Genomic DNA, 57,671 nt, shown 5'->3' on the forward strand with positions numbered 1-57,671 from the left:
ATGTCCGACGTACGCGTCGTCGTCATCGACTGCACCGACACCGGGGCGTCTCCGCCCACCGCCACTGAGCCGACCTGGATCTGCCGGCTCCTGCGGCGCTCGGCGATCTTGGTCGGGACGGACGGCATGCCGAGAGAAATCGCAGTCATCTGCTGTGCAACCCCAAGTCGTGGATCAAGGTCCGGTCCCGTCAGCAGCGGGCTCCGATCCTCGAGATTACGGCACGAGCGTGAACGAAAGCGCACGGCGTCCCGTCGGTTCGCCCGATGGCGTCCTGTAGCGACGGCCCGGGCATGGCGCCCGGCCGAGAGGACATACTCTCTGGCCGGTCACCCTGCCCGGGCCTCCCCGCTCTGGACGATCAGCGCAGAGCTTTGGCGTCGGCCTGCCGGCCCCTTCGGGACCGGCCGGGCCCCGGGGTGCCGGAGCAGCGCCGGGGTCGCCCGTGAACAGCAGAAACGCACGAGATTCGCAGAGATGACGTACGCACGGACCCCACCCTCCGCTCTCGCGAGCGACGCGAAGGAAGGGTGGGGCCGAAGCGTCTTTCCGCTAAGATCCGCTCAGCTGATTTTGACCGGGTTCACCACATCCGCGATCAAGACCAAGATCGTGAAGCAGATGAAGACGCCCGCCACCACGTAGGCCACCGGCATCAGCTTCGCCACGTCGAACGGGCCCGGGTCCGGCCTGCGCAGCAGCTTCGCCAGGTTGCGGCGCAGCGACTCCCACAGGGCGCCCGCGATGTGCCCGCCGTCCAGGGGCAGCAGCGGAAGCATGTTGAACAGGAACAGGGAGAGGTTGAAGCCTGCGACCAGCATCACGGCCATCGCGAGCTGCTGCGAGGCCGGGATGTCGAGGGTGAAGATCTCACCGCCGACGCGGGCTGCGCCGACCACGCCCATGGGCGAGTCGGGCTCGCGGGGCGCACCGTCGAAGGCCGCGTTCCACAGGGCCGGGATCTTGCCGGGGAGGGCGGCGATGGAGTCGACGGCCTCGCCCACGCGGTCGGTCATCCAGGACACCGAGTCGCCGAAGTCCTGCTGGACGACGCCGGTGGCCGCGCTGAAGCCGAGGAATCCGGCCTTGACGTACTCGCCCTGGACGTAGGCCCCGCTGGAGTCCTTCTTGGCGACCTGGTTGGTGGCGATGGTCGTGCGCAGGGTCAGCTCCTGGCCCTTGCGGTCGACGACGATGGCCACTTCCTTGCCGGCGCTGACCCGGATGAGGTCGGACAGCGTGTTCCAGTCGTCCGTCTTCTGCCCGGCGAAGGAGACGATCTTGTCGCCCGGCTTCATGCCGGCGGCCGCGGCCGGGGAGGCCGGGTCGGTCGGCCTGCACGCGTCGCGGTTCTGGTTCTGCGAGATGACGCAGGGGGAGACCGAGCTGACGGTGGTGGTCTGCTGCTGGATGCCGAAGCCCATCAGGACGGTGAGGAAGAGGCCCACCGCGAGCACCAGGTTCATGAAGGGGCCCGCGAACATCACGATGACGCGCTTCCAGGGCTTGCGCGTGTAGAACATGCGCGTCTCGTCGCCGGGCTGCAGCTCCTCGTACGCGGCCGAGCGGGCGTCCTCGATCATGCCGCGCCAGGGGGAGGTGGAGCGTGCCGTCACTCGGCCGTCCTCGCCGGGCGGGAACATGCCGATCATGCGGATGTAGCCGCCGAACGGGATGGCCTTGAAGCCGTACTCGGTCTCGCCCTTCCTGCGGGAGAACAGGGTCGGGCCGAAGCCGACCATGTACTGCGGCACTCTGATGCCGAAGAGTTTGGCCGTGGACAGGTGGCCCAGCTCGTGCCAGGCGATCGAGAACAGCAGGCCGACCGCGAAGACGACTATGCCGAGGATCATCATCAAGGCTGTCATGCACGCGCCTCCGCGGTAGCCGTCAGTTCTTGTGTCCGGGCCCGGGCCCAGGTCTCCGCCTCGAGGACGTCCGACACGGTGAGCGAAGTTCCCGTCGCGGGCGTGCCGTGCTCCTCCACGACCCGGGTGACGGTCTCCATGATCCCGTTGAACGGGAGCGCGCCCTTGCGGAACGCCTCCACGCACTCCTCGTTTGCGGCATTGAACACCGCCGGAGCCGTGCCCGCGAGCTCGCCCACGTGCCGGGCGAGGTTCACCGAGGGGAACGCCTCCTCGTCGAGCGGGAAGAACTCCCAGGTCGACGCGGTGCTCCAGTCGAAGGCGGGCGCCGCGTCCGGGACGCGCTGCGGCCAGCCGAGGCCGATGGCGATGGGGCCGCGCATGTCGGGGGGCGTCGCCTGCGCCAGTGTCGATCCGTCCGTGAACTCAACCATCGAGTGGACATACGACTGCGGGTGCACGACCACCTCAATCCGGGAGAAGGGAATGTCGTAGAGGAGGTGCGCCTCGATGACTTCCAGGCCCTTGTTGACGAGGGTCGCGGAGTTGATCGTGATCACCGGGCCCATGGACCAGGTGGGGTGGGCGAGGGCGTCCTCGACCGTGACGTTCGCCAGCTGTGCCTTGGTGCGGCCGCGGAAGGGGCCGCCCGAGGCGGTGACGACCAGCTTGCGGACGTCGGCCCGGGCGCCGCCGGCCAGGGCCTGGAAGAGGGCCGCGTGCTCGGAGTCCACGGGGATGATCTGGCCGGGCTTCGCGAGCGCCTTCACCAGCGGGCCGCCGACGATGAGCGACTCCTTGTTGGCGAGCGCGAGGGTGCGGCCCGCCTCCAGGGCGGCGAGGGTGGGCGCGAGACCGATGGAGCCCGTGATGCCGTTGAGGACGGTGTGGCAGTCGGAGGCGGCGAGCCGGGTGGCCGCGTCCGGTCCGGCCAGGATCTCGGGCAGCGGCTCCCCCGCGCCGTACTCGGCGGCGAGCGCCTCGCGCAGGGCCGGCACGACGTCCTCGCGGGCCACCGCGACGGTCCGCACCCGCAGCAGCCGGGCCTGTTCGGCGAGGAGGGCGACCCGGCCGCCGTTGGCGGCCAGGCCCGTCACCCGGAACCGGTCCGGGTTGCGCAGCACGAGGTCGATGGCCTGGGTGCCGATCGAGCCGGTGGAACCGAGGACCACCACGTCCTTGGGACCGTCGCCCACGACGGGGTCGTAGACGAGGTGCGGGTCGGCGAGAGGGCTTGGACTGTCGCTCATCCCCCCATTGTCGCCGCACCGCGTGCGCGCCAGGACAGGGTGTCCCCCCAAGGAGGACACCCTGCGCACCGGTGTGCGACGGCTCACCCGATCGAGCGGTGGACGTTCTCCCGCTCGCTGGGTCCCGGGGCCGCCTCGGCGATCCACGGGCCGTCCCCGGACGGGTCGACGATGCCCTCCTCCAGCCATTCGTAGGCGCCCGCCATGACGCCCTTGACGACCTTGCGGTCCAGGTCGTCGGTGTTGCTCCACAGGCGGCCGAAGAGTTCGTCGACGCGCAGCCGGGACTGGCGGCAGAAGGCGTCGGCGAGCTGGTAGGCCTCGCGGCCGTGCTCACCGCGCGAGCGCAGCAGTTCGGCGCGCACGCAGGCCGCGCTCATCGCGAAGAGCTCCGCGCCGATGTCCACGATCCGGCCGAGGAAGCCCTGCTTGGTCTCCATCCGGCCCTGCCAGCGGGACATGGCGTAGAAGGTGGAGCGGGCGAGCTTGCGGGCGTGCCGCTCCACATGGCGCAGATGCGGGGCGAGGTCGACGCCCGCGTGCTTGAACTCGCTGTACGAGGACGGCAGCTGCCCCGGTCCCGCGACCAGCTTCGGCAGCCACTTGGCGTAGAAGACACCGGCGTTGGCGCCCGCCTTCGCCTTGTCCTGGAGGGACTTGTCGGGGTCGATGAGGTCGCCGGCGACCGTGAGGTGGGCGTCCACGGCCTCGCGGGCGATGAGGAGGTGCATGATCTCCGTCGAGCCCTCGAAGATGCGGTTGATCCGCAGGTCGCGCAGGACCTGTTCGGCGGGGACCGCCCGCTCGCCGCGGGCGGCGAGGGACGCGGCCGTCTCGAAACCGCGGCCGCCGCGGATCTGGACCAGTTCGTCGGCCATCCGCCAGCCCATCTCGGAGGCGATGAGCTTGGCCAGCGCGCCCTCGATGCGGATGTCGTTGCGGTCCTCGTCGGCCATCTGCGAGGACAGGTCGAGGACGGCCTCGAGGGCGAAGGTCGTCGCCGCGATGAAGCTGATCTTCGCTCCGACCGCCTCGTGGTGGGCGATCGGCTTGCCCCACTGCTCGCGCGCGGCCGACCACTCACGGGCGATCTTCAGGCTCCACTTGCCGGCGGCCACACAGGACGCGGGCAGCGAGAGGCGGCCGGTGTTGAGGGTGGTCAGGGCGATCTTGAGGCCCGCGCCCTCGGGGCCGATGCGGTGCGCGGCCGGGACGCGGACCTGGTGGAAGCGGGTGACGCCGTTCTCGATGCCGCGCAGGCCCATGAAGGCGTTGCGGTTCTCGACGGTGATGCCGGGCGAGTCGCTCTCCACGACGAAGGCGGTGATGCCGCCCTTGTGGCCCTCGCTCTTCGGCACCCGGGCCATCACCACCAGCAGGTCGGCGACGACGCCGTTGGTCGTCCAAAGCTTCACGCCGTCGAGGACGTAGTCGTCGCCGTCGGGCACCGCGCTCGTCGCCAGACGGGCCGGGTCGGAACCGACGTCCGGCTCGGTGAGCAGGAAGGCGCTGATGTCGGTGGTCGCGCAGCGGGGCAGGAACTTCTGCTTCTGCTCGGGGGTGCCGAACATCTTCAGCGGCTGCGGCACGCCGATCGACTGGTGCGCCGAGAGCAGCACGCCGATGGCCGGGCTGGCGGAACCCACCAGGGCCAGGGCCTTGTTGTAGTACACCTGGGTGAGGCCCAGGCCGCCGTACTTGGGGTCGATCTTCATGCCGAGTGCGCCGAGCTCCTTGAGCCCGGCGATCACCTCGTCGGGAATCCGGGCCTCGCGCTCGATGCGGGCCGCGTCCACCTGCGTGTCGCAGAAGGCGCGGAGCTTGGCCAGGAACGCCTCGCCGCGCCGGACGGCCTCGGCGGAGGGGACCGGGTGAGGGTGGATGAGGTCGAGCCGGAAGCGGCCCAGGAACAGTTCCTTGGCGAAGCTGGGCTTGCGCCAGTCCTGTTCCCGGGCGGCCTCGGCGACCTGGCGGGCCTCACGTTCGGTGACGGTGGGTTTCTTGAGGGGTGGTGCGGACATGAGGCTCACCTCGCCGCGAATCGGGATCTCGGACCACATTGGTTACCGATCGGTGCTACCCGATCGTTGGTACCCGATCCGGGCCGCGGTGGCCACCCCGCGTGCGCGGCGTTTCGCCGCCCGGGCCCCCGGCGGGCGCCGGCCGCGAACAGCCCGCGCCCCGGCCGTTCCCTGCGGATCACGGCCCGCGGGTGCGCGCCGGACTGCCCGGAAGCACCGCTTCCGCCGGTCGGGCGGCCTGCGCCGAACGGGTGCGCGCGAGGTGTGCGCGACTCCCGCGAGGGGTTCCCGTACCCTTCTCCACCATTCCCCCATAACTGCGTGTCGAAGCGCTTCGACAACCTATGGACACCCACCCCCTCTGGGGCTACTGTCGAACCACCCTCACCCGCCCTTGTTCGTCACGCGCACTGTCGAAGCGCTTCACAAAGCTTGGAGAGCTGGATGGTCACCCTCGCCGAGGTCGCCCAGCACGCCGGAGTCTCGGCGAGCACGGTGAGCTATGTCCTCAGTGGCAAGCGGTCCATCTCGACGACGACCCGGCAGCGCGTCGAACAGAGCATCCGGGAACTCGGCTACCACCCGAACGCGGGCGCCCGCGCACTGGCCAGCAGCCGGTCCAACATCATCGCGCTGATGATTCCGCTGCGCACCGACATCTACGTGCCGGTGATGATGGAGATCGCCATCGCGGTGGCCACCACGGCGCGCACGCACGGGTACGACGTCCTGCTGCTGACCGGCGAGGAGGGACCCGACGCCGTCCGCCGCGTCACCGGCAGCGGGCTCGCCGACGCGATGATCCTGATGGACGTGGAGCTGGACGACGAGCGGCTGCCGCTGCTGCGCTCCACCGACCAGCCCTCGGTATTGATCGGGCTGCCCGCCGACACCTCCGGCCTGACCTGCGTCGACCTGGACTTCGCGGCGACCGGCGCGCTGTGCGTGGAGCACCTGGCGACGCTGGGGCACCGCGACATCGCCGTCATCGGGGAGGCGCCCGCGGTCTACGAACGGCACACCGGCTTCGCCGAACGCACCCTCGACGGTCTCCGGCGCCGGGCCGGGGAACTGGGCCTGCGGCTGCTGCACCGCCCGTGCGAGGGCGGATACGACGCGATGGCCGTGACGCTGGCCCGGGTCCTCGACGAGCGGCCGGGCACCACCGGGTTCGTCGTGCAGAACGAGTCGGCGGTCGAGCCGCTGCTCGCGCTGCTGCGACAGCAGGGCCGGGCCGTCCCGGAGGACGTGTCGGTGGTGGCGATCTGCCCCGATCAGGTCGCCGTGCAGGCGTCCGTGCGGCTGACCTCGGTCGCCATCCCCGCGCAGGAGATGGGCCGGCACGCCGTGGAACGCCTCGTCGCCAAGCTGGAGGGGCGCGGCGGCGACGAAGTCGTGCTCATCGCGCCCGAGCTGACGGTCCGGGCGAGCACGGGACCGGCGCCCTCCAGGGCCTGACCCGCACCCTCCGGGGCCTGACCCGCACCCTTCCGCCCCCGCCCCTCGCTCCGCGCCCCTCACCCCTCGCGCCCTGCCGGGGCGCCCCCGCGCCCGCATCCCCTGTTTCACTCCTGTCTGCACTCCTTCAAGGAGCACCCCACGTGAACCAGTCTGCCGAAAACCAGCCTCAGGTCAGCCTCGCGCAGTCCTCGCCCACGGTCGGCACCTTCCGGGAGCGCGACGGCGCGCTGGAGTGGAGAGGCCGTCAGGAGACCCTGCGCGTCGAGCCGTGGGGCCCGGACGCCGTCCGGGTGCGCGCCCGGCTCGGCGGACCGATCCTCGAGGGACTGCCGGGCGCCCTGCTCGACGAGCCGCCCGCCACCGAGAGCAGCGTCAAGACCGGTGACGCGGAGGGGCTGCTGACGGTCGGCGCGCTCACCGTCGAGGTGAGCGCCGAGGGCCTGGTCCGCTTCCTGCGCACCGACGACCGCACCGAGATCCTGGCCGAGGACCGCGCCCACTTCTGGTGGCCGGGCTCGCGCCTCTACACCGCCGTCGGCAACGGCCACCACCGCCTGGAGCAGCGGTTCGCCGCCTACGACGACGAGCGTCTGTACGGCCTCGGCCAGCACCAGCACGGCCGCCTCGACCAGAAGGGCCTGGTCCTGGACCTGGTCCAGCGCAACGCCGAGGTCGGCATCCCGGTGCTCAGTTCGAACCGCGGCTACACGCTGCTGTGGAACAACCCGGCGATCGGCCGCGTCGAACTGGCCGGCAACGGCACCCGCTGGGTCGCGGACTCGGCCCGGCAGATCGACTACTGGATCACGGCCGGCGCCCCGGCCGACGGTCAGCGCCGCTACAGCGCGGTCACCGGCCGCACCCCGATGCTGCCGGAGTGGGCGGCGGGCTTCTGGCAGTGCAAGCTGCGCTATCGCACGCAGGACGAACTCCTCGAGGTGGCAAGGGAGTACAAGCGCCGGGGGCTGCCGCTCGACGCGATCGTCTGCGACTTCTTCCACTGGACGCACCTGGGCGACTGGAAGTTCGACCCGGCCGAGTGGCCCGACCCGGCGGCGATGGTCCGCGAGCTCGAGGAGCTGGGCGTCAAGCTGGTGGTGAGCGTATGGCCGTCGGTGTCGCCGCTGAGCGAGAACCATCAGGTGCTGGAGCAGCGCGGCTACTTCATCGGCACCCAGTACGGTCCGATGGCGCACGCCGACTGGCCCGACAAGGGGGTCGCGTCGACCGTCCAGGTGGCGTTCTACGACGCGACCAACCCCGAGGCCCGGGACTTCCTGTGGTCGAAGATCCGCGACAACTACCTCGCCCCGTACGGCATCACGGCCTTCTGGCTGGACGCCTGCGAGCCGGAGCTCAAGCCCGGCTTCCCGGAGAACCTGCGCTACTGGGCGGGTCCGGGTCTGGAGGTCGGCAACATGTACCCGGCCGAGAACTCCCGCACGTTCTACGAGGGGCTGCGCGCGGCCGGCGAGGAGGAGATCGTCAGCCTCAACCGCTCGGCGTGGGCGGGCAGTCAGCGCTACGGCGCCGCCCTGTGGTCCGGTGACATCGGGACCGACTTCCCGACGCTGCGCCGTCAGATCGCAGCGGGTCTGAACACCGCGCTGTCGGGCATCCCGTGGTGGAACACCGACATCGGCGGCTTCCACGGCGGCGACCCGGACGACCCGGCGTACCGGGAGGTGATGGTCCGCTGGTTCCAGTTCGGCGCGGTGTCCCCGCTGATGCGTCTGCACGGCTTCCGCGACCCGGGCATGCCGCTCGGCCCCGACATGACCGGCGGCCCGAACGAGGTGTGGTCGTACGGCGAGGAGGCGGGCGCGATCCTGGAGGCCTACCTGCGGCTGCGCGAGCGGCTCAAGCCGTACGTCCTGGAGGTCATGCGGGAGGCGCACGAGGAGGGCCTGCCGCCCATGCGGCCGCTGTTCCTGGAGTTCCCGGACGACCCGGCGGCCTGGTCGGTGGACGACTCCTACCTCTTCGGCCGGGACCTGCTCGTCGCACCGGTGCTCACGGCGGGCGCGACGACCCGTACGGCCCACCTCCCGGCGGGCGCGGTCTGGACGGACGCGTGGACGGGCGAGACCTACGAGGGCGGGGCGACCGTGACGGTCGACGCCCCGCTGGACCGACTCCCCCTGTTCCTTCGGGACGGGGCCCGGCTGCCGGTGGCCGAGTAACACCGGTACAGCCGAACTCCCTTGTGGCAAAAGGTGATTGGTGGGGTAGGGGGCTGGCGTCCCGCTGCCCCCTCCGTCCCCCGCTGCCCCGCGAAAGGGTGTTCTCCCGTGTCCTCATCCCCGCTCGCCCTCACTGTGGCCGACCTGTTGCTGCGGCCCGGCTTCGCCTCCCGTCGCACGCCCGACCGCGTCTTCGACCGGCTCTCGGCCACGGCCCGCCCGGCGGACGGGGACGAGGAGTTCACCGAGGAGTTCCGGCGTCTGCTGCGCGACTGGGCCCGGGACGAGAACCTCACGCCGGTCGGCTGGTGGTCGGCGCAGGGGCACGTCCGGCGGCATCTGGCCAACCGTGCCCGGGTCCGGCGGCTGATCGCCGAGCGGCCCGCGATCGCGCGGGAGCCGATCGAGCGGCCGGTGTTCGTGGTGGGCCTGCCGCGCACCGCGACGACGCTCACCCACGGTGTGCTCTCACTGTCCGAGCAGCACCGATGTCCCCTGTTGTGGGAGCTGCTGGCACCGGGCCTGGAGTACTCCCCCGGGCAGCGCCGCAGGGCGGTCACCGCGGCGCGCCTCATGGTCGGCGCCATCGATCTGTTCTCTCCGCGCTACCGCGACATCCATCCCCTGGTCGCCGAGGGGCCCGAGGAGTGCACCTTCGCCCTCCCGCACACCGTCATGCCGCTGTCCCAGGCCCGCATCCCCGGCTACCGGGCGGCGCTGGAGGAGCGGGACTTCGTCCCCGACTACGCCTACCTCAAGCAGGTCTACCAGGTGCTCCAGCACGGCCGCCCGCGCCGCCGCTGGGTTCTGAAGTCGCCGCTGCACACCGGCAACCTCGACGCGCTGCTCGCCGTCTTCCCCGACGCCACGCTGGTGTGGACGCACCGGGATCCGGCCGCCGTCGTGGCCTCGTTCTGCAGCCTGATCGAGCACGGCATGGCGATCACCCTGCGCCCGCTCGACCTGCACGAGCTGGGCGCCACCTGGCTCGCCCTGCTGAGCCGTTCCGTGCAGCGCGGCCTCGCGGCCCGCGCCGCCGTCCCGCGCGAGGCGCTGGTGGACGTCCCCTACTCCTGGCTGGGATCGGACCCGGCCACCGGAGCCCCGAAGCTCTACGACGCCGTGGGCGCCCACTGGACCGACGCCGACGCGGCACGGCTCCCCCGGATCGCCGCCCGTCCCAAGGGCAGCCGGCCGCACAGCTACGACCTGGCCCGCTACGGGCTGACCCGGGCCGACGTCGACGCCGCGTTCGCCGACTACGACGTCCTGCGCGCCGAGGTGGACCGAGCCTGACGCACGGCGGGGGGCCGGCCCCGCGGAAGTGCGCGGAGCCGGCCCTGGAAGCCGGTCAGCTGCTGCTGACCGTCGCGCTGTTGGCCCTGAAGTCGAGTCCGCCGGACGACGAGGTGATCTCGAAGCCGAACTGCACGTCCCCGATGGTCTCGTTGCCGAACCAGCCCTTGGTGTCCTTGATCCACTTCAGGATCGGCAGGATGTTGACGGTGCCGGACGTCGAGTTCGAGGTGCGCACGAAGGAGAACACGTCGTTGGCGGTGTTGTTGCCCTTGTAGACGGCCCAGGTGTGGCCGCCGAGGGTGACGGTGCCCTGCGAGGCGCCGAGGGGGCCGACGGCGCCGGTCTTGTTGACCCAGAGCATGACCTCGTAGTCGTGGTCGGTGTCCCAGATGTCGTACGAGGTGTTGTACGAGCCGGCGGACGGGACGGTGACGTTGTAGCTGCCGGTGAGCGAGCCCAGCGAGCTGATCGACTTGTTGATCACCTTCTTGGAGTCGGGGTAGGACTTGATGCCGCCCGTGTTGGGGTGGTTGGCCCAGACGCCCCAGTTGGTGCCGGAGTTGGCCCAGAAGCACTGGCTGCCGGCGCCGGAGCCCCAGATGTTGTTGTAGAGCGTGTAGCCGTTCAGGCCGGTGTTGCCGTACTGCTCGCAGCTGTTCCAGACGGCGGCCGAGGCGGGGGCGGCGGCGAGGCCCACGGTGGCGCCGAGCGCGAGGGCGGGGGCGAGGAGGGCCTGGACGATCCTGCGGGGGGTTGGGGTCCGTGTTGCCATGGTGTCCCTTCCATGGGTGGGGGGAACTGCGATTTCTCGGGGGGATTCACCACGTCCTCAGGGTGAGGACGTGGTCCTCTCCGGCGACCAGGTCGAGCAGTCGGGGGTCGCCGGAGGGAGTCCGGACTTCGACGCGGTGCGTGCGGTGCGGTGTGACGACCGCCCGGGCGCCCTCGGGGCCCCAGGTCAGGTCGATCTCGGCGCCGAACCGGGTGCGCACTCCGCGCAGTTCGCCCGCGGGGAGCTCCGGGGGCGCCGCGGGCAGCAGCACCAGCCGGTCGGGGGTGGACTGGACGAGCGCCTCGATCAGCACGGCCGGCAGGGTGTGCGCGGCGTCGGCGTTGTAGACGTCGCGCCGGGGATAGTGCGCGCTCATCAGGGAGTCGTGGAAGAAGTCGCCGTCGAGGACCGCTCCCAGGGCGTTCGCGACCCGCCGGCCGTCCCGCAGGCGGGCGGCGATCAGCGCGTGGTGCAGATGACCGTGAGCGGAGTCGTTCTCGGCGCCGCGCAGCTCCAGGGCGCGGTGGGCGGCGGCGGCCGGTCCCGGGGTGTCGTAGGGGTTGATCTCGTCGAGGGGCCAGACGCCGTACAGATGGCTGAGGTGGCGGTGGTCGTAGGAGTCGTCGAGGCCGGGCCAGGCCCATTCGGCGAGTGCGCCGTCGGCGTTGGTGCGGTGGGGCGGGAGGCGGTCGGCGAGGGCCCGCCAGCGGTCGGCCTCCTCGGGGGCCTCCGGGTGGTAGTCGGCGGCGGTGAGCAGTGCGTGCCGGGCGGCGGAGAGGTCCATGGCCGCGTTCAGCGCGCCCCAGCTGCCGCCTGCGGGCCTGTTCTCCGGCGAGTACGAGGGGACGACGACGGGCCGGCCGTCCGGGTCGGTGCGGGTGAGGAAGTCCTCGTAGAACCGGGCGACCTCGGCGAGGGCGGCGGCGGTGCGCGGGTCTCGTGCGCCGCGGGTCTCGTCGTGGTCGACGAGGGGCTTGAGCAGCCAGTCGGCGCCGGCGGTCCACAGGTGGAGCGGGTACTCGCGGCTGAAGTGGTACGACAGCCCGGACTCGCCGTCGGTGTGCGCGGGTGCGACCGCGCCCCGCGCGCCGAACACCGCGCGGGCGTTCGCCCGCCAGTCGTCGAGCTGACGGTAGATCAGCGATGCCAGCGCCTCGGTGACTTCGGGCAGGGCGGCGGCCGCGGCCGAGGCGGTCTGGAGGTTGACGTTGGCGTCGTTGGTGAACGCCCCGGACCAGGCGGTGTCCCAGTCCCCGGTCCACAGGCCCGGGAGGCGGGGCGGGTTCTGACCGGAGGAGGACAGCAGGTGGTAGCGGCCCGCGGCGAAGAGACGTTCGAGGAGGGCTGCGCTGCGCGGCCGCCGGAGCAGGTCGGAGCCGGTCAGCGCGCGCTCGGCGGGGTCGGCGTGCAGGTCGAGGGTGACGCGGCGGTAGGCGGTGCGGTGCAGGGCGAGGTGGCGCTCGAGCAGGTCGTCGTAGGAGTGCGGCAGCCGGCTCAGGGCGCGCTGCTCCGCCGGCACGTCCAGTTCGCCGGTGTGCCGGCGCACCCGGGTCAGCAGCAGCACCGACGCGGCTCCGGTGACCCGCACCCCGGGAAGGGTGAGCTCGGTGCGGCCGCCGGCGGCCACGACGAGGGTCACACCGGTGTACGCGCGGTCGCTGTCCGGGTAGCGGGCGCGCAGCGAGAGCAGGGCGCCGGTCGGCGTGCGGACGGCGCCGTGCCCGACGGCGAGGCGGGCGGGGACGCCGGGGAGCCGGTGGTCCAGCGCTATGTCGAGGTCGAGGCCGGTGACCTGCTGGACGATCACGTCGTCGGCGCGGGAGACGAACACCCGGCCGACGGCGCCCGCACGGGTCGCGACGGTCTCGCCGGTGGTGAAGTCGACGGACCGCACAAGTCCGCGGTCGCGGCGCGGCTCGTCCGCGGGCGTGCGGCGCACACGCATCCGGAAGGCCGGGTGGAAGGGCTGGACCCACTGCAGCGGGCGGTGGTCGGTGAAGCCCTCGGCGGCCGTCGTCTCACCGGCGAGCAACCTGTCCTGCAACGCGGCGAGTTCGTCGGCCAGCTCGGGCGGCCCCGCGTGTTCGGAGCCGTTGGGGCGGACCAGGCTGTGATGGGTGACGACGACACGCTCGTCACAGGGGTCGCCGAACACGAGGGCGCCGTGCCGGCCGTTCCCGCTGAGGAAGGCGTCCTCCCAGCGGGCCGCGGGCCGGCGCTCCCACGTTCCGTGCGCCGGGCCGTCGGCGCCGCCGCCGACGGCGGGCGGGGCGGTCATGGGCGCAGCACCGCCACGCCGTAGCGGCCCAGTCGGACCTCGTCCGTGACGGTCGTGCCGGTCAGCAGGTCGTGGTGGGTGCCCGCGAGGGCGACGGTCACGGGTTCGCGACCGTGGTGGAGCAGGAAGAGCAGGTCGCCGCGGCGCACGGCCTCGACGCCGGACGGGAGGCCTTCGAGGACGGGCCGGACGCCCGCCTCGGCGGCGATCCGGGCGAGCAGCGCGCGGAAGGCTTCAGGCTCGGGGAGGGTGGACAGGTACCAGGCGCGGTCCCGGCGCAGGACGGCGGGCATCCCGTCGAGCTCGCCCTGCCGGTAGACGGTCTCGACACGGGCGTCCGCGGCCGGTTCCAGCTCCTCGGACCACAGGGTGCCGCGGAAGCCTTCGGCGGCCACGGTCTCCCCCGGGTCGAGCGGCCACCACTCGTGCAGGACGCGGATGCCGAACAGCTCGCGCAGCCGGGCGTCCATGCCGCCGTCCCGTACCCGGTCGTCCTCGTCGGCGACGCCGGTCAGGAATCCGCAGACGAGGACTCCCCCGCCGCGGACGTATCCGAGGAGGTTGTCGATCGCCGCGTCCGTGAGGGCGTACAGCTGCGGGACGAGGATCATCCGGTAGCCGGACAGGTCGTGCTCGGGGTGGGCGAAGTCGGTGGTGAGGTTGTTCTCCCACAGGGCCCGGTGCCAGGCGGTGAGGACGGCCGGCAGGTCGACCTCGGTCGACGGACGGGCGTCCTGGGCGCCGGCCCACCAGGCGTGCCAGTCGTGCAGGACGGCGACGTCGGCGGTGATGCGCCGGTCCGCCGTGTGCGGGCCGAGTGTCGCGAGGTCGGCGCCGAGCTGCTTGACCTCCTGGAAGGTGCGGCCTTCCTCGCCCGCGTGGCTGACCATGCCGGAGTGGAACTTCTCCGCGCCCTGGCGGGACTGCCGCCACTGGAAGTAGCAGACGGCGTCCGCGCCGCGGGCGACCGCCTGCAGGGACCACAGGCGGTTCATGCCGCGCGGCTTGGGGTGGTTGACGCCACGCCAGTTGACCGGTCCGGCCGCCTGCTCCATCAGCATCCAGGGTCCGCGCGCCTGGGAACGGGTCAGGTCCTGGACCATGGCGGCGTACTGGGCGCCGAGGGGGTCGCGGGGGTCGGGGTAGAGGTCGACGGAGACGACGTCCTCCTCCTCGGCCCAGCGCCAGGCGTCCTGGCCGATCCACAGCGGCATGAAGTTGGTGGTGACCGGCAGGTGCGGGGTGTGCCGGGCGACGATGTCGCGTTCGGCGCGGTAGCACTCCAGGAGCATGTCTGAGGTGAAGCGCCGGAAGTCCAGCACCTGGGCCGGGTTCTTCAGGTAGTGCGGGGTGCGCGGGGGCAGGATGCCGTCCCAGGTGTCGTAGCCCTGGGACCAGAACGCCGTGCCCCAGGCGGTGTTGAGGGCGTCGAGGGTGCGGTACTTCTCGCGCAGCCAGCGCCGGAAGGCGGCGGCGGCCTCGTCGCCGTGGTCGAAGGTGCAGTACTCGTTGTTGATGTGCCACATGGTGAGGGCGGGGTGGCCGCCGTAGCGGGCCGCCAGGTCCTCGGTGATGGCGGCGGCGTAGCGGCGGTAGGCGGCGCTGGAGTGCGCGAAGTGCTGACGGCCGCCCCACCACTCGATGCGGCCGTCCTCGGTGCGGGGCAGGGTCTCCGGGTGCAGCCGGCCCAGCCAGGGCGGGGGCGAGGAGGTGGGGGTCGCCAGGACGACGCCGACGCCGCTCGCGTGCAGCAGGTCCATCAGGGTGTCCAGCCAGCCGAACTCCCGCGCCCCCGGCTCGGGTTCGAGTCGCGACCAGGAGAAGACGCCGAGCGTGACGGAGTTGACGCCGGCGTCCCGCATGAGCCGGACGTCCTCGTGCCAGGTCTCCTCGGGCCACTGTTCGGGGTTGTAGTCGCCGCCGAAGAGGATCCGGCCGCGGGTGGCGTCGCCCAGGTGCGGCATCAGACGGGCTCCCCGTACTGGATGCCGCGGCCGTTGGTGGCGATGTAGACGCGGCCGTACAGGCGCGGGTCGGCAGCGATGGTCGCGCCGGTCCAGCCCCACTGGTGCCGGTCGTCGTTGATCCTCACCCAGGTCCGCGCGCCGTCGTCGGAGCGGTACACGGCGGTGATCGTATCCGTGGAGCCGACCTGGTAGACCGCCGGGTAGTCGGCGCCGGCGGCGGCCTTGCCGAAGGCGAGGGTGTAGGAGGCCCAGCAGCCGGTCAGCTTGGTGAAGGCCGCCCCGCCGTCGGTGGACCGGTAGAGCCCGTTCCACTTGGTGCTCAGCCACAGGTCGCCGGACCGGCCCGGGGCCGCCGTCAGCTGGAACTGGCTGTCTCCGGACGGCAGTCCGCTCGCGCGCCCGGTGAAGGTGAGGCCACTGTCCGTGCTGGCGAACAGGGTGCCGGTGTCGGTGTCGTACGCGTAGAAGCGCGTCGGGTCGGCCGGGTCGGCGAGCGGGGTGGCGCCCTTGGGGAACGAGGCGACCTCGGACCAGGTCGCACCGTTGTCGGTGGAGCGCTGTGCGGGGTACTTGGTGCCGTCCCAGTGCACGAAGGACCACAGCAGCACGCTGCCGTCGCTGTTGGTGGTGATCGGCCCCGGGGCGCCCTTGGCGATCGCGGGCTGGGCGGCGAAGGGCGCCCAGGTCCTTCCGCCGTCGTTCGAGTACGCGCCGTTGCCGTGGTCGCCGAAGCCGGTGCGCACGACGTACGAGGGCCGGGCGGCGGCCTGGGCGAGCCCGGTCGCCGTCCCGAACACCGGGTTGTCCGCCATGCCCCGGGACGGCGAGGCCGTGAGGCGCTCGTGGTACATCACCCCGACGTCCCCGAGGCCGCTGATCAGGTGCGCCTCGCCGGTCGGGGGCGAGATCAGCAGGCGCACGGACGTCTCCTCCAGGCCCCGGATCTGCGGGGCCCAGTGCTTCAGGTCCCGGGTGCCGTAGAGGGTGGCGCCGGTTCCGTACACGACGTGCTTCGAGTCGTACGGGTCGACGGCGACGGCCTGGATCCACCAGCCGAACTTGGGCTCGTCGGCGCCGAAGGTGAGGAACGGCGTCTCGGACACGTCCAGGACCGCGGAGTCCTTGAGGGACGTCCAGGTACGGCCGCCGTTCGTGGTCCGGTACAGGGTGTCGACGGCCGACCAGCGGTTGTTCGTGGAGACGACGACGGTGCCGGGCCGCCGTGCGTCGACGGCGGCCCCTCCGTAGGCGAACGAGTCCCGTCCTCCGTCGCTCGTCGTGCCGCCCGGCGCGACGGGGGTGACGTCGGTCCATCTGCCGGTGGCCGTGGCCAGCTTGTGCACGCTGCCGTCGGACTGCCCGTTGGGCCCGGGCGCGTCGGCGTACGTCACGTACAGCTCGCGGGTGTGGCAGTCGTACGCGGCCCGTACCGGGACCTTGGCGGCGGCGCCGGAGGGCTGACCGGGGACGGCCTGCCAGGTGCTGCCGTCGGTGGTGCGGTACAGGTTGGCGGCCGTGCCGTCGGAGTCGCCCCAGCCGGCGTAGACGGCGCGCCCTGCGGCGACGAGGAGCGTGACGCCCTGCCCGGCGGCGGACGGCGTCGCGGGGAATCCGGCCGCGGCCGACCAGGTGGCGCCCCGGTCGGCCGACTTCAGCAGGCCGTCGTGGCGGGTGCCCAGCCACAGGGTGTCGCTGTCGCGCGGATCGACCAGCAGCCGCTCGCCCGTGCCCCGGCCGTCCTCGTTGCCGCCGAGCTTCACGGTCAGGTCGGTGCGGGCCCAGGTCGCGCCGCGGTCCTCGGAGCGCAGGATCGCGCCGTTGCCGGCCCAGGACTGGGCGTAGGTGCCGAGGGCGAGGTAGACGCGGCCGGGATGCGCGGGGTCGACGGCCATCGCCTCCACGCCGAGCAGGTTCCAGTCGTCCCAGCCGAGGTGGTCGGTGAGGGGCGTCCAGCGGCCGGTCCGGTCGTCCCAGCGGTAGGCGCCGCCGATGTCCGTGCGGGCGTAGGCGAGACCGCGCACGGCGGGGTGGAAGAGGACGCCGGTGACGAATCCGGTGCCGCCGATGACGGCGTTGCGCCAGCGGTAGGCGGGGGCGGCGGCGTCGGCCGCTTCGGCGCGCCCCTGCACCGACGGGAGTGCGGTGAGCGCGGCGGCGGCAGCGGTGCCCGCGAGGACGGTGCGCCGGCTGAGCGGGGTGGCGTGCATGGGGTACCTCGCAGGGTGGGTTTCTGGTTCGGGGGGTGCCGCCGGGGGCGCCGCGCGGGGGATGTGCGGGGTGTCCCGGGTGCGGGGCTGCGGCGGTGTGCGCGGGTGGGGGTGTCCCGGGTGCGGGCTGCGGCGGGGTGTGTTGGGGGGCCGTCGCGTCGGCGCGGCCGGCGGCGGACCGGCACCGTGCACACGACCCGACGGCGTGCCTCGGCCGGAGCCGCCGCGCCGTGGACGGAGAGGTTCACCGGCGCGCGACGCCCGGCACGGCGCTAGCCCTTCACCGCGCCGGTGAGCATGCCCTTCTTGAAGTGCTTCTGGACGAACGGGGAGAGCACGGCCACCGGCAGCAGCGCCATCACCATGACCGCCATCTGCACGGCGAGGGCCGACAGTTGACCCGTCTTGATGGCCTGTCCCATCCCGACCGGCGCCTCCTGCTTCTGCACCAGCTGGATCATGACGTTCTGCAGCGGCATCATGTCCTGGTCGTTGAGGTACAGCGACGCGTTGAACCAGGCGCTCCAGTAGCCGACGGCGTAGAAGAGCGTGATGACGGCCAGCACCGCCCGCGAGAGCGGCATGACGATCTGCCACAGGATGCGGAACTCGCCGGCTCCGTCGATGCGGGCGCTGTCGATGAGCTCCTGCGAGATGCCCGTGAAGAACCCGCGCAGGACCAGGATGTTGAACACGCTGATCGCGCTCGGCAGGATCAGCGCGAGGTAGGTGTCCGTCAGACCCAGGGACTGCACCAGCAGATAGGTCGGGATCAGGCCGGCGCTGAAGAACATCGTCGCCAGCAGGATCATCAGGATCCAGCGGTGTCCGAGCGAGCCCGAGCGGGAGAGCCCGTAGGCGCACAGCACGGACACGCTCATCGAGAAGACCGTGCCGACGAGGGTGATCAGGACGCTGATGACCGCGGCGCGGGTGACCTGGCCTCCGCTGAGCAGCTCCCGGTAGGCGACGAGGGTGATGCCCTTGGGCACCATCACCAGACCGCCCGCCTCGTCGATGGTCTTGCGTGAGGAGAGGCTGGTGACGAGGACGATCCACAGCGGGAAGAGGATGGCCAGGCAGGCGAAGGACAGGGCGATGCCCTTGCCCGCGAGGCCTGCCCTGCTGGGCTGCTCCTCCCAGACGGGCCGCGGCGGCGCGGCCCACCGGCCGGGCGTGCGCGCCGGCTTGTCGATGACGGCGGTCATTTCTTGTACACCCCCTGCTCGCCCATCAGGTGGGCCACCTTGTTCGCGACGAGCACCAGGCCGAGGCTGATGACGCCCTTGATCAGACCGGCGGCGGCCGCATACCCGAAGTCCTGGTTGCGGACGCCGTTCCACCAGACGAAGGTGTCGAGCACTTCCGACGCCCCTGGCCCCACCGCGTCGCGCTGCAGCAGGATCTGCTCGAAGCCGACCGTCAGGGCGTCGCCCACCCGCAGCACCAGGAGCAGCGCGATCACCGGCCGCAGGGCGGGCAGCGTCACGTGCCACATGCGGCGCCAGCGGTTGGCACCGTCCATCGCGGCGGCCTCGTAGAGGTCCGGGTTGACCGAGGCCAGCGCGGCGAGGAAGACGATGATGCCCCAGCCGGCGTCCTTCCAGACGCTCTGAGCCGTGATCAGGAACTTGAAGGTGTCCGGGTCGGTCATGATGTCGATGCCGTCGTACCCGTGCTGCCGCAGCAGCTGCGAGAGGATTCCCGCGCCGCCGAACAGCTGTTGGAAGACGGCGATGACCAGCACCCATGAGAAGAAGTGCGGCAGGTAGAGAATCGCCTGCGACACCGCCCGCACCCGGGGCCGGACCACGCTGTTGATGAGCAGCGCGAGCAGGATCGGGATCGGGAAGTACAGGACGAGCTGGAGGAAGAACAGCACCAGCGTGTTCTGGACGGCGCTCCAGAAGGCGGAGTCCTCGAAGAGGCGCTGGAAGTTCTCCAGGCCCACCCAGGGACTGTGGAGGATGGAGACGACGCCGTTGTCGCTGACGTAGGGGTCGTAGTCCTGGAAGGCGACCACGTTGCCGAGGATCGGCACGTAGTTGAAGAGCAGGACCAGCAGCACCGCGGGCAGGGTCATCAGAAGCAGGACGCGGTCGCGCCTGAATCTGATCCGCAGACTCAGCTTGCCGGAGGTCCGCGCGGTCCCCGGCCCGGCGGCGTCGCCGGACGCCGCCGGAATCTTCTGCGCCTCGTCGGCCTCGGCCCTGCTCCGAGGCACCGTGCTGTTCGACACGGCCGCTCTCCTTGCCCCGGTCCTGGTCAGCTCGCCGCCGAGCCGTTGTCGTCGAGCAGCTTCCGGTACCAGTCGCGCAGCTGGTCGCCGCCCTTCTTCTTCCAGTCCGCGACCGCCTGCTGCATGTCGCTGATCTTCTTGCGGCCGCGGACGATGTCGTCCTCCAACTGCTCGAAGTCGTTGGAGAGGTTGGTCCAGCGGGTGGGCTCGGTGATCTGCATGCCGTAGAAGGCCGACTTCTTGGTGAAGGCGCCCATCCGCTGCTGCCACTCGACCTGGCCCTTGGCGATGTCGGGGAAGTCGGGGTGCGCGATGGTCGCGGCCGGGCTCGCGACCATCACGAAGGCGTTGGCGACCTCCTGGTTGCCCTTGTCGTTCTTGACGGGCACCCCGTCCTTGACGGTGTAGTGCGTGCCCTCCACCCCGTAGTTGGTGAGCATGTACTCCTTGGTGCCGTACGGGGCGGCGGTCACGTTGGCGACCGCCAGCACGTCACGGATCACCGACTCGGAGGCCTTCTTGTTGACGAAGGCGAAGATGTTGGCCGGCTGGGTGGCGTAGATGACCGGGTCGGCGCCGCCGTGGCCGAAGATGTCCATGCCCCAGATCCGGAAGTCGGGGTTCTGCGTGGCCTGCGAGGCCTGCTGCCCGTACCAGCTGGAGATGTCGTTGTTGTAGATCAGGAACTCGCCGGCCGCGAACTTGGTGCTCGGGTCGACGGCCTGGCTCTTGCCCAGCTTGAAGTCGGGGTGCACGTAACCGGCGGCGAACAGCTTGCGGGACCACTCCAGCGCTTCGAGGTAGACGTCCATCTCGATGCGGTTGACGAGCTTGCCGTCGACGAGGATCCAGCCGAGCGGCTTCTCCGCGCCGGAGGGCACCCCGAAGCTGTTGAACGCGGTCCACTTCATGTCGCCGCAGGCCCACACCTTGGCCTTGGCGTCGGTGATCTCCTTGGCCAGTGCCATGAACTCGTCCGTCGTCTTCGGGACCTCGTAGCCGTGCTTGTCGAAGAGGTCCTTGCGGTAGAGGGGGACGATGTTCGGCACGTACGAGGACGGCATCGGCAGAGCGCGCAGCTTGCCGCCGAAGATCGCGCGCTGCCAGGCGTCCGTCGGGATCGCCGCGAGGTTGGGGTACTCCTTGACCTTGTCGCCGGACAGGTAGGGGCCGAGGTCGGCGAACTTGCTGAGAATGGCGCTGGGTATCTTGCCGCCCATGTTCCAGCCGGGGACGACCACCACGTCCGGCACGTCGCTGGACGCGAGGACCGCGCCCAGCTTCTGGTCATAGGTGTTGCCGTCCTGGTTCTGCCAGACGACGTCGACGCCGATGAGGCTGTTCATCCCCGTGTAGTAGGGGTTGCCGGCCTTGGGCGGCGAGCCCCAGAACGGCGACATGACGGTGACCTTGCCGCCCTTGCCGAGCTTCTTCGGCACCGAGGTCTTCAGGGTGGCGAGGTCGAGCTTGCCGGTGAAACCGACGGCGGAACCGTTCTTGGACGGGATGTCCGGCGTCACCACGCTGCCGGCCACGAAGGCGGGCAGGATCTTCTTCGCGGCCTTGCCCGACGTGGTCCCCTCGCGTGAGTCGCCGTCCGACCCGCCGCAGGCGGCGAGCAGCGGCATCCCGCCGGCCACCGCTGCGGTGGCGACCGCCGTGGAGGCGAGGAAGCTTCTCCGGCTCGGCCCGGAGGAGGCGGAAGCGGCGTTCGGCGTCATTGCGTCAACCCTTCATGGCGCACCAGGACACCCGGCGGTGGCCGTCGGCTGCGGTGTCTCGAGTGGAACTGGCTGAGCGGAAGCGGTCCCTGCGGCCCCATGCGCTGGAGCTTTCCAGTCGAAGCGCTTCGATGTTGCTGCGAGGTTAAGTGAACACCCGGGGGTGCACAAGGGTCGTCCCCAAGTTTCCTCCAAGGCATCGGCGGTGACCTGTTCGCATGCACCGCTTGAAATAAGCGCGAGGTCCCCTTGACACCCGGCGGTGCGTCGAACCAGCATCGAAGCGCTTCGAAAGAGCTGGCTCGCTCCACCGCAAAGGGAACCCCACGTGACCGCACTTACGCCGCACACGCCGCCTTTCCGCGATCCGCAGCTGCCGTTCGCGAAGCGCATCGACGACCTGCTGTCCCGGCTGTCCCTGGACGAGAAGGTCTCCTTCCTGCACCAGTTCGCCCCGGCCGTCGAGCGGCTCGGCGTCGATGCGTTCCGCACCGGCCAGGAGGCGCTGCACGGCGTCGCGTGGATGGGTCCGGCGACGGTGTTCCCGCAGGCCGTGGGGCTGGGGGCGACCTGGAACACCGACCTGGTGCGCCGGGTGGGCGAGGCGGTGTCCAAGGAGGTCCGGGCGATGCGCGCCCTCGACGAGCGCGTCGGCCTGAACGTCTGGGCCCCCACCGTCAACCTGCTGCGCCACCCGCTGTGGGGCCGCAACGAGGAGGGCTACTCGGAGGATCCGAAGCTGACCTCCGCCATCGCCACCGCCTACACCCACGGTCTGCGCGGCGACCATCCGACGTACTGGCGCACCGCCCCCGTCCTCAAGCACTGGCTGGCGCACAACAACGAGACGGACCGGGCCCTCACCTCGTCCTCGGTGCGTCCCCGGGTGCTGCACGAATACGATCTGCGCGCCTTCCGAGACACCGTCGAGGCGGGCGCGGTGGCGGGCGTGATGCCCGCGTACAACCTGGTCAACGGCCGCCCCAACCACGTCTCGCCCTATCTGCGCGAGCATCTGCGGACCTGGACCGACGAGGACCTGCTGGTCTGCTCGGACGCGGGCGCGCCCTCCAACCTGGTCGACTCCGAGCACTACTTCGACACCCACGAGGAGGCGACGGCGGCCTCGCTGCTCGCCGGCGTGGACAGCTTCACCGACCACGGCACCGACGGCTCGAAGATCGTCGCCCGGGTCCGGGGCGCCCTGGAGCAGGGCCTGCTGACCGAGGCCGACGTGGACGCGGCGGTCCGCCGCCAGCTCTCGGTCCGCTTCCGGCTCGGCGAGTTCGACCCGCACGACGACCCGCACGCGAGGACCGGCGAGTTCGACACCCCGGCGCACCGCGCGCTCGCCGCCGAGGCCGCCGAGCAGGCGGTCGTGCTGCTGCGCAACGACGGCGTTCTGCCGCTGGCCGCCGACACCCGGATCGCGGTGGTCGGACTGCTCGCCGACGAGTGCAAGGTCGACTGGTACAGCGGTACGCCGATTCACCGCTCCACCCCGCTGGAAGGGCTGTACGAGCGGTTCGGCGCCGAGCGGGTCGAGTTCGCCGAGGGGGTGGACCGGGTCCTGCTGAAGACCTCGGCCGGAACGTTCCTGAAGGTCCCCGCCGCGCCTGAGTCCTCCGACTCGGTACGCGGCGCCGAGGGCGCTCTCGACCCGGCCCTGCTGGCAGGCCGCACCGACCTGCCGCCGCTGACCGCGGACGCCGACGGCACGGAGCTGGCGCTGGTGGACTGGGGCGACGACGTGCTGACACTGCGCGCCCCCGACGGCCGCTACCTCTCGGTCGCCGAGGACGGCCTGCTGCGCGCCTCCGCCGACCAGCCGGGCGGCTGGGTCGTGCAGGAGACGTTCCGCCTCGAACCCCACGGGAACGGTCACCTCCTGCTGCACCTCGGCACGGGTCGTCCCGTGTGTGTCGCCGCCGACGGTGTGCGGGTTGCCGGGCCGGACGGGGAGACCGGGGGGAGCCCCGAGGTCTTCGAGCTCATCGTCGTCGAATCCGGCGAGAGCGCAGTGACCCGGGTCACTGCCGGGGCCGACGTGGTCGTGGTGGTGGCCGGCAACGACCCGCACATCAACGGCCGGGAGACCGAGGACCGCACCACGCTGCGTCTGCCGGCCCACCAGGAGCGGTTGCTGGCGGCCGCCCGGGCGGCGGACGCGCGCACGGTGCTGGTGCTGGTGTCGGCGTACCCGTACGCGTTCGACCCGGGCCCGCTGTCCGCGGCGCTGTGGACGGCGCACGGCGGCCAGGCCGCGGGCGCCGCGCTGGCGCGCGTCCTGGCGGGCGACGTCTCCCCTGCCGGCCGCCTGCCGCAGACCTGGTACTCCGACGACGCGGACCTGCCCGACCTGCTGGACTACGACGTGATCGGCGCCCGGCAGACCTACCTCTACTTCGAGGGCGCCGCGCTGTTCCCGTTCGGGCACGGCCTGTCGTACGCCTCGTTCGCCTACGCCGGACTCACGGTGCGTGTGACGGACGAGAGGGCGCACGTCGCCTGCACGGTGACCAACACCGGCGACACGAAGGCCGACGAGGTCGTCCAGCTGTACTCCCGCGCCGTCGACCCGTCGGTCGTCCGCCCGCGCCGCGAGCTGCTCGACTGCCGCCGGATCACCCTGGCCCCCGGCGCGTGCGCGGACGTCGCCTTCGACGTGCCGCTGTCCGCCTTCGCGTTCTGGGACGTGGCACGGGGCGGACGGCGCCTGGAGCCGGGCCCGTACGAACTCCTGGTCGGCGCGTCCAGCGAGGACGTCCGTCTGCGCGCGACCGCCGTCCTCGACGGCGAGCCGTCGGCGCCGCGCGCGGTGCGCGCGGACGGACTCGCGGCGGCCGACTTCGACGAGCAGGGCGGGACCGAGATCGTCGACCGCACGAAGGAGTCGGGCGACGCGGTGACCCCGGCCGGCGGCGGGAGGGGCGAACTCCTCTACCGCGCCTGCGACTTCGGCACCGGCCCGGACACACCGGGGGTGACGGCCGTGACGGTGACGGCGTCCGGTCAGGGCACGGTGGAGTTCTCCCTGGACGGCGGTCCGGTGCTGGCCACGGTGTCCCTAGGGGCGCCCACCCCGGGGCCGTACGCCTACGTCACCCTGGACGCGCCCTTCGTCGCGGACGGCGTCCACGACCTGCGCCTCGGACTGCGCGGCCCGCTGCGGCTCGCGCACGTCGGCTTCTCCGGTTGAGGGTCCGGAAGAGGCCGACGCCAAGAAGGGGCCCGGCGCCGGAAGGCATCGGCGCCGGGCCCTTTCGGGGACGGCGTGTGAGCGCCGACCTCAAGACTATATGAAAATGGTTCCCATTAGCTAGAGGTCCCACCGATCGAGGCCGACCGATCGAGGCCGGCCCATCGAGGCCGGCCCATCGGGCGCCGACCGGCCGGGGACCTACCGCCTCAGAGCGCGAGCCCGGTCAGCACCAGGACCCGCTCGTAGGTGTAGTCCTCCATGGCGAACCGCACGCCCTCGCGGCCCACGCCGGACAGCTTGGCGCCGCCGTACGGCATCTGGTCGGCGCGATAGGAGGGCACGTCGCCGATGACGACGCCGCCGACCTCGAGCGCCCGGTGGGCCCGGAAGGCCGCCTGGACGTCATGGGTGAACACGCCCGCCTGGAGGCCGTACTTGGAGGAGTTGACGGCCTCGAAGGCCTCGGCCTCGCCGTCGGTGCGCTGCACGGTGAGGACCGGTCCGAAGATCTCCTCGCAGGCGACCTTGGTGTCGGCCGGCACGTCGACCAGCACGGTCGGCGCGTAGGTGGCGCCGTCCCGCTCGCCGCCGGTCAGGAGCTTGGCCCCGGCCGCGACCGCCTCGTCCACCCACGTCTCGACCCGCCGGGCCGCGTCCTCGCTGACCAGCGGGCCGACGTCGGTCGCGGCGTCCGACGGGTCGCCGGTGACCTGCGCCTCGACGGCGGCGACGATGCGCGGCAGCAGCCGGTCGTACACGGAGGCGTCCGCGATGACCCGCTGCACGGAGATGCAGGACTGACCGCCCTGGTAGTTGGAGAAGGTCGCGATGCGGGTGGCGGCCCAGTCGAGGTCGGCGTCGCTCGCGAAGTCGCCGAGAACGACGGCGGCGCCGTTGCCGCCCAGCTCCAGGGTGCAGTGCTTGCGCGGCACCGAGTCCATGATCGCGTAGCCGACCTTCTCGGAGCCGGTGAAGGAGATCACGGGCAGCCGCTCGTCCTGGACGAGGGCCGGCATGCGGTCGTTGGAGACCGGCAGGATCGACCAGGAGCCGGCGGGCAGCTCGGTCTCGGCGAGCAGCTCGCCGATGACCAGAGCGGACAGCGGGGTCGCCGGGGCGGGCTTCAGGATGATCGGCGCGCCGGCCGCGATCGCCGGGGCGATCTTGTGCGCGCACAGGTTCAGCGGGAAGTTGAACGGCGCGATGCCGAGCACCACGCCCTTCGGGAAGCGCCGGGTGAGCGCGAGCCGCCCCTGACCGCCGGCGTCGGTGTCGAGCCGCTGGGCCTCGCCGCCGTTGAACCGCCGGGCCTCCTCGGCCGCGAAGCGGAACACGGAGACGGCCCGGCCGACCTCGCCGCGGGCCCACTTGACGGGCTTGCCGTTCTCGGCGGAGATCAGTTGCGCGATCTCCTCGGTGCGCTCGACGAGCCGCTTGCTGACGTGGTCGAGGGCGGCGGCGCGCACATGGGCCGGGGTGGCGGCGAACTCGTCCCGCACGGCGTAAGCGGCGGCGACCGCCTCCTCGACCTGCGCGTCCGTCGGCACGCCGACCCGGCCGACGAGCCGGCCGTCCCACGGGGAGGCGACGTCGAAGCTGTCCTCGCCGGCGACCTGGCGTCCGGCGAGCCAGAAGGCGTGGGTGGCCCCCACGTTCGTTTCCTGGGGCATGGTCGAGTCCCGGCCCTTCCGCTTAGGGGGTGTCCTGTGGTTTTCGTGGTCCACGGTAGGGGCGCGAGGCCGAGGAGGCGCTTGTCCGAGTCGTACGGGTGGGCGGCTCGGGTACGACGGTTTGGCGTGGTCGGCCGCGTTCCCGTTCCAGGAGGAGCCACAGCGCCCCGAGCAGCACGGTGCACAGGCACCAGCTGGCCACCACGTCGAGCGGCCAGTGGTAGCCGCGCCGGACCAGCCCGAAGGAGACGGCGAGGACGAGGAGCGCGCCGGCAGCCGCGGCCGCCCGGCGCGCGAGCGGGGTCCGCAGCCACGGCAGCAGGACCAGCACCGCGGAGCCGTAGGCGACGGCCGCCGTCGCCGTGTGCCCGGACGGGTAGTAGCCGGTGGCGGGCGGCACGGCGGGCGTTCCGGGCCGGTCGGTCCACTCCTTGAGGGGGACGACGATGAGCGGCACCAGCAGCATCAGGCCGAGCGCCGCGACCGCCGGCGCCCACCACCGCGCCCCGCCCGCCGCTCTCCCCCGCCAGGCCGCATACCCGGCGGCCAGCACCAGCACGGGCACCGCGATCTGCACCTCGCCCAGGTCGGCCAGCAGCTCGGAGACCCGGTCGGGGTGGACCAGGACACGGCTGAGGCGCCCGTCCACGCGCAGCAGCGGTCCGCCGACGGCGACCTGCCAGGTGATCACCGCGAAGAGAACGGCGGGCAGGCCGCCGAGGAGGCCGAGAAGGGGGCCGGAAGGGGGGCCGGGACGGGGACCGCGGAGGGGGCCGGGAGGGGGGCCGGGACGGGGACCGCGGAGGGGGCCGGGAGGGGGGCCGAGTGGCGGGCGGCTCGGACGGGACGACATGGTCCACAGCTTGTCAGCTTGTCGGAGCGGCCGTGGGCCGGAGAAAGGCCGAAAAAAAGACCCCGGAGTGCGTCCGGGGTCTTTTCCGCGTGGTCGGCACCTGAAGAAGGAGGTCGGCCGCCCCGGAACAGGGGGGATTGTTCCGGGGTGGCCGTCCGGACCGGAGACGCCGGCCGCCCCGGGGGGTTTGGGGCGGGCGACCGTCCGATCGGTGGAGATCCGAAGCCGAAAGCTCCGGTTGTGTGCGCGAGGGCACGACCAGGTCGAAGCTGGGGAGGCCCCGGCCTGGATTCCGCCCACGGTCTCCCGGGGGCGGGGTGTATCTCTCATCCGGGTAGAACCTACGACAGCTCCCGGCGCTGCGACAGGCCGTCTGCCGTCCCGCCATCCTCCTCGCACACCTTCTTCACACGCTGTGCGGCCGAGGGGCATCAGCTGTGCGGCGACCGCTTCAGATGCGCGCGAACGCCTGCTCGATGATGTCGAGGCCCTCGTCGAGCAGGTCCTCTCCGATGACCAGCGGGGGCAGGAAGCGCAGCACATTGCCGTAGGTGCCGCAGGTGAGCACCAGCAGGCCCTCCTGGTGGCAGGCCTTGGCGAGCGCCGCGGTCGCCTCGGCGTTCGGCTCCTTCGTCGTGCGGTCCTTGACCAGCTCGATGGCGATCATCGCGCCGCGTCCGCGGATGTCGCCGATGACGTCGAACTTCTCGGCCATGGAGGTGAGGCGGCCCTTCATGATCGCCTCGATCCTCTTCGCCCGTGCGTTGAGGTCCAGCTCCTTCATCGTCTCGATGGAGCCGAGCGCGCCCGCGCAGGCGACCGGGTTGCCGCCGTAGGTGCCGCCCAGGCCGCCCGCGTGCGCCGCGTCCATGATCTCGGCGCGGCCGGTGACGGCGGCCAGCGGCAGACCGCCGGCGATGCCCTTGGCGGTGGTGATCAGGTCGGGGACGATCCCCTCGTCCTCACAGGCGAACCACTGGCCGGTGCGGCAGAACCCGGACTGGATCTCGTCGGCGACGAAGACGATGCCGTTGTCGGACGCGAACTTGCTGATGGCCGGCAGGAAGCCCTTGGCGGGCTCGATGAAGCCGCCCTCGCCGAGCACCGGCTCGATGATGATCGCGGCGACGTTGTCCGCGCCGACCTGCTTGCTGATCTGGTCGATGGCCTGCGCGGCGGCCTCGGGCCCGGCGTTCTCGGCGCCGGTCGGCCAGCGGTAGCCGTAGGCGACCGGCACCCGGTAGACCTCGGGCGCGAACGGGCCGAAGCCGTGCTTGTACGGCATGTTCTTCGCGGTCAGCGCCATCGTGAGGTTGGTGCGGCCGTGGTAGCCGTGGTCGAAGACGACGACGGCCTGGCGCTTGGTGTGAGCGCGCGCGATCTTCACGGCGTTCTCGACGGCCTCGGCGCCGGAGTTGAACAGTGCCGACTTCTTGGCGTGGTCGCCCGGTGTCAGCTCGGCGAGCGCCTCGGCGACCTCCACATAGCCCTCGTAGGGCGTGACCATGAAACAGGTGTGGGTGAAGTCGGCGAGCTGGGCGGCGGCCCGGCGCACCACGGCCTCGGCGGACGCCCCGACGGAGGTGACCGCGATGCCGGAGCCGAAGTCGATCAGGCGGTTGCCGTCGACGTCCTCGATGATCCCGCCGCCCGCACGCGCGGTGAACACGGGCAGCACCGAGCCCACGCCGGCCGCGACCGCGGCGGTCCGGCGGGCCTGGAGTTCCTGCGACTTGGGGCCGGGAATGGCGGTGACGACGCGGCGCTCCTGCGGAAGGGCGGTCATGAGGGGCTCCTGAGGTTCTGCGGACGCTTTCGTTCTCTTCTCGCAGGCTAGGACGGGGAGTGGGGGGTCGGCATGCTCCATGTGGGCGGTGTCGGCGAGGCGGCTTGTCCGTCCTGGACAGTGCGGACGGGCGGCGATCGTCGCAGGCCCGGCCGCGTAAGCGGTGAACTCCCCTTGCGGGCGCGTTAGATTGACTCGCTGAGGGCAGACGGAACGGCTGGTCAGGGGGCAGGGGCGATGGACAGCGACGGGACGCAGGACGCGCGGCGTGCGCAGGCGAATCCTGTACCGCGCCCGGCGGGGCCGCCCGCCGTGCCGCCGCGGCCGGAGCGGGCGCCGGGCGTCCCGCCCGCCTTCGAGCACTCCCCGCGGGCCGCGTCCGCCGTGGCCGACTGGCTCGACGAGGCGCGCCCCACGACCCGGCCCGGCGTCTGGCGGCACGGTCACCGGCCGCCGAAAACGGCGCGGACGGCGGAGCGGCTCGCACCGGTGACCGTCGTCGGCATGCTCGTGCCGCTGGTGATCGCGCTGGTCCTGTGGTCGCTGTGGCGGCGGGGCGCCATGCCCTACCAGTTCACCCTGCTGCGGCTGTTCACCCCGGACGACTGGTGGTGGGGCGGCACGATCGCCTCCCCGAAGAACATGGACGGCGCCGAGGCGCGTGTCGTCTACGACGGCGTCTTCTTCGCCGTCCTCCTCTACGCCATGGGACGGCTGGGCAGCTGGCCGCACACGGTGCGGCACTTCGTCGGCGGCCGGCCCCAGCCCGCGCGGGCCCTGACCGCCCTGCTCGGCGCGCTCGCCGCGCTGAGCTTCGTCTTCCCCGGCGCCTTCGGCGTCGGCTGGGACGCGCTGCCGGTCGTCGACCCGCTGTTCTCGCTCATCGTGCTGATCTCCGGCGGTTACGAGCTGTTCGCCTCCCCCCTGTTCACGAACGCGCTGTACGCGGCCATCACGCTGCTGGTGGCATGGCCGTTCGCCCGGCTCGGCGGCTGGTGGCCGTACGCGCAGGAGCTGCTCGCCGCCCGTCGTGCGGGTCCCGGCCAGGCCGTGCCCGCGGCCGAGCGGCCCCGCTCCCAGTGGCCCGAGCTGCGCGACGCCGGACAGTACGAGGCGGCCGACCTGCTGACCGGCGAGGTCGCCGCGGGCCGGATGAACGACGTGGACTGCGTGCGCGTGCGGCGGGCCTGGTCCGCCGGATTCGGGGACTTCCGGGAGACCGTGCTGCGGCAGGGCGGGGCTGCCTGGACCCATCCCTCCGGCGCCCGCGACCTGCCCCGGCGCTCCGCGCGCCACGACCTGCTCGCCGGGCAGGTGCGCATCGGCCGATGGGCGGGCGGCGAGCGCACGCCTGCCGTCTACCGGGAGGCGGGCGCCGCGCTCGGCCCGGACGTGCTGGGCACGTCGCTGCTCGCCGTCGGGCCGTCCGGGTCGGGCAAGACGCGGACCCTGCTCGAACCGCTGACCGAGTCGCTGGCCCTGCAGGCGCTCACCGGGACGTGCGCCGTGGTCGCGGTGTCGTCGCCGGGCGGACCGCTCGGCCCGGACGAGGCGTTCGACGTCATCGTCCGGATCGGCGACCCGTCGTCCGTGCACGACCTGGACCCGTACGCGGGCTCCGACGACCCGGACGAGGCGGCCGCGATCCTCGCCGAGGCGCTGTCCGGCGACCTCGACGCGGTGAGCGGCCAGAGCGCTGCGACGGCCCTCGCCCAGTTGCTCGGCCCCTACCGGGCCGTGCACGGGTGCTTCCCCGCCCTCCCCGAACTGCTCGCGCTGCTGGAGGGCGAGCCGGGGGCGGTTTCCGCGCTGCGCGAGGCGGTGGCCGGCGACGAGGTGATGCGCCGTGAGCTGGAGGCCCGCGTCCGCCAGACGGGCACGCCGGGCGACGCGGGCCGTGCGCTCGCCGACCGGCTGGCGCTGCTGAACCGTCCGGTGTTCGCGGAGTTCTTCGGCGGCGGGAGCAACGCGCACCGGGCGTTCTCGCTGCGCGCCGTCGCCCACCATCCGCTGCGGGTCCGTGTGGACCTGCCCGACCGGGGACACGAGGAGGCGGGCCGGCTGATCACCCGACTGGTCCTCGCCCAGTTCCAGACGGTCGTGCGGGAGCGGCGCGAGCACTTCGCGTGCCTCGTCCTCGACGACGCCACGGGCACCGTCACCGAGGGGTCGGTGCGCCGGCTGCAACGGCTGCGCTCGCAGAACGCGGGCGTGGTGCTCGCCCTGCGCAGCGTCGGCGACGTCCCCGAGTCGCTGCACGGGCCGCTGTACGGCGCGGTCGGCTGCCGGATGGCGTTCTCGGGCATCACCACCTGGGACGGCAACCGGTTCGCGCAGACCTGGGGCACCGAGTGGGTCGAGACCACGGAGGTCGCCAAGCACACCGTCTTCGCCGACCAGCCGATGACCCGCGCCATCCACGCGCTGCGCAAGCTGGTGACCGGCAGGGCGGTGACCACCGACGCGGTGACCGTGCGGCAGGTGGAGCGGGAGCGGTGGTCGGCGTCCCAGCTGGCGCACGAGATCCCGCCCGGCCACGCGGTGCTGTCCCTGACGAGCACGGGCGGCGAGCACGCGCCGCCGCTGCTGGTGGACCTGCGGGGCTGAAGCGACGACCCGAGACCGTACGGTGAGGCAGAATCGAGACAGGCCGTTCATACGAAGCGGCCAAAGGATCACGCGTCAGTAGAGCAGACGTCGAAAGAACAGACGTCGAAGGAGCACGCTCCGCACGTCCGCACCCCGGTGGTTCCAGACCCTTGACGACTCCTCACCCGGATGGTTCCGCACCCTCCCCCGATCTGAAGGCCCCATGCCTCCCACCCTCGCGTCGCTCGTCCACCATTCCGCGCTGAAGCTCACCGTGCGGGCGGGCGAGGACCGTCTGGACGTGCCGGTGCGCTGGGCGCACGTCAGCGAGCTCGCGGACCCCGTGCCGTACATGGAGGGCGGGGAGCTGCTGCTGATCACCGCGCTCAAGCTGGACGCGGAGGACCCGGAGGCGATGGGGCGCTATGTGCGGCGGCTGTCGAAGGCCGGCGTGGTCGGGCTCGGTTTCGCCGTCGGCGTCAACTACGACGAGATCCCGCAGGCGCTCGTGGACGCGGCCGAGGAGGAGAACCTGCCCCTGCTGGAGGTGCCGCGCCGCACGCCCTTCCTCGCGATCAGCAAGGCGGTGTCGGCGGCCATCGCGGCCGACCAGTACCGGGCGGTGACCGCGGGGTTCGCGGCTCAGCGCGAGCTGACGAAGCAGGCTCTCACGGGCGGCGCCGAGGGGCTGCTCCGCGCGCTCGCCGCCCAGGTCGACGGGTGGGCGGCGCTGTACGACGCGTCGGGCGCCGTGGTGGCGGCCGCACCCGAGTGGGCCGCCCGGCGGGCCGCACGGCTCACGGCGGAGGTGGAGCGGCTGCGGGAGCGGCCGACCCCGGCCTCCGCGGTCGTCGGGGGCGGCGGCGGGCCGGTGCGCGCCGCGTCCGAGGACCGCCACGACGACCGGGTCGAACTGCACTCGCTGGGCACCGGACGGCGTCCTCGCGCGGCGCTCGCCGTCGGCACCGCCGCGGCTCCGGGCACCGCCGAGCGGTACGCCGTCCACTCGGCCATCGCCCTGCTCACCCTCACCACGGAACGCTCGCGCTCGCTGTACGCGGCGCAGCAGCGGATCGGCGCGGCGGTGCTGCGGATGCTGCTGGCGGGCGAACCGGACCACGCGCGGGCCGTCGCCGGGCACCTGTACGGCGATCTGCTCGACGTCCCCTTCCGGGTGATCGTCGCCGACTCGGTGCCGGCCCCGGTCACGCGGACGCACCCGGAGGGGCAGGGTCCGCTCGCGGCCCGGTCGCCTGCTCCGTCCGACACGGCCGGCGACCCGTTCGGCGGTCTCGTCGAGGCTCTCGAGTCGGCGGCCGCCCGGGCCGGCGAGGCCGTGCTGGTGGTGCCCGAGGGCGAGCGGCTGGTGGCGCTGGTCACGGACGGCGGCGCGGCCGTGTCGGCGTGCGCCCGGTATGCGACGGCACTGGAGGCCTCCCGGGCGGACGGGGGCGGCGGGGCCGAGGCCGACCCGGGGGACGAGCTCGTGGTGGGCCTGTCCGCGCCGGCCGGGCCGATCGCGGCGGCGGCCGCCTACAAGCAGTCGGAGCAGGCCCTGTCCGTGGCGCGACGACGGGGCCGGGTGTTCGTGGAGCACGAGCGGCTGGCGGCGGGTTCGGTGCTGCCGCTGCTCGCGGACGACGCGGTGAAGGCGTTCGCGGACAGCCTGCTGCGCGCCCTGCACGAGCACGACGCGACCGGCCGCGGCGATCTGGTGGCCTCTCTGCGGGCCTGGCTCTCCCGCCACGGGCAGTGGGACGCGGCCGCGGCCGACCTGGGCGTCCACCGCCACACCTTGCGCTACCGGATGCGCCGGGTGGAGGAGATCCTCGGCCGCTCCCTGGACGACCCGGACGTCCGCATGGAGCTGTGGCTGGCCCTCAAGACGACGTCGGCGGACTGAGCGTTGTGTCGCGGCGACGCCGCGCCCGGCCCCGCGCGCGGCCCGGCGCTCCCCTCGGCCGGGTCACAGGGCACATGAGCACGCGGCCGTTCCGGCGCCGTGCCGGCCGCACGGGCGGCCGGCCTGAGAACGCTCGACGCGCCTTCGGGTCGGGGGACGTGGGGGCGCGCCGGCACGGGCGGGACGGCGGTGGGGGCGTCCGGTCGGTCAGCCGCCCTCTCCGACGGCCGGCCCCGCCGCCGCCTCGTGCATCGCCAGTTCGAGGAGTGCCGCGTCGGTCAGCGTGCCGGAGCCGTCCGGCGTCACCAGCCAGCGCACTCCCCTGGTCGAGCGGCCCGGATAGGGCACGACGATCCAGGTGCCGGCCCCCGCGGTGCGGATGCCGGTGCCGAGCCAGCGCGCCGCCGTCCCCGGCGCCACGAAGAACCCCATGCGGTCGTCGCCGAAGTCGACGAGCACCGGGCCCGGCCGGTCGAGGATCCGGGTGAGCACGTCGAGGGTGGGATAGCCGAGCGTGCCCGGCAGGATGAGCACGTCCCAGGCCCGGCCCGCGGGCAGCAGCGCCACCCCGAGCGGGTTGCGCTCCCACTCCCACCGGCACGCCTCGGGATCCGGTGCGACGGATGCCAGCCAGTCGACCGCCGTCTTCGCCCCAGCCATGTGAGGACCTCCCTCTCGCTCGTGGACACGGGGTCGCGTCCACGAGGGAGAGGGAGGTCGGCGGCGAGCATTACGCGGGTTCGGGCCACCCGTACGGGTGAACCGGCTCACACTCCGCGGACCGGGTTCCCGGCACCGCGCCCCGCGGGCCGGGCCCCACGGGGCGGCGCTCCGCGGGTCACGGTCCGCCGGTCACGGTCCGCCGGTCACGGTCCATGGGTCGCGCTCCGGCGGCTCAGCTGTCGAAGCCGAGCCCCAGCTTGTCCATGGTCTTCAGCCACAGGTTGCGCCGGCCGCCGTGCGCGTCGGCGCGGGCCAGGGACCACTTGGTGAGGGCGATGCCGGTCCAGGCGAAGGGCTCGGGCGGGAAGGGCAGCGGCTTCCTGCGGACCATCTCCAGCCGTGTCCGCTCGGTGCTCTCCCCCGCCAGCAGGTCGAGCATCACCTCGGCGCCGAAGCGGGTCGCCCCGACGCCCAGGCCGGTGTACCCGGCCGCATAGGCGACCTTGCCCTGGTGCGCGGTGCCGAAGAACGCCGAGAAGCGCGAGCAGGTGTCGATCGCCCCGCCCCACGCGTGCGTGAAGCGGACGCCCTCCAGCTGCGGGAAGCAGGTGAAGAAGTGTCCGGCGAGCTTCGCGTAGGTCTCCGGACGGTCGTCGTACTCCGCGCGCACCCGGCCCCCGTAGGGGTAGACGGCGTCGTACCCGCCCCACAGGATCCGGTTGTCGGCGGACAGCCGGAAGTAGTGGAACTGGTTGGCGCTGTCCCCGAGTCCCTGCCGGTTCTTCCAACCGATCGAGTCGAGCTGTGCCGGGGTCAGCGGTTCGGTCATCAGCGCGTAGTCGTAGACCGGGACGGTGTACGCCCGCACGCGCTTGACCAGGTTCGGGAAGATGTTCGTGCCCAGGGCCACCTGCCGGGCGCGGACCTGCCCGTACGGCGTGTGGACGGCCGTCCCCGCGCCGTACGGCTTCAGGTCCAGCGCGGGCGTGTGCTCGTACACCCGTACCCCGAGACGGACGCACGCCCGCTTCAGGCCCCAGACGAGCTTGGCGGGGTGGAGCATGGCCACGCCCCGGCGGTCGTGCAGGCCCGCCCGGAAGGTGGGCGAGGCGACCTGCTCGCGCACCGCTTCCGCGTCGAGGAACTCGATGCCGTCGGCGAGGCCCCTGCTCTCGAGCTCCTCGTACCACTCGCGCAGTTCCCGTGCCTGGTACTCCTCGGTGGCGACGTCGATCTCGCCGGTGCGCTCGAAGTCGCAGTCGATCCCGTGCCGGGCGATCGCCGCCTCGATCCCGTCGAGGTTGCGCATCCCCAGCTCCTCCAGCCGGTGGATCTCGTCCGGCCAGCGGGCCAGCCCGTTGGACAGCCCGTGGGTGAGGGAGGCGGCGCAGAACCCTCCGTTGCGGCCCGAGGCGGCCCAGCCCACCTCGCGGCCCTCCAGCAGCACCACGTCCCGCTGCGGGTCTCGCTCCTTGGCGACGAGCGCGGTCCACAGTCCGCTGTACCCGCCCCCGACGACCAGCAGATCGCAGGTCTCGGGGCCGGTGAGCGCGGGCTCGGGGCGGGGCCTGCCCGGGTCTTCCAGCCAGTACGGGACCGGCTGTGCGTCGGAAAGAGAAGTGATCCACCGGTTCATGGCGCCTGGGGCCATGATGTCAACTCCCTACAGGGCCTCTCGGCTTCGAGCTCTATGCCTTTTGTCTGTTGCGGCGGTTGCTGACGACCATCGACGTCAGCACCAGCAGGACGGCGACCAGGAACATGGCCGTGCCGATGACGTTGATCTGGACGGGCGTTCCGCGCTGCGCCGAGCCCCACACGAACATGGGGAAGGTGACGGTCGAGCCCGCGTTGAAATTGGTGATGATGAAATCGTCGAAGGAGAGCGCGAAGGCGAGCAGCGCGCCCGCGGCGATTCCGGGCGCCGCGATGGGCAGCGTGACGCGCAGGAACGTCTGCGCCGGCCCGGCGTAGAGATCCTGGGCGGCCTGCTCCAGTCGGGGGTCCATCGACATGACGCGCGCCTTGACCGCCGTCACGACGAAGCTCAGGCAGAACATGATGTGCGCGATGAGGATCGTCCAGAAGCCCAGCTGCGCGCCCAGGTTGAGGAAGAGGGTGAGCAGCGAGGCGGCCATGACGACCTCGGGCATCGCCATCGGCAGGAAGATCAGCGAGTTCACGGCGCCCCGCGCGCGGAAGCGGTAGCGGACCAGCGCGAAGGCGATCATCGTGCCGAGGAGGGTGGCGCCGAGAGTCGCCCAGACGGCGATCTGGAGGCTGAGCGACAGCGAGCCGCAGAGGCCGGCGACCCCGCACGGGTCCTGCCAGGCGTCGGTGGAGAACTGCTGCCACTCGTAGTTGAAGCGGCCTTTCGGTTTGTTGAAGGAGAACACGGTGACGACGACGTTCGGCAGGAGGAGATAGCCGAGCGTGAGAAGTCCCGCGATGACCACGAAATGGCGCTTGAGCCAGTTGATGAGGGACATTCAGACCAGATCCTCCGTCCCCGACCTGCGGATGTAGAAGGTGACCATGAAGAGGATCGTGGCCATGAGGATGAAGGAGAGGGCCGCCGCCGTCGGGTAGTCCAGCACGCGCAGGAACTGCGTCTGGATGACGTTTCCGATCATGCGGGTGTCGGTCGAGCCGAGGAGTTCCGCGTTGACGTAGTCGCCGGCCGCCGGGATGAAGGTGAGCAGGGTGCCGGAGACCACGCCCGGCATCGACAGCGGGAAGGTGACCTTGCGGAAGACGGTGGCCGGCGTGGCGTACAGGTCGCCGGCCGCCTCGTGCAGCCGTCCGTCGATGCGCTCCAGCGAGGAGTACAGCGGAAGGATCATGAACGGCAGGAAGTTGTACGTCAGACCGCAGACCACCGCCAGGGGCGTGGCGAGGACGCGGTCGCCCGCGGTCCAGCCGAGCCAGCTGGTGACGTCGAGGACGTGCAGGGTGTTCAGGGCGCCGACGACGGGGCCGCCGTCCGCGAGGATCGTCTTCCAGGCGAGGGTGCGGATCAGGAAGCTGGTGAAGAACGGCGCGATCACCAGGATCATGATCAGGTTCCGCCAGCGGCCCGCCCGGAAGGCGATCAGGTAGGCCAGCGGGTAGCCGAGCGCCAGGCACAGGATCGTGGCGGCGCCCGCGTAGAGGACCGAGCGCAGGAACTGCGGCCAGTACGCGCTGAGGGCGTCCCAGTAGGTCGCGAAGTGCCAGGTGACCTTGTAGCCCTCCTCCAGGGAGCCCGTCTGCACGGACGTGGAGGCCTGGTAGATCATCGGCAGCGCGAAGAACACGACCAGCCAGAGCAGGCCGGGCAGCAGCAGCCAGTACGGCGTCAGCCGGCCGCGCTTGCGGGGCGGCTTCTTCGTCGGCGCCGTCGGGGAGAGAGGCGGGGGCGCCTCGGTGAGCGTCGCCATCTCAGACCGCCGTCTCTTCCTGGATGCCCGCGGAGCCCGTCGTCCCGGCGAGCAGGGACTGGGCCGCGTCCAGGCCGAAGGTGTGGGCCGGGCTCCAGTGCAGGACCACGTCGGCGCCGGGGACGAGCCGGGTGTCGCGGTCGACGTTCTGGACGTAGACCTCGAACTCCGGACAGACCGAGCTGTCGATCACGTACTGGGTGGAGACGCCGATGAACGAGGAGTCGGCGATCTTCCCGGTGATCCGGTTGCGGCCCTCGGGGATCTCGCCGGCGTCGTCGGCGTGGGTCAGGGAGATCTTCTCGGGGCGTACGCCGACCAGCACCCTGCCGCCGTTCGTGGTGGGTGCGGCGCAGCGCGTCACGGGCAGCACGAGCTTTCCGTCGCCCGCCTTGAGCACGATGTCGTCACCGGCCTTGGAGTCGACCTCGGCCTCGATGAGGTTGGAGGTGCCGAGGAAGTTGGCGACGAACGTGGTGTGCGGGTTCTCGTAGAGGTCGGCCGGGGAGCCGAGTTGTTCGACTCGGCCCCCGTTCATCACGGCGACCGTGTCGGCCATCGTCATGGCCTCCTCCTGGTCGTGCGTGACGTGGACGAAGGTGATGCCGACCTCGGTCTGGATGCGCTTGAGCTCCAGCTGCATCTGGCGGCGCAGCTTGAGGTCGAGGGCGCCGAGCGGCTCGTCGAGCAGCAGGACCTTGGGGTGGTTGATCAGGGCGCGGGCCACGGCGACGCGCTGCTGCTGGCCGCCGGAGAGCTGGTGGGGTTTCTTGCGGGCCTGTTCCCCGAGCTGCACGAGCTCCAGCATGTCCTCGACCTGCTTCTTGACGCTCTTTATGCCGCGCCGGCGCAGGCCGAAGGCGACGTTCTCGAAGATGTCGAGGTGCGGGAAGAGGGCGTAGGACTGGAAGACGGTGTTCACCGGCCGCTTGTAGGGCGGGAGCGCCGTCACGTCTTGATCGCCGAGGTGGACGGTCCCGGAGGAGGGTTCCTCCAGGCCGGCGATCATGCGCAGGGTGGTGGTCTTGCCGCAGCCGGACGCGCCGAGCAGGGCGAAGAAGGAGCCCTGCGGGACGGTCAGGTCCAGCGGGTGCACGGCGGTGAAGGAGCCGTAGGTCTTGCTGATGCCGGTGAGGCGGACGTCGCCGCTGCCGCTGTCGGTCGTCTTCATCGTCGTCACGCCCCAGTGAGCTTTGCGAACTTGGCCTGGTAGGCGGTCTCTTCCTTCGAGCTCAGGGAGCGGAAGGCGTGGGACTTCGCCTGCATGGCCTTGTCGGGAAGGATCAGCGGGTTGTCCGCCGCCGACTTGTCGATCTTGGCGAGGTACGGTTTCACGTCCGCGACCGGACTCACGTAGTTGATGTACGCGGCGAGCTCGGCAGCCGGCTCGGGCTCGTAGTAGTAGTCGATCAGCCGCTCGGCGTTCGTCTTGTGGCGCGCCTTGTTGGGGATCAGCATGTTGTCGGTCGACGTCATGTAGCCGCTGTCCGGGACGACGTAGCCGACGTCCGGGTTGTCGGCCTGGAGCTGCACGATGTCGCCGGCCCAGGCGACGCAGGCCGCCAGGTCGCCCTTGCTGAGATCGGACGTGTAGTCGTTGCCGGTGAAGCGGCGGATCTGGCCTTTGTCGACCGCCTTCTGGAGGCGGGCGATGACCGCGTCGTAGTCGTCGTCGGTGAACCTCGCCGGGTCCTTGCCCATGTCGAGCATGGTCATGCCGACGGTGTCGCGCATCTCGGTCAGCAGGCCGACCCGGCCCTTGAGCGCCGGGGTGTCGAGCAGGTCGGAGACCGACTTCACCTCGACGCCGTCGAGCGCCTTCTTGTTGTAGGCGACGACCGTCGAGATGCCCTGCCAGGGATACGAGTAGGCACGGCCCGGGTCCCAGTCGGGGCTGCGGAACTGGCTCGACAGGTTGGCGAAGGCGTGCGGCAGGTTGGACGCGTCCAGCTTCTGGACGTATCCGAGCCTGATCATGCGGGCGGCCAGCCAGTCGGTGAGGACGATGAGGTCGCGGCCGGTGTCCTGGCCGGCGGCGAGCTGCGGCTGGATCTTGCCGAAGAACTCGTCGTTGTCGTTGATGTCCTCGGTGTACTTGACCGTGATGCCGGTCCGCTTGCGGAACGCGTCCAGCGTGGGACGGTGCTTCCCGCTGTCGTCCACGTCGATGTACTCCGGCCAGTTGGAGAAGTTGACGACCTTCTCCTTCGCCGAGTGGTCGTCGGCGGAGACGCCGCCCTGTGACTTGCCGGCGGCGGGGATTCCGCAGCCGGCAAGCGCTCCGAGGCCGCCCAGGGCGAGCGCGCCGCCGGCGGAGGCGCGCAACAGCGACCGGCGGGTCATGGCCGCCCTGGCGTTGCGGAAACTGCGCCGTACGGCGGCCAGTTCGGCCGGGCTCAGGCGGTCGGGCTCGTACTGCTCCATGCGCGTGGTGCCCTTTCGGGAGGTCAGGCCGTGGTCCGCGGCCGTTCGTCGTCGCTTATGAGTCCCCGAAGACCGTGCGGTGCCAGGGCTTGCGGGCCACCGCCGTGTTATCGAACATAACGTGCTTTACCTGGGTGTATTCCTCGAACGAATACGCTGACATGTCCTTGCCGAAGCCGGACGCCTTGTAACCGCCGTGCGGCATCTCGCTGATGATCGGGATGTGGTCGTTGATCCACACGCACCCGGCCTTGATCTCTCGTGTGGCGCGGTTCGCCCGGAAGACGTCCCGGGTCCACGCGGAGGCCGCGAGCCCGTAGGGGGTGTCGTTGGCGAGCCGGACGCCCTCGTCGTCGGTGTCGAACGGCAGGACGACCAGCACCGGACCGAAGATCTCCGACTGGACGGCCTCGCTGTCCTGGGCGGCGTCCGCGATCAGGGTGGGCAGATAGTAGGCGCCGTTCTTGAGGTCGCCCTGGGGCGCCTCGCCGCCCGTCACCACGCGCGCGTAGCCGCGCGCCCGGTCGACGAAGGCGGCGACCCGGTCGCGCTGCGCGTGCGACACGAGCGGGCCGAGGTCCGTGCCCGCGGCGAACGGGTCCCCTACCCGCACGGTCTCCATCAGCGCGGCCGTCCGCTCGATGAAGGCCTCGTAAAGAGGCCGTTGCACGTACGCGCGCGTGGCGGCCGTGCAGTCCTGCCCGGTGTTGATGAGCGAGCCGGCGACCGCGCCGTGGACGGCGGCCTCCAGGTCGGCGTCCTCGAAGACGACGAAGGGCGCCTTGCCGCCGAGCTCGAGGTGGAGTCGCTTGACGGTCGCGGTGGCGATCTCGGCGACCCGCCTGCCGACGGCGGTGGAGCCGGTGAAGGAGGTCATGACGACGTCGGGGTGGCCGACCAGGTGCTCGCCCGCCTCCCGTCCGGTCCCGTTGACGATGTTGATCACACCGTCGGGAATCCCGGCCTCCGACGCCGCTCGGGCGAACATCAGCGAGGTGAGCGGGGTGAGCTCGGCGGGCTTGAGCACGATCGTGTTGCCCGCGGCGATCGCCGGGAGGATCTTCCAGGCCGCCATCTGGAGGGGGTAGTTCCAGGGCGCGACGGAGCCGACGACGCCGATGGGTTCCCGGCGGACGTACGAGGTGTGGTCGCCGGAGTACTCGCCGGCGGACTGGCCCGCGAGATGCCGGGCGGCGCCGGCGAAGAACGAGGTGTTGTCGATCGTCCCCGGGACGTCGAACTCCCGGGTCAGCTTCAGCGGCTTGCCGCACTGCAGGGACTCGGCGCGGGCGAAGTCGTCGGCGCGGTCGGCGAGGACCGCGGCGAAACGGTGCAGGGCGTCGGAACGCTTGCCGGGCGTGGCGCCCGCCCAGCCGGGAAACGCGGCGCGGGCCGCGGCGACGGCCGCGTCGACGGTGTCCGTGCCCGCCAGGTCGTAGGTGCAGACCTCCTCACCGGTGGCGGGGTCGATCACGGCGTGGGCGTGCCCCGACTCGCCGCGGGCGAGGCGGCCGTCGATGTACTGGGCGCCTTCCGCGAACAGCTGCTGTGCGGGGAACCGGTCCTGCATGTCGCTCTCCTCCGCCTTCGCCCCGCTGTGCGCGGGGGCGGGTGGCGTAGCTCCAGCCTGATTTGATTGCCGATCCTGACAGAGCAAAGGCACTCCAACAAGTGATTCCGTTGTTGCCTTTTGGTTACGCGACGGAATCTGTCGGCGAGGGGTCGACCAGGTGTCGAGTCGCGACGGAAAAGGCAGGACGCTCTGTCAGTGGCACGTGCCATCCTCTGCTGCATGGAGACGATCGACAGCCGGGAGTCCCTGGTCAGGGCCGTCCGGGCGGGGGCCGGGATCAAGTACCTGCACTTCTGGGGCCACCGTCCGCGGCCGGACGGACGGATCGGCGCGAGCTGCCTCAGCCAGTGGTGGCCGTCACCGTTCGTGGTCGACAAGGTCGCCTACGCGACGGCGGAGCACTGGATGATGGCCGCGAAAGCGCGGCTCTTCGCGGACCCGGAGGCCGAGGAGCGGGTGCTGGCCGCCCGGTCGCCCGCCGAGGCGAAGAAGGAGGGGCGGCTGGTCCGCGGCTTCGACGACACAGCGTGGGAGCGCGAGCGGTTCCGGATCGTCGTCGAGGGCAGCGTCCACAAGTTCGCCTCGGACCCCGCGCTGAGCTCGTTCCTGCTGGGCACCCGCTCGAGGGTGCTGGTCGAGGCGAGCCCGATGGACCGCGTGTGGGGCATCGGCCTGACAGCGGACGACGAGGCGGCGATGAACCCCGAGCGGTGGCGCGGCCTGAACCTGCTGGGCTTCGCACTGATGCAGGCCAGGGAGCGGCTGCTCACAGACGCCTGAGGCGCCCGGGGGCGGGGCGGGGACGGTTCGGTTCTAGGGGGCCACGAACGTCAGGACGCCCACGCCGATCGCCAGCACCAGGCCCACCGCGCCGCAGATGATGCCGGCCAGCGCCTGACCCGGGTTCGAGGCCTCACCCCGGCGGGCCTTTCCGCGCCCGATCGCGCCGAACACGACGCCGAGGATGCCGAAGACGATGGCCAGCGGCCACAGACAGAAAACGACCGCGGCCAGGATCCCCAGGACCAGTCCGGCCACGCCTGTGCCGTTGTTGTCCCCTGCACCGGCGCCGCCCCAGCCGTAGAGCCCGGGCGCACCGCCGTAGTGCGGTGGGGACGGATAGCCATAGCCGCCGGCGTATCCGTACGGGATCTGCCCGGGCCCGTCGGGGGCGATGGGCGGCGGGGGGACCGGCCCGCCGTGGGCCGGAGGGGCAAAGTGCCCGGGGGGCGGCCCGCCCGCGGCCGTGGCGGGGTCCGGCGGCGGAAAGCCGCCGAGCGTGCCGCCCGGCTGCGGGCTCCCGAAGGGATCGGCCCAGGGCTGCGGCGTCACGCCGGGCAGCGAGGTCATCGTCCGCTGGTCGTGGACGGAGGCCGGCGCCCGGTCCTGCGCCGCGGGGCCGGCGCCGGGGGCCGGCGGTTGGTTCGCGGCGACGGTGTGGCCGGGGCCGCTCTGCGCCGCGCCGCCGGGCGCCGCCCACGGGCTCGGGGCGGGCGGGGAGGCTGCGCCCGGAGCACCGCCGGCCGGGGCGGCCTTGTCCAACGGCACCCGGGGCGTCGTCCCGGGCTGCGCGTCCCGCGGTCCGTCCGTCGCGTCGGAGGCGGGTGCGGGCCACGGGTCGCGGGCGGCGTCACCGGCCGGAGTCGGCGCGTCGTCGGACATGCGTGGATCCCCCTTGTCGCCCCTCGACGGGCGGTGGCTCTGCGTTCCGTCATCCGTACGCCGTTCCGCCCTGCGTACGTTCCGTCATGCTACGGCCCGCGGCCATCGAGAACGGCAGCGGGCCGCACCCCGCGCAAGACCGACGGCCCCCCTCCACCGCCGCGCCACCGCGCTTTCGCGCTCCCGCGCCACCGCGGCTCGGCCTCTCCCCCGCCGCAGGGCCTCCGCGCCGCCGCGCCGCCGCACCACCCCACCACCGCGCCTCCGCACCTCCCCACCACCGCGCCTCCGCACCACCCCACCTCTGCGCCTCCGCGCCTCCGCACCTCCCCACCACCGCGCCTCCGCACCACCCCACCTCTGCGCCTCCGCGCCTCCGTGCCGCCGCGCCACCCCACCACCGCGCCACCGCGCCACCCCACCTCTGCGCCACCGCGCCACCCCACCTCTGCGCTTCCGTGCCTCCGTGCCGCCGCGCCACCCCACCACCGCGCCTCCGCGCCACCCCACCTCCGCGCCTCCGTGCCTCCGCGCCTCCGCGCCTCCGCACCACCGCGCCACCGCGCCACCGCGCCTCCGCCTACGATGATCGGGACTCATCGATCAGCCGATCACCCGCGTCCCGTCCGGCCCGCTGGGCCCGGGGCGCCGTCCCGGGGAGGACCCCATGACCGACCGCCTCGACGCACCCTCAGCAGCCGCCCCCGGCTCCCCGGTCCCCGGCGTGCCCGCCGGCCCCACCGCGGCTGCTGCGGCCGGCGCCCGCGACCTGCACGCCTTCATCGCCGGGCTGCCCAAGGCCGAGCTGCACGTCCACCACGTCGGCTCCGCGTCCCCCCGCATCGTCTCCGAGCTGGCCGCCCGGCACCCCGACTCCAAGGTGCCCACCGACCCCGAGGCCCTCGCCGACTACTTCACCTTCACGGACTTCGCCCACTTCATCGAGGTCTATCTGTCCGTCGTGGATCTCATCCGCACCCCGGAGGACGTCCGGCTGCTCACCTACGAGGTCGCCCGGGACCTGGCCCGTCAGCGGGTGCGGTACGCCGAGCTGACCGTCACCCCGTTCTCCTCGACCCGGCGCGGCATCGACGAACGCGCCTTCATGGACGCCATCGAGGATGCTCGCAAGGCGGCCGAGGCGGAGTTCGGGACCGTGCTGCGCTGGTGCTTCGACATCCCCGGCGAGGCGGGTCTCGAGGCGGCCGAGGAGACGGCACGGCTCGCCACCGACGACCGGATCCGCCCGGAGGGGCTGGTCTCCTTCGGGCTCGGCGGGCCCGAGGTCGGTGTGGAACGCCCGCAGTTCAAGCCGTACTTCGACCGGGCGATCGCCGCCGGGCTGCGGTCGGCGCCGCACGCCGGCGAGACCACCGGCCCGCAGACGGTGTGGGACGCGCTGACGCATCTGCGTGCCGAGCGCATCGGCCACGGCACCAGCTCCGCACAGGACGAGAAGCTGCTCGCGCACCTCGCCGAACACCGCATCGCCCTGGAGGTGTGCCCGACGTCGAACATCGCCACGCGTGCGGTCCGCACCCTCGACGAGCACCCGATCAAGGAGTTCGTGCAGGCCGGCGTCCTGGTCACCGTCAACTCCGACGACCCGCCCATGTTCGGCACCGACCTGAACAACGAGTACGCGGTCGCCGCCCGGCTCCTCGGCCTCGACGAGCGTGGCGTCGCCGATCTCGCGCAGAACGCGGTCGAGGCGGCCTTCCTGGACGAGGCCGGCAAGGCCCGACTGCGGACCGAGATCGACGCGTACACCACCGGGTGGCTCGCCCCCTGACCTGAGCTCCCGATCCCATGCCCACGCCGGGTCCGGCCCGGGTCCGGGTCCGGGTCCCATCCGATCCGGGTCCGATCCGGGTCCGGGTCCGGGTCCGGGTCCCATCCGGGTCCGGGTCCGGGTCCCATCCGGGTCCGTCTCCGGGTCCGGACACAATGGGCCCATGCAGAACGTGACCGCCGTGGCCCACCGCGGCGACCCCTACCGTCTCCGTGAGAACACGATCCCTTCACTGCGTTCCGCGCTCGACCTGGGCGCGGACGCCGTGGAGTGCGACGTACGGCTCACCAGGGACGGCGTGCCCGTGCTGCTGCACGACGCGACCTTGAAGCGGCTGTGGGCGCACGACCGTCCGCTGGCCTCGTTGTCCGCGGCCGAGGTGCGCGGGCTGACGGCCGGCGCGGTGCCGACGCTCGCGGAGGCCCTCGCGGCGACCGAGGGCAGCCGGCTGATGCTCGACCTGCCCGGGACCCGGGAGGTGGGCGCGGCACGGCGGATCGTCGACGCCGTGCGCGAGGCCGGGGCGGCGGACCGGGTGTACTACTGCGCGGGCCCCGTCGCGATGCTCGCCGTGCGCGCCGCCGACCCGGCCGCCGAGATCGCGCTCACCTGCACGAGCCTGGCGCCCCCGCGTCCGGCGCTGCTCGCGGCGGTGCGGCCGCGCTGGCTCAACTACCGCTTCTCCCTGGTGGACCGGGAGCTCGCCGCGCGCGTCCACCGGGACGGCCGTCTGCTCTCCGTCTGGACCCCCGACACCCGCCGCTCCCTGCGCCGGCTCATCGGCCTGGGCGTCGACTCGATCACCACGAACCGCGTCGACCTCCTGACCGCGCTGCGCAAGGAGGGCTGAGCCCCTCGGGCCGTCTGACACCGGACACGGGACACCGGACACGGGACACCGGACGCCGGCAGCGGACCGGGGACGCCGGCGTCCGACACGGCCCGACGCGCCGCTCCGGACGCGGGAGCTGCCGTCAGCCGCGGTGCGCCGCAGTCACACGCGGGAACGCTGCGGCACGGTCGCCGGGTCGGCCGGGGTCTCCCGGGTCACGTACTGCGGGACCGGTGTGTCGTCGCCCCCGGTGTCACGGACCAGCCCGTAGCGCCGCGCGCCCTGGCCGGGTCCGCTCGTGACGTCCTGCTCCACGGCGTCCCAGGTCGTCGGGAAGACGTTGAGGCCGTAGTCGGCGCCCCGCTCGTTCACGGTGAGCGTGACGGTGCCCGTGAGGTAGAAGTACTCGTTCTGCCACATCTGCTGGGCGCCCGCCGGCAGGACGGTGTAGCCGGTGGCCCTGTCGCCCATGCCGGTGGCCGAGCCGTCCGTGCCGACGGGGTCGTCCATCCGGCGTCCGCCGCCGGAGGCGACGTGGAAGAGCCTGCCCCTGAGGCCGGTCCAGCTCGGCATGACCAGGGCGCCTGACCGGTACTGGGGCGATATCTGCCAGCGCACGAGGACATAGCCCTGCCCGCTGAGCGTCACGCTGTCCCCGCGGTGGTTCATGGTGGCGTGGGCGCCGCCGCTGCTGGTGACGCCGGACGCGGGCCGCTCCGGCAGGGCGCCGGGCGGGGCGTCCGGGTCGGGCGCGCGGTCGACGACGTCGACGACGCTTCCGTACCGGGCCGCCCTCTTCACGCTCTTCGACGGCGAGGGGGACGGTGACGGCGGCTCGGAGGGGGCGGCCTCGCCCGACGTGGAGGCGGTGGGCGCGGCGGGTGCGGCGGGCACGGCGGCCGCAGTCGGCGCGACGGCAGCGCGTCCCGGCGGGTCCTCGGGGGTGTGCACGACGACGTACGCGCCGCCCGCGGCGAGCGTCGCGCCGGCCGTGACCGCGACGGCCGGCTTGGTCAGCGCGGTCAGCACCTTCGCGGACCAGCCGGCGGAGGCGGTGCCGGCGACCGCAGCGGCCGTCTTGCCGCCGAGTGCCAGGGAGATCGCGAATCCGGCCGGGACGGGCACCAGGGCGATCCCCACGAGCAGCCGTTCCGCCGGCACGACGGACTCGTAGGCTCCGTCGCAGGAGCGGCAGCCGCGGATGTGCCGGGCCAGCCGCTTGCGCCAGACGGAGTCGGGGCTGCCGGTCCAGCGGGCGGTCAGCTCGCGCAGGCCCAGGCAGGCGCCGTCGAGGGCGCGCACGATGCCCCGTGAGACCTCCAGCCGCTCCTTGACCCGCTGCACGCGCACGGCCGCGTGCTGCCGGCTGATGCCGACGGCCTCGGCCAGCTCGCGCCTGGTGAGCTCGCCCGCGACCTCCAGCCACCACAGGGACAGCAGCTGCCGGTCCTCGTCGTCCAGCCAGCGCACCGCCTCCGCGACCTCCCGCCGCTGCCCTTCCAACTGCAGGCGCAGAACGGTGAGCTCGGCGAAGTCGGCGGTCCCGTCGACGGTCGTGCTCTCATCGAGACGGGCGGCGGTCCTGCGGCGGGCCCGGTCACACACCTGACGCATGGCGATGGCCACCAGCCAGGAGCGGAAGCTGTCGGGGTCGCGCAGCGAACCGAGGTTGCCGACGGCCCGCAGCATGGTCTCCTGGACGACGTCGTCCACGTCGGCGTGGCCGTTGAGGGCCCGGCCGACGACGTTGTAGACGAGCGGCAGCCAGCCCGCCACCAGTTCGTCCAGCGCGTCCCGGTCGCCGGCCTGGGCCGCCGCGACAGTGGCGCGCCAGTGCCCCCCGGCTTCGGCGTCGACGTACGTCCTCATGCCCGCACCCTCTCAGCCGGGCCCCCGTGGTCGGCAATGTCGGAGATCACACCTGAGGTGACGACATCGGCGGCCGGGGGATAACACTTTTCGCGGCCTTCCCGGCTCCCCGCCGCTCCCCGCCCCTCTCGGCTCCCCCTTCTCTCCGCTTCTCCGCTCCCCCGTTCCTCCTCTTCTCCGGGCCGCGGCGCTCACACCGCGGGCGCGGTCCAGGGGTTCGGGACGATCTCCGCCAGCCGCAGGATCTTCCTGCGCACGATGTACAACGGGACGACCCCGAACACGCCGAAGGACATGTCGATCACGCTCCACCAGAGGGGGATGCCCCGGATCGGTCCACAGATCAGCGCGAGCGGGACGATCCCGGCGCAGGCGATCATCGCGAACTCCACCACCCAGACGTTGCGGACCGGGTCGCGGTAGGGGCCGTAGAAGGCGACGGCGATCACGAGGTGCGCGAAGGCCAGCCAGTCCGTGCCGTAGAGGAGGAACGGGTAGTCGGCGTCGGCGGTGTCGAGGCCGCGCCGGACGCGCTCGATCCACTCCATCGCGCCGGGCAGCCGCTCCGGCACGGACAGCGCGCGCAGCAACTCCTCCGTCCAGCGCAGTTCATGGACGAGCGGGAAGGCTGTGACGCCGCTGAGCACCAGACAGACGACGAAGAGGGCCAGCCAGACACGAATGCCCATCACCAGGGCGGCTCTGTCGCTCATGACGGCAGCGTACGCCGAAATTGAACATGTTCAAAACATGTCCCGTGGACGGCGCCACGCGTACCGGCGTCACCGGCGCGTGGCCACGGCGGACGGCCTGACGGACCGTTCACCCGTCTCCGTCTCCGCCGGAGCGGGCCGGACCCCGGCCTGCGACGACGACGGCGAAGGCGACGGCGACCGGTCAGGGCTGCGGCCGCCGGTGGAGGCAGCGGTGTCGGTGGGAACAGTCGAGGCCCGGGCGTCCGGCGGCCGGGTCGCGGTCACCCCCTCGGTAGGGCCCTCGGCGACCGGGCTCGTCGGGGCCGAAGGAGCGGGCACGGTCGCCGGGCCGCTCGCCGGGGGCGGCGCGAGCGGGATCGCGGGCGGCTGCGTCCCGGACGTCGCCGGGCGCAGCGGCAGCAGGACGGCGAGCGCGGCGACGGCGCAGGTGGCGCCGGCCGCGGCCGCGGCACGCAGGGTCCGGCGGCGGCGCGCGCCGCGGCGGATCCGCTCGTAACTGCCGGCGGGCGGCGCGAGACGACCGGAGGCGGGCCGCAGGACGACGGCGAGGGGGTCGTCGGGAGCGAGGTCAGGACGGCCGTCGTCGAAGTCGTCAACGGGCGTGATCAAGGCTTCTCCTCAGGTGGGCGCGGAGCAGTTCGCGGGCCGCGTGCAGGTCGGCCTTGACGGTCCCTTCCTTGCGCCCGGTCAGCGCGGACACCTCCCGGATCGGCATGTCAGCGTAGTAGTGCAGCAGGATCGGGACGCGCAGCCGGTCGGGCAGGGACTGCACGAGCATCCGCACCGAGGGGTCGGCCGGTTCGGCGGAGGGGGCGATCGCGGCCTCGGCGGTGGCGCGGCGGACGGCCCGGCGTTCCCGCTCGAGCTTGCGCCAGTGATCGCGGACCAGGTTGGCGGCGGTGACGAACAGGAAGCCCTGGGGCTCCGCCACCGACGTCCAGCGGGCCCACAGCCGGGTGAACGCCTCCGACGCGATCTCGTGCGCCGTCTCGTCGTCGTCGACGAGACGGCGGCACCAGCCGGCCAGGCGTGGATAGAGGGCGGCGAACAGCTCGGACGCCGCCCTGTCGCGCGAGCGTGACCGTTTCAACGTTCTCCCGCAGAACTGCTCGAGCCGCTCGACGCGACGTCCGTCCCGGTGCTCGAACCCGCGCCCGACCCCGCGCCCGAACCCGGACTCGCCCCGGCGCTCGCAACGGCGAAGACGATCACGTTGTCGCGGTATCCGTCGCCGCTGCGGGGGCCGCCGCACGTGATGAGACGCAGTTCGGGGCGGTCCACGTTCCCGTAGACGTCCTGCGTCGGAAAGCGCGCCTTGTCGACGGTCCGCACCTCGGTGACGGCGAACTCGGCCGTCGTGCCGTTCTCCAGACGCGCCGCGATCCGGTCGCCGGAGCGCAGCCGGCCCAGGCGGCGGAAGACGCCGTCGCCGTAGCGGCCGACCGTGAGATGACCGAGGATCACCGACGGCCCCGTCTGCCCCGGAGTCGGCGAATGCTCGTACCAACCCGCCCGGTCGTGTTCCTCGACGGGAGGCACCTGGACGCTGCCGTCCGCGGCCAGTCCCAGCCGCATGACCGGGGTGTCGACCCCGATGGCCGCGATCCGCAGCCCGACCGGCGCCGAGCGGGCGAGCGGACGCACCGCCCGCCCGGCGGCCGCGGAGGGAGCCGAGGAGGCCGGGGAGGACGAGGAGGCGGCAGGGCCCGAGGCGGCCGCGGAGGCGCCCGGATCGGACCCGGCCGTCGAGCCGCCGGCGCAGCCCGTGAGCAGCAGCACCGCCAGCGCCGTCAGGGCCGCGGCGCGCCTGGAGAGCGGGCTCATGCGCCGGACGCCCTCCGGCGGCGTACGACGTGGAAGACCACGCCGGCCGCCGCGGACGCCGCGGCCGCGCCGCCGATCAGTGCGCCGTGGCCCTCGGACGAAGGCTCGGCGACACCGGTCCCGGCCCCTCCCCTGGGCACCACGCCGACCTGGCTCGGCACGGCCGACGGCGTCCTGCCGGACTCGGCGGGAGCGGTGGTCGGCATGGCGGAGGCGTCGGCCGGGGCCGGGGTCGAGGAGACGTTCCGCCCGACAGTGCTGGGCGCCGGGGTCGGCGTCCTCGAGTCGGCGAGTGCGGGCGTTGCGCCCGCCAGCAGGGCGGCACCCGCAACTGCCAGGCCGGCCAAGCCCGTTCGGGACATGAGTCGCATGAATCGCTCTCTTTCATCGGTCCGTTGACGGATCGGACGAAGAGACGAGACAGCCCGGGACCGGGTTGTAAAGAGATGGCAAAGCAGAAAAGTCGGGGCCGGACACCCTGCCGGCCACCGACCGCCACGTGGACGGCGAACGGCCCCCGGCCACGAGGACCGGGGGCCGAACTCCCCAAGGGCCGTGCGGAGCTGTGCGACCGGCGCCACAGCTCACCCGCGCGCGACCGGCCGCCCGCAGCATCCGGCCTGCCCGCGAGCGCTACGCGTCCAGGGACGTCATGACGTGCTTGATGCGCGTGTAGTCGTCGAAGCCGTAGCCCGAGAGGTCCTTGCCGTAGCCGGACTTCTTGAAGCCGCCGTGCGGCATCTCGGCGACCAGCGGGATGTGGGTGTTGATCCACACACAGCCGAAGTCGAGCTTCTTGGACATCCGCATCGCGCGGCCGTGGTCCTTGGTCCACACCGAGGAGGCGAGGGCGTAGTCGACGCCGTTGGCCCACTCCACCGCCTGCTCCTCGTCGGTGAAGGACTGGACGGTGATGACCGGCCCGAAGACCTCGTTCTGGATGATCTCGTCGTCCTGCTTCAGCCCGGACACCACGGTCGCGGCGTAGAAGTAGCCCTTGTCGCCGACCTGCTTGCCGCCCGCCTCGACCTTGGCGTGCGCGGGCAGCCGCTCGATGAAGCCGGACACCTGCTTGAGCTGGTCGGGGTTGTTCAGCGGGCCGTACAGCACGTCCTCGTCGTCCGGCTGCCCGGTCTTCGTCTCGGACGCGGCCTTCGCGAGCGCGGCCACGAACTCGTCGTGGATGGACTCCTGGACGAGGACGCGCGTGGCGGCCGTGCAGTCCTGGCCGGCGTTGAAGTAGCCAGCCACGGAGATGTCCTCGACGGCCTTGGCGATGTCGGTGTCCTCGAAGACCACGACCGGCGCCTTGCCGCCGAGCTCCAGGTGGACGCGCTTGAGGTCCCTGGACGCCGACTCGGCGACCGACATGCCCGCGCGTACCGAACCGGTGATGGAGGCCATGGCCGGGGTGGGGTGCTCCACCATCAGCCGGCCGGTGTCCCGGTCGCCGGTGACGACGTTGAAGACGCCCTTGGGAAGGATCGATCCGACGATGTCGGCGATCAGGACGGTGGAGGCCGGGGTGGTGTCCGAGGGCTTCAGGACCACCGTGTTGCCCGCGGCGATCGCCGGCGCGAACTTCCACACGGCCATCATCATCGGGTAGTTCCACGGCGCGACCTGCGCGCAGACGCCGACCGGCTCCCGGCGCACGATCGAGGTCATCCCGTCCATGTACTCGCCGGCCGAGCGCCCCTCGAGCATCCGGGCCGCACCCGCGAAGAAGCGGATCTGGTCGACCATGGGCGGGATCTCCTCGGAGCGGGTGAGCCCGACGGGCTTGCCCGTGTTCTCCACCTCGGCCGCGATGAGCTCCTCGGCCCGCTCCTCGAAGGCGTCCGCGATCTTCAGCAGGGCCTTCTGGCGCTCGGCGGGCGTCGTGTCGCGCCAGCCAGGGAACGCCTCGGCGGCGGCGGCCATCGCGGCGTCGACGTCCGCCCGGCCGGACAGCGGTGCGGTCGCGTACGCCTCGCCCGTCGCCGGGTTGACCACCTCGGTGGTCCGTCCGTCGGCGGCGTCCCGGAACTCACCGGCGATGTAATTCCGTAGTTTGCGCATCGGACGCAGCTCGGTGCTCACTGCCGGGCCTCCTGATCGGTTTCTGACTGCTGGGGGTGTCCATGTACTGAGACACCCACCCTAATCCGCCCGCCCGCGTTTTCAACACCCCCGATCGCGTGATGGCTGCGGAATCCGCAGATCTCAGTCACGTAAACAACGAATTTCATCGCCTCGACCTTGCGGAACTGTCAAGCTGTCGTGCACAGTGACGTCGTGGCCAGTCGAAGCGCAGAGCACAGGGACTCCCGCGAGTCCAGGAACGGCAGCACCCCTCACCTGGATGCGGTCAGCCTCGCCATCATCGAGCAGCTCCAGGAGGACGGCCGTCGGCCGTACGCCGCGATCGGCAAGGCCGTCGGCCTGTCCGAGGCCGCCGTGCGCCAGCGCGTCCAGAAGCTGCTCGACCAGGGCGTGATGCAGATCGTCGCCGTCACCGACCCGCTCACCGTGGGCTTCCGGCGGCAGGCGATGGTCGGGATCAACGTCGAGGGCGACGTGGAGTCCATCGCGGAAGCGCTCACCGACATGTCCGAGGTCGAGTACGTGGTGATGACCGCGGGCTCGTTCGACGTCCTCGCCGAGATCGTCTGCGAGGACGACGACCACCTGCTGGACGTCATCAACAAACGCATCCGGGCCCTGCCCGGCGTGCGCTCCACCGAGAGCTTCGTCTACCTGAAGCTGAAGAAGCAGACCTACATGTGGGGAACCCGATAACCGTGAGGACCCGATAACCGTGAGCACCAAGGACCTCAGCCGCACCGCGTACGACCACCTGTGGATGCACTTCACCCGCATGTCCTCGTACGAGAACTCGCCGGTCCCGACCATCGTCCGGGGCGAGGGCGCCTACATCTACGACGACAAGGGCAAGCGCTACCTCGACGGCCTCGCCGGACTGTTCGTGGTGCAGGCCGGCCACGGGCGCGTGGAGCTCGCCGAGGCGGCCTTCAAGCAGGCCCAGGAACTGGCGTTCTTCCCGGTGTGGTCCTACGCCCACCCCAAGGCCGTGGAACTCGCGGAGCGTCTGGCCGACCACGCGCCGGGCGACCTCAACAAGGTCTTCTTCACCACCGGCGGCGGCGAGGCCGTGGAGACCGCCTGGAAGCTCGCCAAGCAGTACTTCAAGCTGACCGGCAAGCCGACCAAGTACAAGGTCATCTCGCGGGCGGTCGCCTACCACGGCACCCCGCAGGGCGCCCTGTCCATCACCGGCCTGCCCGCCCTCAAGGCCCCCTTCGAGCCGCTCGTCCCGGGCGCGCACAAGGTGCCGAACACCAACATCTACCGCGCCCCGATCCACGGCGAGGACCCCGAGGCCTTCGGCCGCTGGGCCGCCGACCAGATCGAGCAGCAGATCCTCTTCGAGGGCCCGGACACGGTCGCGGCCGTCTTCCTGGAGCCCGTGCAGAACGCCGGCGGCTGTTTCCCGCCGCCGCCCGGCTACTTCCGACGGGTGCGCGAGATCTGCGACCAGTACGACGTGCTGCTCGTCTCGGACGAGGTCATCTGCGCCTTCGGCCGCCTCGGCACGATGTTCGGCTGCGACAAGTTCGGCTACGTCCCGGACATGATCACCTGCGCCAAGGGCATGACGTCGGGCTACTCCCCGATCGGCGCCTGCATCGTCAGCGACCGGCTGGCCGAGCCGTTCTACAAGGGCGACAACACCTTCCTGCACGGCTACACCTTCGGCGGCCACCCGGTCTCGGCCGCGGTGGGACTGGCCAACCTGGACCTGTTCGAGCGCGAGGGCCTGAACCAGCACGTCCTCGACAACGAGGGCGCGTTCCTGTCCACGCTGCAGAAGCTGCACGACCTGCCGATCGTCGGCGACGTCCGCGGCAACGGCTTCTTCTACGGCATCGAGCTCGTGAAGGACAAGGTCACCAAGGAGTCCTTCGACGAGGAGGAGACCGAGCGCGTCCTCTACGGCTACCTCTCGAAGGCCCTGTTCGAGAACGGCCTGTACTGCCGTGCGGACGACCGCGGCGACCCGGTCGTCCAGCTCGCCCCGCCGCTGATCTCCGACCAGGGGACGTTCGACGAGATCGAGCAGATCCTGCGCGCCACGCTGACGGAGGCGTGGACGAAGCTGTGACGTCCGTGACGTCAGCCTGATCAGCTGATCAACACCGGCCCCGGTGTCTGCCGTTCGAGTGGGAAACGGCAGTCCGGGGCCGTGTGCTGTCCGGCCTCCCGCCACCGCCTGCCTAGCGTGCCAGTGACCGATCGGCCCTGCCTTCGTTCCCCCGCTCGGGGGATCGGCACGGGAACCACAGATCTGAACCGAGGTGTACGCCCATGGAGGCTCCGCCGGACAACGACGTGCTCTGGGCACGCTCCCTGCACTTCACGCACCCCGACGGCTCCCCCGGGCTGGCCGGGGTCTCGATGGGTGTGCGGGAGGGCGAGATCCTCGCCGTCAGCGGGCCCCGCGGCAGCGGCAAGACGACTCTGCTGCGCTGTCTGTCCGGCCTCGCCTCCGCCCGGCGCGGCGAGGTCTGGTTCAACAGCGTCCCCGTCCACACGATGGGCCCCTCGGCCCGCGAACGGCTGCGCCGGGACCGCTTCGGCTGGATCGACCCGGTCCCCCTCCTCGTCCCCGAGCTGAACGTCTGGGAGAACGCCGCCCTGCCCCTCATGCTGCGCGGCACCAGCCGCCGGCGGGCCAAGGCCGCCGCGCTCGAATGGCTGGAACGCCTGGACATCGGCGACCGCTCCCGGCTGCGCCCGCACGAACTCACCCAGGCCGAGCGGCAGCGGGTCTGCATCACCCGGGCCCTCGCCCCGGCCCCCTCGGTCCTCTTCGCGGACGAGCCCACCGCGCCGCTCCACCGGGCGGACCGCGCCCACGTCCTGCGCACCCTGACCTCGGCGGCCCGCTCGCACGGCATCACCGTGGTGCTCGCCACCCACGACCCGCAGACCGCGGCGCTCGCGGACCGCACGGTCGCCCTGCTGGACGGGCGCCGGGTGAACACCGTCCATCTGCCGCCCGTCACGGAGCCGGAAGGCCGGGAAGCCGCGTGCTCGCTCTCCGTCTGACCCGCAGCGCCCACCCCGCCGTCCAGCTCCGCCGGCTCCTGGTGGCGGCGGCCTCGGCGGGCACCGGCTTCCTCCTGCTGAGCACCCTCGGCCACGCGCTCACCCACCCCGAGGCGCCGGCGTCCGCCGCGCTCCGGCTCGCCTGGTGCACGGCGCCGCTGGCCGCCACGGTGTACTTCGCCAGGGCGGTCGCCCGCACGGACCCCGGGACCCGCCCGCGCCCCGGGCTGGCGGCGATCGGCCTCGGGCCGACCCGTCTGATGGTCGTCTCGGCGACGACGACGGCCCTGTCGACGCTGCTCGGCTCGATGCTGGCGCTGCTGCTCTTCCTCCACCTGCGCGGCGACCTCACGGGCATGCCGTTCGACGGGGCGGCGAGCGACTTCCTGGCGGCGAGCCGGCCGCTGCCCCTGCCGGCCGCGCTGACCCTCCTCTCGCTGGTCCCCGTCGCATCGTCCGTGACGGTGGCGCTGATGCTGCGCCCGAGGGACGCGCGCGTGGCGGCCCGGGCGACCCCGAGACTGCTCGGCCGCTTCGGCGCACCCGGCACGAAGGGCCCGGGCGAGACGTTCGGCGCGTACGGCAGATACGGCGCCAACCGCACGGCGGCGTCCCGCGCCTCCCGTCCGTCCCCGCAGTCCCCCGACGGATCGCCCGGGGCCGGCGCTCGGGCGGCCGACGGCCGGCGCCAGGACGATCGCGCCGACCACATCGGCGCCGACCTGACCGCCGACGGCCAGGACGCCGGAGCCCGGGTCGGCGACACCGCTCGGACGGCGGACGGCCCGGACGGCCCCCACGGCCCGGATGCGCGCGAGCGTGCCATTCGGAACGCCGCCCGCCGCGAGCACCGCGAGCACGGGGCCGCGACCGCCGAGGACCGCACCGGCCAGGCGCGGGACGACCGGACCCGCCGCACACCCGACGGCCGCGCCGAACCCGACGGCCGGACCGCTTCCGAGGCGGGCGCCGAGGCCACGGACGCCCGGGGGACCCGGTCGACGGGCGGCGACGACGCCGGGGCCGCGGAGCCGCGAGCCTCCCGGCAGTCCGACGGCGGCCCCATGGACGCACTCCGCCGCACCGTCCCGGCCGCCGTCGCCCGAACCGCCCGGACGGCGACCGGACGACTCGCCCTTCCCGACGGCCCGGACGCGCACCCGGCGAACGGCACGGGCGCGAAGGCCGCCGACGGCCGAAGCGACCGGTCCCCGAACGGACGGCATGCGAACGGACGGCATGCCGACGGCCTCCCCGGCCCGGCGGCCGAGGATCACCCGGCCGGGGAGGGTCGTCGTACGGCTGCTCGGCACGCCACGGCGGACGTCGCGCCGCAGGGCTCGAGCAGCGAACCGCCTCCCCCGGCGGACGGCGACCACGCGGGGGACCCGGCCGGCCCGGGGTTCCACGCCCCGCAGAACCCCCCGGCCCCCGACCCCACGGCCCTCCCCTGGGGCGCGGCACTGCTCGCCGCCGGACTGGCGGTGGAGGGGTACGCGAGCCGGACCGCCGACGGCGGCGGGCTCCCCCTGCCCGGCGGTCTGCCCGAGGGCCCCGCCGCAGTGTTCCTCGGCTGGACCCTCACCGTCGTGGGTCTCGCCCTCGCCGGCCCGGGCCTCACCCACCTGTGCGGCCGTCTGCTGCAGTCGGCCCGTCCCGGCGCCCTGCGCCTCCTCGCGGGCCGCGGGCTGATGCAGGAGGCGTCCAGGATCGGCCGTCCGCTGGGGGTGGTCTGCGCGGTGGCCTCGGGCGCGTACACGATGGCCGCGCTGTACGACCCGACCGACCCGTCCTTCGGCCCGCTGTCCACACTGGGCGCGCTGGTCGTGGCGGGCTGCACCGTCGCGACGCTCCTGACGTCGGCCGTCGAGGCGAGGCAGGCCCGCGCCGACACCACCGCCGCCCTGCTGCGCCTCGGCGCGCCGACCAAGACCCTGCGCAGCGCCGCGGCACTGCGCGCCGGCGCCCTGCTGGCGCTCTTCGTCCCGCTCACCCTGGTCGTGGCCGAACTGGCGGCTCTCCCGCTGGCCCGCTGAGACACCGTCCGAAAAAAAATCTGCCGAACCCCCGATGAGTTCGCGGCGACCCCCCGGTCTATCCCACCGAACGGCACATCTGAACGACACGAACCCCTTGGGAGAGCGCGATGACCACCCCGGCCTACCAGCAGATGATCTTCGTGAACCTGCCCGTGAACGACCTCGACGCGTCGAAGAAGTTCTTCACGGAGCTCGGTTACGGGATCAACCCGCAGTTCAGCGACGACAACGCGGCCTCCGTGGTGATCAGCGACACGATCGTCGCGATGCTGCTCACCAAGCCGTTCTACTCGACCTTCACCAAGAAGGAGATCGCGGACGCCTCGACGACCAGCGAGGTCCTGATCGCGCTGAGCGCGGAGAGCCGCGAGAAGGTCGACGAGCTGGTGGACCGCGCGCTCGCCCTCGGCGGCTCCCCCAGCGGCCAGACCCAGGACATGGGCTTCATGTACGGCCGTTCCTTCGACGACCTCGACG

At 72.3% G+C, this 57,671-nt stretch carries 41 protein-coding genes and 4 pseudogenes (1 of these 45 running past the window's edge); 15 read left to right on the forward strand and 30 right to left on the reverse strand.

Features of this window, described 5'->3' with window-relative positions; translation table 11 throughout:
* The 4 genes and pseudogenes from ACN6LD_RS03220 to ACN6LD_RS03235 all read right to left on the reverse strand — a co-directional run.
* A pseudogene (locus tag ACN6LD_RS03220) lies at nucleotides 1–149 on the reverse strand (flavodoxin-dependent (E)-4-hydroxy-3-methylbut-2-enyl-diphosphate synthase); the annotation flags it as partial.
* A 414-nt stretch (nucleotides 150–563) separates the two neighbouring features.
* Nucleotides 564–1,868 carry a M50 family metallopeptidase gene (locus ACN6LD_RS03225; protein WP_319197354.1) on the reverse strand — a complete coding sequence of 435 codons (1,305 nt, stop codon included), beginning with the start codon at nucleotides 1,866–1,868 and terminating at the stop codon, nucleotides 564–566.
* The gene (gene dxr, locus ACN6LD_RS03230; RefSeq protein WP_445042476.1) at nucleotides 1,865–3,118 is read right to left on the reverse strand and encodes a 1-deoxy-D-xylulose-5-phosphate reductoisomerase; all 1,254 of its coding nucleotides are present in this window, start codon (nucleotides 3,116–3,118) and stop codon (nucleotides 1,865–1,867) included. The genes ACN6LD_RS03225 and dxr overlap by 4 nt, the downstream gene beginning before the upstream one ends.
* A gap of 83 nt (nucleotides 3,119–3,201) precedes the next feature.
* A complete protein-coding gene (locus ACN6LD_RS03235; protein ID WP_319197357.1) occupies nucleotides 3,202–5,139 on the reverse strand; it encodes an acyl-CoA dehydrogenase family protein in 1,938 nt (645 codons plus the stop codon).
* A 444-nt stretch (nucleotides 5,140–5,583) separates the two neighbouring features.
* Between ACN6LD_RS03235 and ACN6LD_RS03240 the strand changes: the two genes are divergently transcribed.
* The 3 genes from ACN6LD_RS03240 (at nucleotide 5,584) to ACN6LD_RS03250 (ending at nucleotide 10,079) form a co-directional block, all read left to right on the forward strand.
* Complete coding sequence (locus tag ACN6LD_RS03240) at nucleotides 5,584–6,597, forward strand: LacI family DNA-binding transcriptional regulator (RefSeq protein WP_445042477.1); 1,014 nt, start codon at nucleotides 5,584–5,586, stop codon at nucleotides 6,595–6,597.
* A gap of 143 nt (nucleotides 6,598–6,740) precedes the next feature.
* Nucleotides 6,741–8,783, forward strand: a complete 2,043-nt coding sequence (locus tag ACN6LD_RS03245; RefSeq protein WP_319197972.1) for a glycoside hydrolase family 31 protein — start codon at nucleotides 6,741–6,743, stop codon at nucleotides 8,781–8,783.
* A 108-nt stretch (nucleotides 8,784–8,891) separates the two neighbouring features.
* A complete protein-coding gene (locus ACN6LD_RS03250) occupies nucleotides 8,892–10,079 on the forward strand; it encodes a sulfotransferase family protein (protein ID WP_319197970.1) in 1,188 nt (395 codons plus the stop codon).
* A 55-nt stretch (nucleotides 10,080–10,134) separates the two neighbouring features.
* Here the strand turns inward: ACN6LD_RS03250 and ACN6LD_RS03255 are convergent, their stop codons facing one another.
* From ACN6LD_RS03255 to ACN6LD_RS03285, 7 genes are all read right to left on the reverse strand, one after another.
* The gene (locus ACN6LD_RS03255; RefSeq protein WP_445042478.1) at nucleotides 10,135–10,854 is read right to left on the reverse strand and encodes a glycoside hydrolase family 12 protein; all 720 of its coding nucleotides are present in this window, start codon (nucleotides 10,852–10,854) and stop codon (nucleotides 10,135–10,137) included.
* A 46-nt stretch (nucleotides 10,855–10,900) separates the two neighbouring features.
* Entirely contained in the window at nucleotides 10,901–13,132 is a 2,232-nt protein-coding gene (locus ACN6LD_RS03260) for a glycosyl hydrolase family 95 catalytic domain-containing protein (RefSeq protein ID WP_445042479.1), read from the reverse strand.
* The gene (locus ACN6LD_RS03265) at nucleotides 13,129–15,096 is read right to left on the reverse strand and encodes a beta-galactosidase (protein WP_445042480.1); all 1,968 of its coding nucleotides are present in this window, start codon (nucleotides 15,094–15,096) and stop codon (nucleotides 13,129–13,131) included. The genes ACN6LD_RS03260 and ACN6LD_RS03265 overlap by 4 nt, the downstream gene beginning before the upstream one ends.
* Complete coding sequence (locus tag ACN6LD_RS03270) at nucleotides 15,096–17,306, reverse strand: WD40/YVTN/BNR-like repeat-containing protein (protein WP_445042481.1); 2,211 nt, start codon at nucleotides 17,304–17,306, stop codon at nucleotides 15,096–15,098. The genes ACN6LD_RS03265 and ACN6LD_RS03270 overlap by 1 nt, the downstream gene beginning before the upstream one ends.
* A gap of 272 nt (nucleotides 17,307–17,578) precedes the next feature.
* A complete protein-coding gene (locus tag ACN6LD_RS03275; protein WP_445042482.1) occupies nucleotides 17,579–18,514 on the reverse strand; it encodes a carbohydrate ABC transporter permease in 936 nt (311 codons plus the stop codon).
* Nucleotides 18,511–19,545 (reverse strand): ABC transporter permease, encoded by a 1,035-nt coding sequence (locus ACN6LD_RS03280; RefSeq protein ID WP_319196686.1) that lies wholly within the window; start codon nucleotides 19,543–19,545, stop codon nucleotides 18,511–18,513. Before ACN6LD_RS03280 ends, ACN6LD_RS03275 begins: the two co-directional genes overlap by 4 nt.
* A 26-nt stretch (nucleotides 19,546–19,571) precedes the next feature.
* Nucleotides 19,572–21,266 (reverse strand): extracellular solute-binding protein, encoded by a 1,695-nt coding sequence (locus ACN6LD_RS03285; RefSeq protein WP_319196684.1) that lies wholly within the window; start codon nucleotides 21,264–21,266, stop codon nucleotides 19,572–19,574.
* A gap of 328 nt (nucleotides 21,267–21,594) precedes the next feature.
* Between ACN6LD_RS03285 and ACN6LD_RS03290 the strand changes: the two genes are divergently transcribed.
* Complete coding sequence (locus ACN6LD_RS03290) at nucleotides 21,595–24,465, forward strand: glycoside hydrolase family 3 C-terminal domain-containing protein (protein ID WP_445042483.1); 2,871 nt, start codon at nucleotides 21,595–21,597, stop codon at nucleotides 24,463–24,465.
* Nucleotides 24,466–24,674: 209 nt separating this feature from the next.
* Here the strand turns inward: ACN6LD_RS03290 and ACN6LD_RS03295 are convergent, their stop codons facing one another.
* From ACN6LD_RS03295 to gabT, 4 genes and pseudogenes are all read right to left on the reverse strand, one after another.
* A complete protein-coding gene (locus tag ACN6LD_RS03295) occupies nucleotides 24,675–26,120 on the reverse strand; it encodes an aldehyde dehydrogenase family protein (RefSeq protein WP_445042553.1) in 1,446 nt (481 codons plus the stop codon).
* A gap of 40 nt (nucleotides 26,121–26,160) precedes the next feature.
* Entirely contained in the window at nucleotides 26,161–26,991 is an 831-nt protein-coding gene (locus ACN6LD_RS03300) for a phosphatase PAP2 family protein (protein ID WP_445042554.1), read from the reverse strand.
* A gap of 113 nt (nucleotides 26,992–27,104) precedes the next feature.
* A pseudogene (locus ACN6LD_RS03305) lies at nucleotides 27,105–27,321 on the reverse strand (phosphatase PAP2 family protein); the annotation flags it as partial.
* Nucleotides 27,322–27,442: 121 nt separating this feature from the next.
* Nucleotides 27,443–28,777, reverse strand: a complete 1,335-nt coding sequence (gabT, locus tag ACN6LD_RS03310) for a 4-aminobutyrate--2-oxoglutarate transaminase (protein WP_319194968.1) — start codon at nucleotides 28,775–28,777, stop codon at nucleotides 27,443–27,445.
* A gap of 237 nt (nucleotides 28,778–29,014) precedes the next feature.
* Here gabT and ACN6LD_RS03315 point away from each other — a divergent pair, with 237 nt between their 5' ends.
* Nucleotides 29,015–31,384, forward strand: a complete 2,370-nt coding sequence (locus tag ACN6LD_RS03315; protein WP_445042484.1) for an ATP/GTP-binding protein — start codon at nucleotides 29,015–29,017, stop codon at nucleotides 31,382–31,384.
* Between the two features lie 205 nt (nucleotides 31,385–31,589).
* Complete coding sequence (locus tag ACN6LD_RS03320; protein WP_445042485.1) at nucleotides 31,590–33,269, forward strand: PucR family transcriptional regulator; 1,680 nt, start codon at nucleotides 31,590–31,592, stop codon at nucleotides 33,267–33,269.
* A 207-nt stretch (nucleotides 33,270–33,476) separates the two neighbouring features.
* Here the strand turns inward: ACN6LD_RS03320 and ACN6LD_RS03325 are convergent, their stop codons facing one another.
* The 7 genes from ACN6LD_RS03325 to ACN6LD_RS03355 all read right to left on the reverse strand — a co-directional run bounded on the left by ACN6LD_RS03325 (nucleotide 33,477) and on the right by ACN6LD_RS03355 (nucleotide 41,345).
* Nucleotides 33,477–33,929 (reverse strand): hypothetical protein, encoded by a 453-nt coding sequence (locus ACN6LD_RS03325; protein ID WP_319194973.1) that lies wholly within the window; start codon nucleotides 33,927–33,929, stop codon nucleotides 33,477–33,479.
* Nucleotides 33,930–34,164: 235 nt separating this feature from the next.
* Complete coding sequence (locus tag ACN6LD_RS03330) at nucleotides 34,165–35,583, reverse strand: NAD(P)/FAD-dependent oxidoreductase (RefSeq protein WP_445042486.1); 1,419 nt, start codon at nucleotides 35,581–35,583, stop codon at nucleotides 34,165–34,167.
* Nucleotides 35,584–35,620: 37 nt separating this feature from the next.
* Nucleotides 35,621–36,421: an ABC transporter permease gene (locus ACN6LD_RS03335; protein WP_319194977.1), complete on the reverse strand. Its 801-nt coding sequence runs from the start codon at nucleotides 36,419–36,421 to the stop codon at nucleotides 35,621–35,623.
* Nucleotides 36,422–37,351 (reverse strand): ABC transporter permease, encoded by a 930-nt coding sequence (locus tag ACN6LD_RS03340; RefSeq protein WP_445042487.1) that lies wholly within the window; start codon nucleotides 37,349–37,351, stop codon nucleotides 36,422–36,424.
* Between the two features lies 1 nt (nucleotide 37,352).
* On the reverse strand, nucleotides 37,353–38,522 hold the full coding sequence (locus tag ACN6LD_RS03345; protein ID WP_319194980.1) for an ABC transporter ATP-binding protein: 1,170 nt from the start codon (nucleotides 38,520–38,522) through the stop codon (nucleotides 37,353–37,355).
* Between the two features lie 5 nt (nucleotides 38,523–38,527).
* Nucleotides 38,528–39,775: an ABC transporter substrate-binding protein gene (locus tag ACN6LD_RS03350; RefSeq protein WP_445042488.1), complete on the reverse strand. Its 1,248-nt coding sequence runs from the start codon at nucleotides 39,773–39,775 to the stop codon at nucleotides 38,528–38,530.
* Between the two features lie 55 nt (nucleotides 39,776–39,830).
* On the reverse strand, nucleotides 39,831–41,345 hold the full coding sequence (locus ACN6LD_RS03355) for a gamma-aminobutyraldehyde dehydrogenase (RefSeq protein WP_445042489.1): 1,515 nt from the start codon (nucleotides 41,343–41,345) through the stop codon (nucleotides 39,831–39,833).
* A gap of 222 nt (nucleotides 41,346–41,567) precedes the next feature.
* Between ACN6LD_RS03355 and ACN6LD_RS03360 the strand changes: the two genes are divergently transcribed.
* Nucleotides 41,568–42,128 carry an NADAR family protein gene (locus tag ACN6LD_RS03360; RefSeq protein WP_319194986.1) on the forward strand — a complete coding sequence of 187 codons (561 nt, stop codon included), beginning with the start codon at nucleotides 41,568–41,570 and terminating at the stop codon, nucleotides 42,126–42,128.
* Between the two features lie 33 nt (nucleotides 42,129–42,161).
* Here the strand turns inward: ACN6LD_RS03360 and ACN6LD_RS03365 are convergent, their stop codons facing one another.
* Nucleotides 42,162–43,010, reverse strand: a complete 849-nt coding sequence (locus ACN6LD_RS03365) for a DUF4190 domain-containing protein (RefSeq protein ID WP_445042490.1) — start codon at nucleotides 43,008–43,010, stop codon at nucleotides 42,162–42,164.
* A 667-nt stretch (nucleotides 43,011–43,677) separates the two neighbouring features.
* Between ACN6LD_RS03365 and ACN6LD_RS03370 the strand changes: the two genes are divergently transcribed.
* Complete coding sequence (locus ACN6LD_RS03370; protein WP_445042491.1) at nucleotides 43,678–44,802, forward strand: adenosine deaminase; 1,125 nt, start codon at nucleotides 43,678–43,680, stop codon at nucleotides 44,800–44,802.
* Between the two features lie 163 nt (nucleotides 44,803–44,965).
* Nucleotides 44,966–45,652, forward strand: coding sequence for a glycerophosphodiester phosphodiesterase (locus tag ACN6LD_RS03375; protein WP_319198056.1), 687 nt, complete (start codon nucleotides 44,966–44,968; stop codon nucleotides 45,650–45,652).
* A gap of 144 nt (nucleotides 45,653–45,796) precedes the next feature.
* On the opposite strand, the gene ACN6LD_RS03380 is transcribed toward ACN6LD_RS03375, so the two are convergent.
* The 7 genes from ACN6LD_RS03380 to ACN6LD_RS03410 all read right to left on the reverse strand — a co-directional run bounded on the left by ACN6LD_RS03380 (nucleotide 45,797) and on the right by ACN6LD_RS03410 (nucleotide 52,125).
* Nucleotides 45,797–47,503, reverse strand: coding sequence for a sigma-70 family RNA polymerase sigma factor (locus ACN6LD_RS03380; protein ID WP_445042492.1), 1,707 nt, complete (start codon nucleotides 47,501–47,503; stop codon nucleotides 45,797–45,799).
* Nucleotides 47,504–47,694: 191 nt separating this feature from the next.
* A complete protein-coding gene (locus tag ACN6LD_RS03385; protein ID WP_445042493.1) occupies nucleotides 47,695–48,216 on the reverse strand; it encodes a hypothetical protein in 522 nt (173 codons plus the stop codon).
* A 69-nt stretch (nucleotides 48,217–48,285) separates the two neighbouring features.
* Nucleotides 48,286–48,828, reverse strand: a complete 543-nt coding sequence (locus ACN6LD_RS03390) for a hypothetical protein (RefSeq protein ID WP_445042494.1) — start codon at nucleotides 48,826–48,828, stop codon at nucleotides 48,286–48,288.
* The gene (locus tag ACN6LD_RS03395; protein WP_319196823.1) at nucleotides 48,812–49,309 is read right to left on the reverse strand and encodes an RNA polymerase sigma factor; all 498 of its coding nucleotides are present in this window, start codon (nucleotides 49,307–49,309) and stop codon (nucleotides 48,812–48,814) included. The genes ACN6LD_RS03390 and ACN6LD_RS03395 overlap by 17 nt, the downstream gene beginning before the upstream one ends.
* Nucleotides 49,306–50,043 carry a class F sortase gene (locus tag ACN6LD_RS03400; RefSeq protein WP_319196821.1) on the reverse strand — a complete coding sequence of 246 codons (738 nt, stop codon included), beginning with the start codon at nucleotides 50,041–50,043 and terminating at the stop codon, nucleotides 49,306–49,308. The genes ACN6LD_RS03395 and ACN6LD_RS03400 overlap by 4 nt, the downstream gene beginning before the upstream one ends.
* The gene (locus ACN6LD_RS03405; protein WP_445042495.1) at nucleotides 50,040–50,405 is read right to left on the reverse strand and encodes a sortase-dependent protein; all 366 of its coding nucleotides are present in this window, start codon (nucleotides 50,403–50,405) and stop codon (nucleotides 50,040–50,042) included. Before ACN6LD_RS03405 ends, ACN6LD_RS03400 begins: the two co-directional genes overlap by 4 nt.
* Nucleotides 50,406–50,676: 271 nt before the next feature.
* On the reverse strand, nucleotides 50,677–52,125 hold the full coding sequence (locus ACN6LD_RS03410; RefSeq protein ID WP_319196817.1) for a gamma-aminobutyraldehyde dehydrogenase: 1,449 nt from the start codon (nucleotides 52,123–52,125) through the stop codon (nucleotides 50,677–50,679).
* A gap of 180 nt (nucleotides 52,126–52,305) precedes the next feature.
* Here ACN6LD_RS03410 and ACN6LD_RS03415 point away from each other — a divergent pair, with 180 nt between their 5' ends.
* The 6 genes and pseudogenes from ACN6LD_RS03415 to ACN6LD_RS03440 form a co-directional block, all read left to right on the forward strand.
* Entirely contained in the window at nucleotides 52,306–52,824 is a 519-nt protein-coding gene (locus ACN6LD_RS03415) for an Lrp/AsnC family transcriptional regulator (protein WP_057580545.1), read from the forward strand.
* A 19-nt stretch (nucleotides 52,825–52,843) separates the two neighbouring features.
* The gene (locus ACN6LD_RS03420; RefSeq protein ID WP_319196815.1) at nucleotides 52,844–54,208 is read left to right on the forward strand and encodes an aspartate aminotransferase family protein; all 1,365 of its coding nucleotides are present in this window, start codon (nucleotides 52,844–52,846) and stop codon (nucleotides 54,206–54,208) included.
* A 203-nt stretch (nucleotides 54,209–54,411) separates the two neighbouring features.
* On the forward strand, nucleotides 54,412–55,155 hold the full coding sequence (locus ACN6LD_RS03425; RefSeq protein WP_319196813.1) for an ABC transporter ATP-binding protein: 744 nt from the start codon (nucleotides 54,412–54,414) through the stop codon (nucleotides 55,153–55,155).
* Nucleotides 55,137–55,761: pseudogene (locus tag ACN6LD_RS03430) on the forward strand (hypothetical protein); the annotation flags it as partial. The gene ACN6LD_RS03425 and the pseudogene ACN6LD_RS03430, both read left to right, overlap by 19 nt.
* 830 nt (nucleotides 55,762–56,591) lie before the next feature.
* Nucleotides 56,592–57,191 (forward strand): annotated as a pseudogene (locus ACN6LD_RS03435) (hypothetical protein); the annotation flags it as partial.
* Between the two features lie 110 nt (nucleotides 57,192–57,301).
* On the forward strand, nucleotides 57,302–57,671 hold the 5' portion of the coding sequence (locus ACN6LD_RS03440; protein WP_319195477.1) for a VOC family protein. It continues 50 nt past the right edge of the window; 370 of the gene's 420 nt are visible here — the first part of the coding sequence; the start codon lies at nucleotides 57,302–57,304; its stop codon lies beyond the right edge, outside the window.

It is taken from the genome of Streptomyces sp. SAS_272 (assembly GCF_052543235.1).

Excerpts from the sequence above, each read along its gene's own strand:
- ACN6LD_RS03370 (WP_445042491.1), top strand. The coding sequence starts at position 43,678 with ATGACCGACCGCCTCGACGCACCCTCAGCAGCCGCCCCCGGCTCCCCG.
- ACN6LD_RS03365 (WP_445042490.1), bottom strand. The coding sequence starts at position 43,010 with ATGTCCGACGACGCGCCGACTCCGGCCGGTGACGCCGCCCGCGACCCG.
- ACN6LD_RS03315 (WP_445042484.1), top strand. The coding sequence starts at position 29,015 with ATGGACAGCGACGGGACGCAGGACGCGCGGCGTGCGCAGGCGAATCCT.
- ACN6LD_RS03325 (WP_319194973.1), bottom strand. The coding sequence starts at position 33,929 with ATGGCTGGGGCGAAGACGGCGGTCGACTGGCTGGCATCCGTCGCACCG.
- ACN6LD_RS03300 (WP_445042554.1), bottom strand. The coding sequence starts at position 26,991 with ATGTCGTCCCGTCCGAGCCGCCCGCCACTCGGCCCCCCTCCCGGCCCC.
- ACN6LD_RS03270 (WP_445042481.1), bottom strand. The coding sequence starts at position 17,306 with ATGCACGCCACCCCGCTCAGCCGGCGCACCGTCCTCGCGGGCACCGCT.
- ACN6LD_RS03375 (WP_319198056.1), top strand. The coding sequence starts at position 44,966 with ATGCAGAACGTGACCGCCGTGGCCCACCGCGGCGACCCCTACCGTCTC.
- ACN6LD_RS03255 (WP_445042478.1), bottom strand. The coding sequence starts at position 10,854 with ATGGCAACACGGACCCCAACCCCCCGCAGGATCGTCCAGGCCCTCCTC.
- ACN6LD_RS03350 (WP_445042488.1), bottom strand. The coding sequence starts at position 39,775 with ATGGAGCAGTACGAGCCCGACCGCCTGAGCCCGGCCGAACTGGCCGCC.
- ACN6LD_RS03425 (WP_319196813.1), top strand. The coding sequence starts at position 54,412 with ATGGAGGCTCCGCCGGACAACGACGTGCTCTGGGCACGCTCCCTGCAC.
- ACN6LD_RS03335 (WP_319194977.1), bottom strand. The coding sequence starts at position 36,421 with ATGTCCCTCATCAACTGGCTCAAGCGCCATTTCGTGGTCATCGCGGGA.
- ACN6LD_RS03330 (WP_445042486.1), bottom strand. The coding sequence starts at position 35,583 with ATGGCCCCAGGCGCCATGAACCGGTGGATCACTTCTCTTTCCGACGCA.
- dxr (WP_445042476.1), bottom strand. The coding sequence starts at position 3,118 with ATGAGCGACAGTCCAAGCCCTCTCGCCGACCCGCACCTCGTCTACGAC.
- ACN6LD_RS03380 (WP_445042492.1), bottom strand. The coding sequence starts at position 47,503 with ATGAGGACGTACGTCGACGCCGAAGCCGGGGGGCACTGGCGCGCCACT.
- gabT (WP_319194968.1), bottom strand. The coding sequence starts at position 28,777 with ATGACCGCCCTTCCGCAGGAGCGCCGCGTCGTCACCGCCATTCCCGGC.
- ACN6LD_RS03355 (WP_445042489.1), bottom strand. The coding sequence starts at position 41,345 with ATGCAGGACCGGTTCCCCGCACAGCAGCTGTTCGCGGAAGGCGCCCAG.
- ACN6LD_RS03260 (WP_445042479.1), bottom strand. The coding sequence starts at position 13,132 with ATGACCGCCCCGCCCGCCGTCGGCGGCGGCGCCGACGGCCCGGCGCAC.
- ACN6LD_RS03405 (WP_445042495.1), bottom strand. The coding sequence starts at position 50,405 with ATGTCCCGAACGGGCTTGGCCGGCCTGGCAGTTGCGGGTGCCGCCCTG.
- ACN6LD_RS03265 (WP_445042480.1), bottom strand. The coding sequence starts at position 15,096 with ATGCCGCACCTGGGCGACGCCACCCGCGGCCGGATCCTCTTCGGCGGC.
- ACN6LD_RS03345 (WP_319194980.1), bottom strand. The coding sequence starts at position 38,522 with ATGAAGACGACCGACAGCGGCAGCGGCGACGTCCGCCTCACCGGCATC.
- ACN6LD_RS03360 (WP_319194986.1), top strand. The coding sequence starts at position 41,568 with ATGGAGACGATCGACAGCCGGGAGTCCCTGGTCAGGGCCGTCCGGGCG.
- ACN6LD_RS03320 (WP_445042485.1), top strand. The coding sequence starts at position 31,590 with ATGCCTCCCACCCTCGCGTCGCTCGTCCACCATTCCGCGCTGAAGCTC.
- ACN6LD_RS03275 (WP_445042482.1), bottom strand. The coding sequence starts at position 18,514 with ATGACCGCCGTCATCGACAAGCCGGCGCGCACGCCCGGCCGGTGGGCC.
- ACN6LD_RS03400 (WP_319196821.1), bottom strand. The coding sequence starts at position 50,043 with ATGAGCCCGCTCTCCAGGCGCGCCGCGGCCCTGACGGCGCTGGCGGTG.
- ACN6LD_RS03340 (WP_445042487.1), bottom strand. The coding sequence starts at position 37,351 with ATGGCGACGCTCACCGAGGCGCCCCCGCCTCTCTCCCCGACGGCGCCG.
- ACN6LD_RS03385 (WP_445042493.1), bottom strand. The coding sequence starts at position 48,216 with ATGAGCGACAGAGCCGCCCTGGTGATGGGCATTCGTGTCTGGCTGGCC.
- ACN6LD_RS03240 (WP_445042477.1), top strand. The coding sequence starts at position 5,584 with ATGGTCACCCTCGCCGAGGTCGCCCAGCACGCCGGAGTCTCGGCGAGC.
- ACN6LD_RS03285 (WP_319196684.1), bottom strand. The coding sequence starts at position 21,266 with ATGACGCCGAACGCCGCTTCCGCCTCCTCCGGGCCGAGCCGGAGAAGC.
- ACN6LD_RS03235 (WP_319197357.1), bottom strand. The coding sequence starts at position 5,139 with ATGTCCGCACCACCCCTCAAGAAACCCACCGTCACCGAACGTGAGGCC.
- ACN6LD_RS03225 (WP_319197354.1), bottom strand. The coding sequence starts at position 1,868 with ATGACAGCCTTGATGATGATCCTCGGCATAGTCGTCTTCGCGGTCGGC.